Origin of the sequence: Bacteroides sp. AR20, from assembly GCF_964250605.1 — a bacterium.
Lineage (GTDB): Bacteria > Bacteroidota > Bacteroidia > Bacteroidales > Bacteroidaceae > Bacteroides > Bacteroides uniformis.
Window position 1 is genome coordinate 1 of sequence record NZ_CAXUGK010000025.1, and the last position, 57,671, is coordinate 57,671.

Annotated in this window: 43 protein-coding genes and 1 riboswitch (1 of these 44 running past the window's edge); of the genes, 17 read left to right on the forward strand and 26 right to left on the reverse strand. The window is 45.8% G+C overall.

Translation table 11 applies throughout. The features are described from left to right. Nucleotides 1–138: 138 nt before the first annotated feature. From ACESTD_RS13320 to ACESTD_RS13350, 7 genes are all read right to left on the reverse strand, one after another. The gene (locus ACESTD_RS13320) at nucleotides 139–981 is read right to left on the reverse strand and encodes a histidinol-phosphatase (protein ID WP_227186529.1); all 843 of its coding nucleotides are present in this window, start codon (nucleotides 979–981) and stop codon (nucleotides 139–141) included. 44 nt (nucleotides 982–1,025) lie between these two features. Next, nucleotides 1,026–2,915 carry an ABC-F family ATP-binding cassette domain-containing protein gene (locus tag ACESTD_RS13325; RefSeq protein ID WP_005826716.1) on the reverse strand — a complete coding sequence of 630 codons (1,890 nt, stop codon included), beginning with the start codon at nucleotides 2,913–2,915 and terminating at the stop codon, nucleotides 1,026–1,028. 63 nt (nucleotides 2,916–2,978) lie between these two features. Beyond that, nucleotides 2,979–3,785: a DUF3805 domain-containing protein gene (locus ACESTD_RS13330; RefSeq protein WP_005835988.1), complete on the reverse strand. Its 807-nt coding sequence runs from the start codon at nucleotides 3,783–3,785 to the stop codon at nucleotides 2,979–2,981. Between the two features lie 399 nt (nucleotides 3,786–4,184). Next, nucleotides 4,185–5,981, reverse strand: coding sequence for a hypothetical protein (locus ACESTD_RS13335; protein ID WP_005835986.1), 1,797 nt, complete (start codon nucleotides 5,979–5,981; stop codon nucleotides 4,185–4,187). Between the two features lie 269 nt (nucleotides 5,982–6,250). Beyond that, nucleotides 6,251–8,101 carry a SusD/RagB family nutrient-binding outer membrane lipoprotein gene (locus tag ACESTD_RS13340; protein WP_005835980.1) on the reverse strand — a complete coding sequence of 617 codons (1,851 nt, stop codon included), beginning with the start codon at nucleotides 8,099–8,101 and terminating at the stop codon, nucleotides 6,251–6,253. A gap of 31 nt (nucleotides 8,102–8,132) precedes the next feature. After that, nucleotides 8,133–11,321 (reverse strand): SusC/RagA family TonB-linked outer membrane protein, encoded by a 3,189-nt coding sequence (locus ACESTD_RS13345; RefSeq protein ID WP_005835978.1) that lies wholly within the window; start codon nucleotides 11,319–11,321, stop codon nucleotides 8,133–8,135. 799 nt (nucleotides 11,322–12,120) lie between these two features. After that, nucleotides 12,121–13,317 carry a hypothetical protein gene (locus tag ACESTD_RS13350; protein ID WP_005835974.1) on the reverse strand — a complete coding sequence of 399 codons (1,197 nt, stop codon included), beginning with the start codon at nucleotides 13,315–13,317 and terminating at the stop codon, nucleotides 12,121–12,123. 288 nt (nucleotides 13,318–13,605) lie between these two features. On the opposite strand from ACESTD_RS13350, the gene ACESTD_RS13355 reads away from it, so the two are divergent. The 3 genes from ACESTD_RS13355 (at nucleotide 13,606) to ACESTD_RS13365 (ending at nucleotide 18,238) form a co-directional block, all read left to right on the forward strand. Then, complete coding sequence (locus ACESTD_RS13355; RefSeq protein WP_005835972.1) at nucleotides 13,606–14,295, forward strand: response regulator transcription factor; 690 nt, start codon at nucleotides 13,606–13,608, stop codon at nucleotides 14,293–14,295. Further along, entirely contained in the window at nucleotides 14,270–16,063 is a 1,794-nt protein-coding gene (locus ACESTD_RS13360; RefSeq protein ID WP_373158986.1) for an ATP-binding protein, read from the forward strand. Before ACESTD_RS13355 ends, ACESTD_RS13360 begins: the two co-directional genes overlap by 26 nt. A 327-nt stretch (nucleotides 16,064–16,390) precedes the next feature. After that, a riboswitch (cobalamin riboswitch) is annotated at nucleotides 16,391–16,592 on the forward strand. Between the two features lie 272 nt (nucleotides 16,593–16,864). Further along, the gene (locus tag ACESTD_RS13365) at nucleotides 16,865–18,238 is read left to right on the forward strand and encodes a tryptophanase (protein ID WP_005826739.1); all 1,374 of its coding nucleotides are present in this window, start codon (nucleotides 16,865–16,867) and stop codon (nucleotides 18,236–18,238) included. A gap of 5 nt (nucleotides 18,239–18,243) precedes the next feature. Here ACESTD_RS13365 and ACESTD_RS13370 read toward each other — a convergent pair whose 3' ends face one another. The 4 genes from ACESTD_RS13370 to mutY all read right to left on the reverse strand — a co-directional run bounded on the left by ACESTD_RS13370 (nucleotide 18,244) and on the right by mutY (nucleotide 21,844). Next, nucleotides 18,244–18,873, reverse strand: a complete 630-nt coding sequence (locus ACESTD_RS13370) for a 4'-phosphopantetheinyl transferase superfamily protein (RefSeq protein WP_005826741.1) — start codon at nucleotides 18,871–18,873, stop codon at nucleotides 18,244–18,246. A gap of 29 nt (nucleotides 18,874–18,902) precedes the next feature. Beyond that, complete coding sequence (gldE, locus tag ACESTD_RS13375; RefSeq protein WP_005826743.1) at nucleotides 18,903–20,252, reverse strand: gliding motility-associated protein GldE; 1,350 nt, start codon at nucleotides 20,250–20,252, stop codon at nucleotides 18,903–18,905. A 23-nt stretch (nucleotides 20,253–20,275) separates the two neighbouring features. Beyond that, nucleotides 20,276–20,731 carry a single-stranded DNA-binding protein gene (locus ACESTD_RS13380; protein WP_005835970.1) on the reverse strand — a complete coding sequence of 152 codons (456 nt, stop codon included), beginning with the start codon at nucleotides 20,729–20,731 and terminating at the stop codon, nucleotides 20,276–20,278. Nucleotides 20,732–20,803: 72 nt separating this feature from the next. Then, nucleotides 20,804–21,844: an A/G-specific adenine glycosylase gene (mutY, locus tag ACESTD_RS13385; RefSeq protein ID WP_051009002.1), complete on the reverse strand. Its 1,041-nt coding sequence runs from the start codon at nucleotides 21,842–21,844 to the stop codon at nucleotides 20,804–20,806. A 157-nt stretch (nucleotides 21,845–22,001) separates the two neighbouring features. On the opposite strand from mutY, the gene ACESTD_RS13390 reads away from it, so the two are divergent. Continuing rightward, on the forward strand, nucleotides 22,002–22,277 hold the full coding sequence (locus tag ACESTD_RS13390) for an HU family DNA-binding protein (RefSeq protein WP_005826750.1): 276 nt from the start codon (nucleotides 22,002–22,004) through the stop codon (nucleotides 22,275–22,277). A gap of 234 nt (nucleotides 22,278–22,511) precedes the next feature. Then, nucleotides 22,512–24,086, forward strand: coding sequence for an Rne/Rng family ribonuclease (locus ACESTD_RS13395; protein ID WP_005826752.1), 1,575 nt, complete (start codon nucleotides 22,512–22,514; stop codon nucleotides 24,084–24,086). An 80-nt stretch (nucleotides 24,087–24,166) separates the two neighbouring features. Here ACESTD_RS13395 and ACESTD_RS13400 read toward each other — a convergent pair whose 3' ends face one another. The 7 genes from ACESTD_RS13400 to ACESTD_RS13430 all read right to left on the reverse strand — a co-directional run bounded on the left by ACESTD_RS13400 (nucleotide 24,167) and on the right by ACESTD_RS13430 (nucleotide 31,978). After that, nucleotides 24,167–25,339 (reverse strand): iron-containing alcohol dehydrogenase, encoded by a 1,173-nt coding sequence (locus ACESTD_RS13400; RefSeq protein WP_005835968.1) that lies wholly within the window; start codon nucleotides 25,337–25,339, stop codon nucleotides 24,167–24,169. A gap of 8 nt (nucleotides 25,340–25,347) precedes the next feature. Next, the gene (locus ACESTD_RS13405) at nucleotides 25,348–26,280 is read right to left on the reverse strand and encodes a phosphatase PAP2 family protein (protein ID WP_005835967.1); all 933 of its coding nucleotides are present in this window, start codon (nucleotides 26,278–26,280) and stop codon (nucleotides 25,348–25,350) included. Then, a complete protein-coding gene (locus ACESTD_RS13410; protein WP_005826758.1) occupies nucleotides 26,277–26,930 on the reverse strand; it encodes a CDP-alcohol phosphatidyltransferase family protein in 654 nt (217 codons plus the stop codon). Before ACESTD_RS13410 ends, ACESTD_RS13405 begins: the two co-directional genes overlap by 4 nt. Next, nucleotides 26,920–27,447, reverse strand: coding sequence for a GtrA family protein (locus ACESTD_RS13415; protein WP_005826761.1), 528 nt, complete (start codon nucleotides 27,445–27,447; stop codon nucleotides 26,920–26,922). The genes ACESTD_RS13410 and ACESTD_RS13415 overlap by 11 nt, the downstream gene beginning before the upstream one ends. Beyond that, a complete protein-coding gene (locus ACESTD_RS13420; RefSeq protein ID WP_034523126.1) occupies nucleotides 27,432–27,905 on the reverse strand; it encodes a phosphatidylglycerophosphatase A in 474 nt (157 codons plus the stop codon). The genes ACESTD_RS13415 and ACESTD_RS13420 overlap by 16 nt, the downstream gene beginning before the upstream one ends. Nucleotides 27,906–28,043: 138 nt before the next feature. Then, complete coding sequence (locus ACESTD_RS13425) at nucleotides 28,044–29,333, reverse strand: inositol-3-phosphate synthase (RefSeq protein ID WP_005835961.1); 1,290 nt, start codon at nucleotides 29,331–29,333, stop codon at nucleotides 28,044–28,046. Nucleotides 29,334–29,440: 107 nt separating this feature from the next. Continuing rightward, nucleotides 29,441–31,978, reverse strand: a complete 2,538-nt coding sequence (locus tag ACESTD_RS13430; protein WP_195288583.1) for a DUF5686 and carboxypeptidase-like regulatory domain-containing protein — start codon at nucleotides 31,976–31,978, stop codon at nucleotides 29,441–29,443. Nucleotides 31,979–32,166: 188 nt separating this feature from the next. Here ACESTD_RS13430 and aspT point away from each other — a divergent pair, with 188 nt between their 5' ends. Both aspT and aspD read left to right on the forward strand, forming a co-directional pair. Further along, the gene (gene aspT / locus ACESTD_RS13435) at nucleotides 32,167–33,861 is read left to right on the forward strand and encodes an aspartate-alanine antiporter (RefSeq protein WP_373158985.1); all 1,695 of its coding nucleotides are present in this window, start codon (nucleotides 32,167–32,169) and stop codon (nucleotides 33,859–33,861) included. 276 nt (nucleotides 33,862–34,137) lie between these two features. Then, nucleotides 34,138–35,757, forward strand: coding sequence for an aspartate 4-decarboxylase (gene aspD, locus ACESTD_RS13440; protein ID WP_009036793.1), 1,620 nt, complete (start codon nucleotides 34,138–34,140; stop codon nucleotides 35,755–35,757). Nucleotides 35,758–35,783: 26 nt separating this feature from the next. Here aspD and ACESTD_RS13445 read toward each other — a convergent pair whose 3' ends face one another. From ACESTD_RS13445 to ACESTD_RS13455, 3 genes are all read right to left on the reverse strand, one after another. After that, the gene (locus ACESTD_RS13445) at nucleotides 35,784–37,097 is read right to left on the reverse strand and encodes a PAS domain-containing sensor histidine kinase (protein WP_008663734.1); all 1,314 of its coding nucleotides are present in this window, start codon (nucleotides 37,095–37,097) and stop codon (nucleotides 35,784–35,786) included. After that, a complete protein-coding gene (locus ACESTD_RS13450) occupies nucleotides 37,088–38,449 on the reverse strand; it encodes a sigma-54 dependent transcriptional regulator (RefSeq protein ID WP_005835956.1) in 1,362 nt (453 codons plus the stop codon). Before ACESTD_RS13450 ends, ACESTD_RS13445 begins: the two co-directional genes overlap by 10 nt. A gap of 143 nt (nucleotides 38,450–38,592) precedes the next feature. Continuing rightward, a complete protein-coding gene (locus tag ACESTD_RS13455) occupies nucleotides 38,593–40,080 on the reverse strand; it encodes a TolC family protein (RefSeq protein ID WP_005826781.1) in 1,488 nt (495 codons plus the stop codon). Between the two features lie 289 nt (nucleotides 40,081–40,369). Between ACESTD_RS13455 and mce the strand changes: the two genes are divergently transcribed. The 7 genes from mce (at nucleotide 40,370) to ACESTD_RS13490 (ending at nucleotide 48,464) form a co-directional block, all read left to right on the forward strand. Then, entirely contained in the window at nucleotides 40,370–40,786 is a 417-nt protein-coding gene (gene mce / locus ACESTD_RS13460; RefSeq protein ID WP_009036790.1) for a methylmalonyl-CoA epimerase, read from the forward strand. A 56-nt stretch (nucleotides 40,787–40,842) separates the two neighbouring features. Further along, nucleotides 40,843–42,396, forward strand: a complete 1,554-nt coding sequence (locus tag ACESTD_RS13465) for an acyl-CoA carboxylase subunit beta (protein ID WP_373158984.1) — start codon at nucleotides 40,843–40,845, stop codon at nucleotides 42,394–42,396. A gap of 31 nt (nucleotides 42,397–42,427) precedes the next feature. Beyond that, the gene (locus tag ACESTD_RS13470; RefSeq protein ID WP_008663742.1) at nucleotides 42,428–43,360 is read left to right on the forward strand and encodes an OadG family transporter subunit; all 933 of its coding nucleotides are present in this window, start codon (nucleotides 42,428–42,430) and stop codon (nucleotides 43,358–43,360) included. 23 nt (nucleotides 43,361–43,383) lie between these two features. Then, a complete protein-coding gene (locus ACESTD_RS13475; protein ID WP_005826788.1) occupies nucleotides 43,384–43,818 on the forward strand; it encodes a biotin/lipoyl-containing protein in 435 nt (144 codons plus the stop codon). A 1-nt stretch (nucleotide 43,819) separates the two neighbouring features. Next, a complete protein-coding gene (locus tag ACESTD_RS13480) occupies nucleotides 43,820–44,980 on the forward strand; it encodes a sodium ion-translocating decarboxylase subunit beta (protein WP_005826789.1) in 1,161 nt (386 codons plus the stop codon). Nucleotides 44,981–45,149: 169 nt separating this feature from the next. Further along, on the forward strand, nucleotides 45,150–46,502 hold the full coding sequence (locus tag ACESTD_RS13485; protein WP_369871310.1) for a tetratricopeptide repeat protein: 1,353 nt from the start codon (nucleotides 45,150–45,152) through the stop codon (nucleotides 46,500–46,502). A 111-nt stretch (nucleotides 46,503–46,613) separates the two neighbouring features. Next, on the forward strand, nucleotides 46,614–48,464 hold the full coding sequence (locus ACESTD_RS13490; RefSeq protein WP_373158983.1) for a glycoside hydrolase family 13 protein: 1,851 nt from the start codon (nucleotides 46,614–46,616) through the stop codon (nucleotides 48,462–48,464). 447 nt (nucleotides 48,465–48,911) lie between these two features. Here the strand turns inward: ACESTD_RS13490 and ACESTD_RS13495 are convergent, their stop codons facing one another. Both ACESTD_RS13495 and ACESTD_RS13500 read right to left on the reverse strand, forming a co-directional pair. Beyond that, nucleotides 48,912–49,922, reverse strand: coding sequence for a class II fructose-bisphosphate aldolase (locus ACESTD_RS13495; protein ID WP_005826798.1), 1,011 nt, complete (start codon nucleotides 49,920–49,922; stop codon nucleotides 48,912–48,914). Nucleotides 49,923–50,204: 282 nt separating this feature from the next. Beyond that, entirely contained in the window at nucleotides 50,205–51,212 is a 1,008-nt protein-coding gene (locus tag ACESTD_RS13500; RefSeq protein ID WP_005835947.1) for an endonuclease, read from the reverse strand. Nucleotides 51,213–51,400: 188 nt separating this feature from the next. Between ACESTD_RS13500 and ACESTD_RS13505 the strand changes: the two genes are divergently transcribed. Both ACESTD_RS13505 and ACESTD_RS13510 read left to right on the forward strand, forming a co-directional pair. Continuing rightward, nucleotides 51,401–51,652 (forward strand): type B 50S ribosomal protein L31, encoded by a 252-nt coding sequence (locus ACESTD_RS13505; protein WP_005835945.1) that lies wholly within the window; start codon nucleotides 51,401–51,403, stop codon nucleotides 51,650–51,652. Between the two features lie 182 nt (nucleotides 51,653–51,834). After that, nucleotides 51,835–53,361, forward strand: a complete 1,527-nt coding sequence (locus ACESTD_RS13510; protein WP_005835944.1) for a M48 family metallopeptidase — start codon at nucleotides 51,835–51,837, stop codon at nucleotides 53,359–53,361. A gap of 91 nt (nucleotides 53,362–53,452) precedes the next feature. On the opposite strand, the gene gcvT is transcribed toward ACESTD_RS13510, so the two are convergent. The 3 genes from gcvT to ACESTD_RS13525 form a co-directional block, all read right to left on the reverse strand. Then, entirely contained in the window at nucleotides 53,453–54,541 is a 1,089-nt protein-coding gene (gene gcvT, locus ACESTD_RS13515; protein WP_005835943.1) for a glycine cleavage system aminomethyltransferase GcvT, read from the reverse strand. Nucleotides 54,542–54,572: 31 nt separating this feature from the next. Next, on the reverse strand, nucleotides 54,573–55,796 hold the full coding sequence (pepT, locus tag ACESTD_RS13520; protein ID WP_022402057.1) for a peptidase T: 1,224 nt from the start codon (nucleotides 55,794–55,796) through the stop codon (nucleotides 54,573–54,575). A gap of 196 nt (nucleotides 55,797–55,992) precedes the next feature. Next, a complete protein-coding gene (locus ACESTD_RS13525; RefSeq protein ID WP_005826808.1) occupies nucleotides 55,993–57,405 on the reverse strand; it encodes an amidophosphoribosyltransferase in 1,413 nt (470 codons plus the stop codon). Between the two features lie 171 nt (nucleotides 57,406–57,576). On the opposite strand from ACESTD_RS13525, the gene ACESTD_RS13530 reads away from it, so the two are divergent. Further along, nucleotides 57,577–57,671 carry the 5' portion of a helix-turn-helix domain-containing protein gene (locus ACESTD_RS13530; protein WP_005826809.1) on the forward strand. Its footprint extends 712 nt past the window's final position, so 95 of the gene's 807 nt are visible here — the first part of the coding sequence; it begins with the start codon at nucleotides 57,577–57,579; its stop codon lies beyond the right edge, outside the window.

Here is a 57,671-nt window from a genome sequence, read left to right on the forward strand (position 1 = left end):
TTGAAAACAGAATCCAGATATAAGAGAACTTATAACTGAATCCCGTTTCTATTTACACAAAATTATGGATACTGCCAAAGAAAAACTCCTGACTACCTTTACAAAAAGGCAAGTCAGGAGTTTTTGTATCCTATTCACTCAAAACACGATAGGCATCTCTTTCCATTCTCCTCCGTGTAGTTCCATCACCGATTCATATCCAGCTTTCCTCAAAGCACGCAAAGCTTCGGGACGTCCGTTGCTTATCCGTTCCGGATAGTGTGAATCACTGTTCACCTGCACACGTACACCCAAATCATGCAGGTAGGAGAAATACCGCTCATTGGGATAGAAAGTGACCAAGTCATGATAGGCTTTGGTATTGACCTCTACCTGATAGCCGCGACGGGCAATATCTGCGAAATACGCCCTAACCAGCTCATCATACCAAGGCTCGTCCAGCAATCCCGGGCGATAGCATGCTGCATTGTAGTGCATCTTATCGGCATGGCCCACAATATCGAAACCTCCCAGCTCGAGCATCCTCGTCAACCGGCCGTAATAGAGACGGACCACATGCTCCAAATCACCGCAAAAATGTCCGTCTACAATGGTCTTAAAGGTATCCGCAGATACATCTACATCCACCACTTCCCCTTTGTCATTGTAGAGAAGATGTACAGAACCGATACGGTAGTCCAACGGCAACTCCCTGAAACGGGCGATGGACGGATTGCTCGCTTCATTCAGATAATCAATCTCCAGACCGATATACAGTTCGATACGTCCGGCATACTTCTCCTTCAGACGATGGAATTCAGATAGATAGTCGTCCATGATATCCCACTCCATAGTCCATGCCGTAGAAAAAGGCAATGGAGCATGCGATGAAAAGCCATAAGATGTAAAACCTTCACTCAATGCAAAACGCACAAAGTCCTCCATGCCGGCACGCCCGTCACAATAAAGGCTATGGCTATGATAATTCGTCAGATTTCCCACTTTCTCAGTTCTAATTTTTAATTCTTAATTTTCAATTTCGAACTTCAGTTCGATTCTATCTCACTCAGCTCCAGCCAGCGCAATGTTTTTTCGTCAATCAAGTCCGACAATTCCGGCAAACGTTTCGACTTCTCCGTCAGTTCGTCCACAGACAAAGTACCGCTGCACAAAGCCTCTTCAATTGCATTCTTTTCGGTTTCCAGGTCAGCTATCTCCTGCTCCAATTGTTCAAACTCGCGTTTTTCCTTAAAAGACATGCGCCGCTTTTCGTTCAGACGCACCTTCGCCGTCTTGTCCTCCTGAGCCTTGGCGGCTTCTTTCTCTTTCTCCTTTTCCTGATGGACTTTCGCATCTTTCCAGTCGCGATATTGTGTATAGTTGCCGGGAAAGTCGCGGATGTCCCCTTGTCCGTTGAACACTAACAGATGGTCTACCACTTTGTCCATGAAATAACGGTCGTGGCTCACCACAATCACGCATCCTTTGAAATTCTGCAAATACTCTTCCAGCACATTCAGCGTCACAATATCGAGGTCATTGGTCGGCTCATCCAGCACCAGGAAGTTGGGATTGCGCATCAGGACCGTACACAGATAGAGGCGGCGGCGTTCTCCCCCACTCAGCTTGTAGACATAGCTGTGCTGTGTCTCGGGAGTAAACAGGAAATGTTGCAGGAATTGCGATGCCGTCAGCTTCTTGCCGTTGCCCAGTTCTATGACTTCGGCAATGTCCTGCACTACATCAATCACTTTCATCTGCTCGTCAAACTGCAAGCCGTCCTGCGAGTAGTAACCGAAGCGGACCGTCTCGCCAATGTCCAGCGTACCGCTGTCTGCCTGCTCCAACCCCATCAGTATCTTGATGAAGGTCGACTTGCCCGTACCGTTATTCCCTACGATACCCATCTTTTCGTAACGGGAGAAGATGTAGGAGAAATCATCCAGAATCTTCAAGTCACCAAAGGATTTGTACAGATGGTCTGCCTCGAATATCTTACTGCCTATATAAGAAGCCTTAACGTCCAGCTTTACATTGTCGTTGTTGAAACGCTGCTTAGCCACCTTCTCCAACTCGTAAAAGGCATCCTCCCGATAGCGTGCCTTGTGCCCGCGGGCTTGCGGCATGCGGCGCATCCATTCCAGCTCTGTGCGGTAGAGGTTATTGGCACGTTCTATCTCCACAGTCTTGGCCTCGATACGCTCTTGGCGCTTCTCCAGATAATAACTGTAATTGCCTTTATACTGATAAATCTGCCGGTTGTCTATCTCTACGATTTCGGAGCATACCCGGTCGAGGAAATAACGGTCGTGCGTCACCATCAGCAAGCTGAGGTTGTTCCGGCGGAGATATTCCTCCAGCCACTCCGTCATATCGAGGTCGAGGTGGTTGGTAGGCTCGTCCAGTATCAGCAAATCGGGTTCAGTGATAAGGGTATTGGCAAGTGCCACACGCTTCAACTGCCCGCCGGACAGATGTTTTACGTGCTGACTGAAATCACGTATTTTAAGTTGAGACAGAATCTGTTTCGCCTTCTGCTCGTACTCCCAAGCTTTTTCATGGTCCATACGCACCAGAATTTCGTCCAAGCCGGGATGCCCCTCCGTTTCCATGCAACGTTCATATTCCTTGATTAACTCGACAGTACTGTTGCCATGATGGAAGCACGCTTCGAGCACGGTCAGCTCTTCGGGATATTGCGGGTCTTGTTCCAGATAACCCACACGCAAATCACGACGGAAGGAAATGGTGCCATTGTCATACCCCTCCTTGCCGGAAAGGATATTGAGCAATGTCGTCTTGCCACTGCCGTTCTTGGCTATCAACCCGACACGCTGTCCCTCGGACAAGCCCAAAGAAATATTTTCGAATAGTACCAAGTCACCGAACGACTTGGTCAAGTTTTCCACCTGAAGAATTGAATTTACTGCTGCCAATGCTTTAATAGTTGAAAAATGAAAATTGAAAGTTGAAAATCACAGTACCGAGATGACCGGACCTTAGAACAAGGAGCTGTATATCTCCGGCAGATTCACTTTACCTCCTGCCTTTACTTTGCTCCAAACCAGCTTCATGGGGTCTATCCATTCACCGGTAGACGTGTTCAGCAATATGGGCGCTTCCCGGTTTCCGTCCACCAAGGTACGCCATTCCATACCGTCCACTTCATTGGCGAAAATAACACAAAGCGCGATGCCAAAAGCCAGCCATGCATCCTTCTTCTTAGGACCGATGTTGCTTTCTTCCATCATCTGCTGCATCTTGGCAATGTCTTCCTCAGCTCCCTGGAAATCCTTCTTCAACAATTCCTTTATAGTAGTATCCACCCACTCGTATGCTTCATTAATCTGGTAGATTTCCGAAAGGCGCACCGGAATTATCTCCGCTGGATACTTCACTCCATCCTTCCGCGTTTCCAGCGAAGCGATAATCTTCTCCGCTTCTGCAACCGGCTCTCCTTTCTTCACCGTAAACGAACATTCAAAGGCAACTTCATCCGCGCCCGTTATCCATAAATGGGAAGTATAGTACGCACCTTCTTCCTCGAACATCTCCTTACTATATGCACATTCCATCCGGCCTATCCTAACCGGAATGGCAGAGGAGTTTTCCCGTAACTCTTGCTTCACGGAGTCCTTGCCATATGTAGCATTCCCTTTGAAAGCCGAAATGCGAAAATTACCGGTCCACTCATTGGGGTTATAAAAAAGGAAAGAGCCTTCCCCGTCCTCGAATTCATTCCAGTCTGCCGGATAAGTCATGGAGAACCATGCCCCCGGAGAGATAAATTTCTTGCTTTGTTCCATATATAGACTAATCTTTGCAAAGACAGTTCACACCATCTCAGCTATTTCTCGCAAAGATAGTACAAACCGAATGCAAAATAAAATGAACTTGTCCATTTTTTATGCTGAGGTGCAGCCTATCTTCGGTTTTAGGGCAAAAGTAACATATTACCGCCGTTGATATGCAAACAAACGAAACAAAAAAACAGCCGATTCTCACGAACCGGCTGTTCCAATCATCATCTATGAATGAAGACCATTAGAGCCTTCAATATCTTTATTCAATCAAACTAAAGTCAAAATGAAATCCATTAAATTTCTAATTCGGATACAAAGATAATCAATGGAATACATACAATCCTAAGATTTTAAGAATATTAAATTAACATTCTATAAATAAAGAGAAGCCCTTAGACGAAATCAATATCGGATTACCGACATCGGACCAATTTCATCGCTAAACAACTTATATAATACAGGATGTTGCAGCATTCGCTTAATCGAATACAATTTTCCATCTATCAATACTTCATCACGAACAAGTCGTACTCCGTGACTATAATCTACATAATCTACACTATGCGCAGCACTCAATGGCTGAATAGGTTTGCCATCCTGATAATGCCAACCGTAAATGAATAACCTACCTGGTTCATCTGCCATCCGGTTGGTTATCACAATATCCTTTTTATGACCGGCCATTAAACCATAAAGCCTTCCATTTACCAAACGGGTAGCTTCTATTATAGAATCATGGCGCACAAATATAGGTACAGTAACCATTGTAGAATCAGGTGTCATAGGATGAGGAGTAAATTTCCAGGAACTATGAAAATGAATCAAATCAGAAATTTTTCTGGTAGGCAGTATCGCACCATATAAATCGGCTATCTTTTGAGCCGTCTGCGGCAACATAGGAATACGCAAAAAATCATAATTCATCCCTATTGTCAGAAAATCGGGCAATACACATAATACTACTCCATGCAATTTACCATCAGCATCCTGCAAGCTATCTGTTAGATATACGGGCTGGCGTAATAAATCCGGAATATTTCCCTGTGCGATTTCTTTGTAAACAATAGAATCGCGTTCCTCTACTTTCATATTCATTACTTGACGGGCAAATCCACTTCCTGTAACATTTTTTTTTGCCCGAGGCGGAAATCGAAAAGCATGAGGTTTTATTATTGAGTCTTGCCTATAAGTACCATATACCTTTCTACCCATGAACTGATACCCTATATTTTCATACTCTGTTCCGGCAAAAACAGACTGAATAAAACCATTTCGTTCCACCAATATGGTATGATAGATTCTCCGTTCAGGGTTCTTCCTTGAATAAAACTGCACTTTCCGATTACTTGTCATAAAATAGATTATGCTGTCATTCTCTACTTTATTCCACCTAAAACGTTTCATATTCTTTCTCAAATATCGCTGCATTAAACATGTTTTATACCAAGTACCCCCTTTTCGGGAAACAATAGATTTTCCATCCAATAAGGCATTCTCATCATCGTAACAAGCAACAAACAAGCTATTTTCAGGAGAGGCCTCCAACCATTTCTTTAATTTTTCTCCATATTGCTTGTCATTCCAATTATAATTACTATCAATAAAAGAAATCTTTTTCACATAAATAGGAATATCAAAAACCGTATCCATAAAACCAAATATAAAATTCCCACCACCGCTATGACTATTCAACTCAATAGTAGGATGATATTCGGAGAATAAAGCAAAAATATATTCCACTACTTCTTTAATTTTCTGCTCTCGTCCAACTCCATCTCTCCTCCATTTCCCCCAACTCTTCGTATCTGCCTCCAAATAAACAGTTACTAGATTATATTCTTGAACTTTTGCTCTGATATACCGTGTTTGCGCTCCAATGTGTTGTATATGATAGTGCCAATCATCTTCATAAGCCGGCAATTTTCCAACAGTCCAATCTATACTATTGCCATTGGGCAATGCATATAATACCAACTTTGTCGGTTTATTCCTATCAAACTCAACTATTGAAGGTGCATTTATGCGAATATTGATTCCCGGAGGATATACAAACGACATTTCTTGTTCTCCGAAATAGGGGCTTATCACAAAACCAGACAACTTATTATCCCCACATCTAGCATCAGCAGACGTAACTATTTGTGCCTGGACAACAGACACAAAATACCATAAGTAAACCAATAACAGAATTTTACTCATATAACTTAGTATAAATATGCACTACAAAGTTAATCTATCAATTTATACAAAAGATTATCAGTTTATAAAAATAGCCGATTCTCACGAACCGGCTATTTCAATCATCATCTATGAATGAAGACCGTTAGAGTCTCCAGTATATTAAAACTGTACTACAATTTCTGTATATCCAATACAAATATTGATACTGAAATTATTATCGGCAATATCGCCAACAACACAGAAAATAAAAACATCATCAATTTACATGTATGAATTGAACTTTCTTTTTATTCTTGATTTGAATCCCACCACACAGGCAATGTACAAATAAGGTTATTATTATACCATCCTTCACCAAGCTCAGCAGCTCCTGGGACTTGGGAACCAATGGCTGCAAGATTAGTGGTATTATATGTCAGCTCATAAGAAGCTTGCTTCCAACGACGAGGCGACTTATCTTCCGGGCAGTAAGTAAATCCTGCTGGAGTATTCCTATAATAATACGATTTATCCCAATTCATGAATATATTCGTATCATAATCACAACGACGCATATCATTCCAATTCTCATTAGAATATGGCATTGCCAACATCTTCTGAGTCAAAATTTTGCCGAGAGTAATATCTGAGGAATTTCCTAGTGCATTATTCAAGAAATTATCAATATCAGCTTGTTCAATATGAGTAAACGAGGGGCAAGACTCCAATTTTCCATCCTCTGAAGTCCACACGCCAATCTGATCATTAACAAAATCAATACTTGCTTTAACACCTTCTTTATAGGCAATAAATGCTCCTGATTTATCGCCTTGACGGAAAAGCGTCTCTGCTTTGATAAAACAAGCTTCGGAATACGATGCCATAAGGGATGGACTTGTTGGGCGGGCATAAAACACTCCGCTCAGCGCAGAAGTGTCATAAGATTTATTACGTCGATAAAGAATATCTACACCGCCTGCATATCCCGTACCACCACAAGTTGTCCACACATAAATAGTATCTCCTTTACGAGTTGGACTATCACAATACCAACTCTGGGTAGTTGCATCAAATGACAAAGCATATGGACCTGATTGACTTAAAATATCAGTTTGCATATCAACCCCCATAGAACGACGCCACAAACCGTCATCTGACCATTTTATATCAATAGGAGTTTCAGGGCCTTTCATAGAACGAGTCCAAGGGATAAACTTATCAGCACGTGGATCTTCTATTCCCTTTCCATCAAAGTTAGTCAAATTATCATAATAGCATTTAGTTATATAAATATTACTATTCATACCAATACAAGAATAGAGAGCAGAATAATCTATCGGCTCATTCCAACCCAATACATCATGGGAAGGTGTATTAGTATCCGTATGCTTTATAGCAGTATTATCAGCATTACTTTGTTGAGCTTTAGCTAAACAATTTAGAATTTCCGGAGCATCATACTTGCCATCTTTATAATTTCCAGCTTCTTTCTTGACTAAATGATTCAGCCAACGTGCTTTAAGAAGATAACACATTTTCAGCCATTTATCTGCATCACCACCATTCCAAGAATCACCTTCTACCAAATCTACAGGTGTAACATTATTTATTGCCTCTTGTTGTTTAGAAAATAACTCAATAGCTTCATCAATATCAGTTATACAACCAAGAAATATTGTTTTACCATTATCATAAGCAGGAGAAGGATTTTCTCCAAATGCGTCATTATAAGGGATTTCTCCAAATAAATCAGTAAGCATCATAAAACCATAAGCACGAAAAAATTTGGCAGCACCTGCATAGTGATAAGCACCAGCCTCCATTGCCTGATTATATAAATCATTACAATTCACACCTACCTGAGTAAAAAACCACTGTTGCGCATTAGCAGCACGAGTTGAAGAATCAAGTTGCCATTTAGCCGCTCCTCCTTCACGTGCATTGTTACGATAGAAATGACCACAATAAAAACTAGTATTCGAGGCTACAATATGGTAAATATGTTCCATATAAAATTGCATCCAAGGTAAACGCTGATGGAACTCAGCATCAGTAGATATAGGAGTATTTGGATTGGTATTGACATCCAGCCAGTCATCACATGCGGAGAGCGAGACACAAGCTGCAACTCCGAGAATTATTTTCTTGTATAGTTTCATATTATTCAATTTTCATACAGTTAAACAATATTTAGAAAGTCAGATTAACACCAAAAGCAAAACTTGCTGTCGCAGGAACTCCACAATAATCAATACCTACTGAGGATGAACCTACTGCACCCGATCCAGCTGCCGCAACTTCTGGATCACCATTATAATTAGTGAAAAGAAGAAGATTATTGGCCGTTGCCGTAATTGAGGCACGTTTTATAACTTTTGTTTTAGCAAGTAACGTTTTTGGTAAATTATATGAGAGTGAAATAGTACGAAGACGAAGTGCATTCACCTTTGTCATGAAGTTTGCTGTTTCATTAGGATAAATATCCTGATAATAATTAGCTATAATTGTTTTACCGCTGGTTTCTTTACCATTATAAGTATATGTTTTATTCGCTTCGAAAGTATTCGTTACAAATTCACCATTTGTATTTACACCTGAAACCTCTATTTTTTCCCGGTTAGCAGAGAACTCACTCACACCCGCAAGCGTCATAGCATATTCCGTTCCATTATAAACATGCCCACCTACACGAAAATCCCACAACATATTCAATGACAACCCTTTATAAGTAATAGTATTATTCCATCCACCAGAGAATGTAGGTTCACGATTACCTATTTCAAGATTAGCATTAGTTCCTTTAGTCGGAAGACCATTTTTGTCTAATACAACTCGACCTTGGTCATCACGTTTCCATTCACTACCGGAAATTGCCATAAAATTACCATTAGGGAAAGAAGCCGCTTTAGCATTACCAACTTGTACATCGGTCACATAAAGAATTTCTACACCTTCAAGCAGATTTTTCACTGTACCACGATTACCACTGACATTAATAGTTGATTCCCATGTCCAATCCTTAGTTTGAATAGGTGTACCACCAATACTTAGCTCCATGCCTTTATTATAAACGTCACCTGCATTAACAGAACGGAGAATATAACCAGTTGCATTTGACAGACGAGGTGACATAATCTGATTATACGAATTATTGGTATAGTAGGCGTAATCCAACTTCAGACGATTATTAAAAAAGCGCAATTCAATACCCAATTCGGTAGATTCCGTAATCTCTGGTTTTAATGCAGCATTACCAGCAGTCCAATAATTACTTACCCCAGTAAGACCACCAAGGAATGACTGACTGGGCCACAATGCTGTTTCCAATGAATACGGACTCGTATCTTTACCTACACGCGCCCAGCTCGCACGTACTTTGCCGAATGATAACCAATCTATTTTAGGAAGAAATTCTGTAAACACAATACTACCACTTACCGAAGGATAAAAATAAGAACGATTCTCAATTGGTAATGTAGAAGACCAATCGTTACGTCCTGATACTGTCAAAAACACTGTATTCTTCCAATCAGCACGGAATTCACCAAATGTACCAATAAGGCGTTTTTGAGAACGTGAACTTGAAAAATCACGGTTATCATTCGTTGCATTGTCAAATGCGTAAAAATCAGGAATTTCAAAGTTCCAAGCCATTCTATAGTTAGTCCAAGTCCGAGTATCGTCAGTAGATGTACCAAGCATCAAGTTAAAGTTAAAGTCTCCAAACTGTTTATTGAAATTCATCATTAAATTCGTAGAAAGATATTTATACCGATAAGAATTTTCGCTATACATACCTTTTTGCCATGCCAATTTATATACTCCACCAGCAGCAAGAGTCTTTGAATCATCTGTAGTGTAAGAGTCAATGCCCATACGATAACTAATCCACCACCAATCTGCAATATCAGCCTTGATACTAAAATTACCCGTGAAACGCTCAGTATTATCTTTCAACTTATTCTTATTAAGAATCCAGTATGGATTATCGCGTTCATCAACAACATCAAGACGATCTCCAAACATACGATAGCGAGTACCGTCTTCATTCAAGTAGTGTTTCATATCATCAGTAGGAGACCAACGGTATACCCCCGTCATGGTACCAGAACCACTTGAACCATATAACCCAGCAGAGGTCAATGTTTTATCAGTGTTTGCTTGAGAATATGCTACATTTGCACCGAATGTGAGCATTCTCCACTTTTGTTCACCATTAAAACGGAACGTTGCTTTCTCATAACCAGTATTAGGAATTATACCATCTTGATTATAATAAGAGCCTGAAAGATAAAAATTACTATTTTTAGAACCACCAGCCACGCTTATATTGGTATCCCATGCACCACCTTGTTGAAAAAAGTCATCTATATTATCATAGGTTACTGCCCCATTGTCAATAGGTGCTCCCCATGAATTATAACTAAAATCATTATAAGTCGTTCCAGTATATTTTCCATCGGTGTACTGATCTTCAGCAAACCCTCTTCCATATTTCCGTTGTGTTTTAGGAAGAGAAGTAGCCCATTGCGTGATATACTTAGTGGAGAAATTCACCTCAACGGCTCCCTCCTTTCCTTTTTTGGTTGTAATAATTACAACACCTGCAGCAGCACGTGAACCGTAAAGAGCAGCAGCAGCCGGACCTTTAAGAACTGACATGTTTTCAATATCCTCAGGGTTTATATCCATTACACGATTAGAATTGGTAGAAGCTGTCGATAAACTACCATCAAAAGCAGAGTTACCAACTACTGTAGTAGAGTTATCATAGATTACACCATCAACAACAAATACTGGTTGATTGTCACGTTCAAGCGAAGTCCCACCACGAAGAATGATTTGAGAACCGGCACCGGCAGCACCACCTCCTTGCGTAATATTAACACCAGCAATTTTACCAGCCAAAGAGTTAATCGGATTCACACTTTTATTTTTCATAAGCTCTTCCGCATCTACATCATCAATGGCATATCCCAAAGATTTCCGGTCTTTCTTAATACCCATAGCTGTCACTACCACTTCATCCAATGTTTGCGAATCATCTTGCAAAGTCACTGAATACGAAGAAGCATTTGTCACTTTAAGCATAGCAGTTTTATATCCAATAAAGGATATCTCCAATGTGCTACCCGCCGGCGCTTCTACAGAGAATTTTCCGTCAACGTCCGTCACCGCACCGGTACCAGAACCTTTTACCAGCACGCTGGCACCGATGATTGGTTCGCCCGCTGCATCTAAAACTTTACCTGTGATTTTCTTGGCTTGCTGAGTACTTTGGGAACTTAGCACACTTTCATTCGCTGCATTGGCAGCAAAAGGTGCAGACATCCCAAACAATGCAAGCAACACTAATGATAAGCAATAATTTCTTTTCATAAGCTCTTTTATTTGGATTTGTTTGCAAACATATGAATTAATTTAGAAAATCTGCTATTGAATGAATTAAAAAATACTAAATGAATATTAAAACATTTGCATTTATACTTTTGCAAAGTTTTAAATCAAAGCTTAATAATTATTTAGAATATCAAGTCTTAATCATATTGATAGTATATAGACAAATAATAAAGCCAAATAACTTATAAATAATAGAATATTATACATATATCTATCATATGTAATATTATTTGAGATATATGACTTAATATGCCATCATATGCATATAGTTTTTTTATATAAAACAAACTCAACTGTATGAAAATATAGGTATAAATCAAAAAAAATGGAAAGTGAATTAGCTAAAAGAATTCATAAGTTCATCAAAAAAGAATGTTAGATTATTAATGAAAGCAGGAAGTGTCCGTAACATATATTAACACATCTTTTTGGAGCATAATTTTATAACGAAGTGTATATGTAAGTTATAATTAAGAAGAATCACTCCATTCAATATTCACTTAGAAGAGATCAGTTCAAATAAGACCTCAAAAAAATAATTATTTGAAATCAAGTATCTGATAGACAAGTTACATATAGAAAAAATAAAAAAAATATTTATAACATTGATTTTCAGCAACATATAATTATCAACAGATATTATTTGCTAGAGGGGAATGGTAACAATAAATATAAACTAAGTTCCCAAAGTACTAAAAAAAACAGAAATAAATTCATAAGTACCATCCACACAAAATCCAACTACAATTCCACATTTCAACAGCCCTAACCCCCCGCCTCATTTCCCTATCGGCTGTATTCTCCTTCTCACCTCTTTGGATATTTCCAGAAACATATAGTTCAGTTTGCCGGAATGAATACCTTCCTTATTCTGGGCATACTTCTTATTGGCATACTCCTTGGACTTGTCAAAGGTGATGCGCGACATCTGGTTCTGCGACTTTCCCACCATCGTCGAATCCAACTGTTCGTCCGGAAAGAAATCATCCAAATCCACATCACCAATCATGGTCGTTTCAAGGAAATTCATGTCTTTATGACTGGAATCCGTGTAGTATCCTACAAACATATGCCCCGGGGTGCGCACCAATATAGGTTCTATGTTGATGGCACGGAGCAGAGAAGCAAAAAGCACACTTCCATCCACACAGTTGATTTGCGAGGACTCCAAGGCGTCATCGAACGTGCGCACACGCTGTGAAAAGACCACATTGCTGGAAAGGCTCGTATTGGAGACCGAGCTATAACGGAACTTACGCTTCTGCAGTACATTCCACAAGGCATAAACCTGCCTGTCCACCACTTCGGCACCTCCCTGATAGCCTAAAAAACGGTTGACGATACGCGTATCCAGCGCTTCACGCAACAGCTTGTCAATCATAGGATTCTCCTCATTTACATATGCTGCAAAAAAGATGCCGGTATCATGGAATTTTGTACCATTCGTGACATACCCCAACAGACATTCATTAATGCTGCGAACGGAAAAAGTACGCACCCTCTGCCCCAAATCCTTACCGTTCATCTCTACCATAACGGCCACACTAATGGGTTCCGCCTGGTTGTTATTCTTCAGAGCCTCATAATTCCATATGATATCAGGATAGATAATATACTCCGTACGCGGTTTTGCCAACACAAACTCCGACACTGAACGGGAAAAGAACGGAGTCTCCGCAACTTCTACCCGCACCCGGCTATAAGCATTCCTCGAACGGACACGGACAGCGATGCACGACTTCGGATTACCTACATACATGGAGTCTACCGGCACTATGACCTGAGCATCGGTGGTAGCCACTGAAAGGATACTGGAAGGGAATATATTACCGCCCAGCTCATCCGCGATATCAAAGCCCGAACGGAAAGGAGCCGTATTCAGCCAGACAGAGCCGATTATCACTAAAAGCAGAGTTCCCACAATAACCGGCAAACGCCTTTTAGAGAAACTCCTGATATACATAAGTTCTTTCATACAATTCAATATTTACCTGGCAAAGATAATATTTTATATGTGACAGGGCTTTTAGATAAACGAGAATTTAATGTAACCCAAATGTAACACTTGTTTCATCATTCCGTAACAAATTAGCCTCACTTTTGTACCCAGAAAGTAGAAATGGCCTGCATCTCAGCACAAGTTTTCATGCAAACATGAAAATTCTGCATTCGGTTTGCACTATTTTTGCCGATAAAAAGAAATAAAGTTTAACTTTGTGACAAGAGAATTGTTTTATCCTTGTCATACATAAACAACAAAGCAATGAACGATTACCGGATTTTAGTAGTGGACGATGAAGAAGACTTATGTGAAATTCTGAAGTTCAACCTCGAAAACGAAGGCTACGAAGTGGATACGGCAAACTCCGCTGAAGAAGCTCTGAGAATGGACATTGGCAGCTACAGCCTGCTACTGCTGGACGTGATGATGGGAGAAATTTCCGGCTTCAAAATGGCGAGCATGCTGAAGAAGGACAAGAAGACAGCCCAGATACCCATCATCTTCATTACCGCCAAAGATACGGAAAATGACACCGTGACCGGTTTCAACCTGGGAGCGGACGACTACATATCCAAACCCTTCTCGCTGCGCGAAGTGGCGGCACGTGTCAAAGCCGTACTTAGACGCACCCGACAAGGAGAAACGGAACATGCACCGGAACAGATTGTCTACAAGACGCTGGTACTGGACATCATCAAGAAGAAAGTCTGCATTGACGGCGAAGAGGCACCGCTCACCAAAAAAGAATTTGAAATCTTATTGCTGCTTTTGCAGAATAAAGGACGCGTATTCTCGCGCGAGGATATACTGAACCGCATCTGGAGCGACGAAGTATATGTGCTGGACCGCACCATCGACGTGAACATCACACGTCTGCGCAAGAAAATCGGAGTTTATGGCAAATGTATCGTAACACGCTTGGGATATGGTTATTGTTTCGAAGCCGAATAACGACAGACACTTTCTGTCCTTCAGCCGGAAGCTTTTCCTTTCGGTCATCTCGCTGTTCCTCGTATTCGCCGCCTGCTTCATCGCCTACCAGTATCAGCGGGAAAAGGAATACAAAGTGGAGCTGCTGGACATGCAGCTACAAGATTATAACGACAGACTGCACCAGGAGTTTCGCTACCTCCCCGACAGCCTATGGACTTCCATGCTGGACAGCTACATCTCCAAGCATGTGAACAAGGAATTGCGCGTCACTGTGGTAGACCTTCATGGCAACGTATTGTTCGACAGCTCCCAGAACGACAGCCATGAACTGGACAACCACATCAAACGCCCCGAAGTACAGAAAGCGCTGAAAGACGGCAAGGGCTATGACCTGCGGCGCATCTCCGAAACCACCGGCAAGACCTATTTCTATTCTGCCACCGCCTACGAAGGCTGTATCATCCGCTCAGCCCTCCCCTACAACGTCAACCTGATGAACAATCTGGCTGCCGACCCACACTACATCTGGTTCACGGTCATTGTATCACTGCTGCTGATATCCGTCTTCTACAAATTCACCTCCAAACTGGGCAGCGCCATCAACCACCTGCGCGAGTTTGCCAAAAGGGCCGACAAGAATGAACCCATAGACATGGACATACAAGCCGCCTTCCCGCACAATGAGCTTGGAGAGATTTCGCAGCATATCATACAGATATACAAGCGCCTGCGCGAAACCAAAGAGGCGCTTTACATTGAGCGCGAAAAGCTTATCACCCATTTGCAAACCTCCCGCGAAGGACTGGGCGTATTCAACAGAGACAAAAAGGAGATATTGGTAAACAATCTGTTCACCCAATACGGCAATCTGATTTCAGACTCCAACCTGCAGGCTACCGAAGAGATATTCTCCATCTGCGAATTCCAGAAGATAACGGATTTCATCAACAAGGCGCAGAAGCGCCCCTCCTACAACGAAGAACGAAGGATGTCCGTACACATCAACAAGAACGGACGCACCTTCATCGTGGAGTGCATCATCTTCCAAGACCTCAGCTTTGAAATTTCCATCAACGACATCACCCAGGAAGAAGAGCAAGTACGGCTGAAACGGCAGTTGACCCAGAACATCGCCCACGAGTTGAAAACCCCCGTAAGCAGCATACAAGGTTATCTGGAAACCATCGTGAACAACGAAAACATTGCACCCGAAAAGATGCAGGTCTTCCTGGAACGCTGCTACGCGCAAAGCAACCGCCTGAGCCGCCTGCTGCGCGACATATCCGTACTGACCCGCATGGACGAAGCCGCCAACATGATTGATATGGAAAAGGTGGACATCAGCATGCTGGTTTCAAACATCGTCAACGAAGTGTCCCTGGAACTGGAACAGAAGCAAATCACCGTTGTCAATTCCCTAAAACCGAAGATACAGTTGCGGGGCAACTACTCTCTACTCTACTCCATCTTCCGCAATCTCATGGACAACGCCATCGCTTATGCCGGCACCAACATACACATCAACATCAGTTGTTTCCGCGAAGACGAGAATTACTACTATTTCAGTTTTGCCGATACCGGCATCGGCGTTTCTCCCGAACATCTGAACCGTTTGTTCGAACGCTTCTACCGTGTAGACAAAGGACGCTCGCGCAAGTTGGGCGGCACCGGCTTGGGGCTCGCCATAGTGAAGAATGCAGTCCTTATTCACGGAGGCACCATCTCTGCCAAAAACAACCAAGGTGGAGGACTGGAGTTTGTATTCACACTGGCAAAAGAGAGATAACAGCCCGTTTTACCACACCAAACAAAATGCTTTGCATACCTCTGGAGAAGGTTCTTGTGGCAAGTGTGGCTTGTATTGGTATCTTTTCACCTTACCGACATGACGGATTGCTTAAATCGCCTTAAGTCACTATCAATCAGAGAGTAATTTTGCCAACCTATTGCCATGCTTTTGGCAAACTTTTGCCATGCCTATGGCAAAGTTTTGCCAACGCGGTGACAAAGTCTTGCCAAGAGGGTGGCAAAACCTTGCCAATTTGTCGGCAAAAAGAAAGAGAGAGGGGAAGAAAATTTATCACTCATAGAATTGTTTTCTCAAAAAGAATCCGTATCTTTGTCATGCATTGGTTCGCTCCCCCTCTTCTGGGAAAGCGATTAAAAGGGAATCAGGTGTAAATCCTGGACAGTCCCGCTGCTGTAAGTTTCGTGCAACGTTGCAGACAATTACTCTATGCCACTGGAATATTCTTCCGGGAAGGCGCCTGCAACAGAAACAAGTCAGAAGACCTGCCATGCATACTTTATCATTGCTTTCGAGGAAAAAGCGTTGAGTCTAATGAGCCGGACAAACCGTCCATCATTTCATTCATCAAACCTAATTCAGAGAAAGTAAAGAAGGTAATAAACTCTGCCAAGTTTATTTGATGATGTCCGGCCGAAGTGATTTCGTCCGGACATTTACATTACAAAAAGTCATATTTAAATTGGTTATTACATAGATTTTGTCTAAATTCGGCACATTAAACCGCAATAATCGGTTTATCCGTTAACCTATTGTCAAATTATTAAAGATACAGAGTCTATGGAATTACCATTTGCCGAAGCATGGAAAATCAAAATGGTGGAACCTATCCGCAAAAGTACCCGCCAGGAACGCGAACAATGGCTGAAAGAGGCCCACTACAACGTATTCCAACTCAAATCGGAACAAGTTTATATCGACCTCATCACCGACTCGGGCACCGGAGCCATGAGCGACCGCCAATGGGCAGGCATGATGCTGGGTGACGAAAGCTATGCCGGAGCCACCTCATTCTTCAAACTGAAGGAAGTCATCACCCGCCTCACCGGATTTGAATACATTATCCCCACCCACCAGGGACGCGCTGCCGAAAATGTACTCTTCTCCTACTTGGTGCACGAGGGCGACATTGTGCCGGGAAACTCCCATTTCGACACCACCAAAGGACATATCGAGGGACGCCGGGCATTGGCTCTGGACTGCACCATAGACGAAGCCAAACAGACACAGCTGGAAATTCCCTTCAAAGGCAATGTAGACCCTAAAAAACTGGAAAAAGCATTACAGGAACATAGCGAACGGATACCGTTCGTCATCGTCACCATAACCAACAACACTGCAGGCGGCCAGCCGGTTTCCATGCAGAACCTGCGCGAAGTCCGCGCCATTGCCGACAAGTACGGCAAGCCCGTTCTCTTTGACTCGGCACGCTTTGCGGAAAATGCCTACTTCATCAAAATGAGAGAAGAAGGTTACCGCAACAAGAGCATAAAGGAAATTACCCGCGAGATGTTTGACCTTGCCGACGGTATGACGATGAGTGCCAAAAAAGACGGTATTGTCAACATGGGCGGATTCATAGCCACCCGCCGGAAAGACTGGTATGAAGGTGCCAAAGGCTTCTGCGTGCAGTTCGAAGGCTACCTTACTTACGGAGGCATGAACGGTCGTGACATGAACGCCCTTGCCATCGGCCTGGATGAAAATACTGAATTTGACAATCTGGAAACCCGCATTCACCAGGTGGGCTATCTAGCCATGAAACTGGATGAGTACGGGATACCCTACCAACGTCCCGCAGGCGGCCATGCCATATTTGTGGATGCCCCCAAAGTGCTGACACATGTGCCCAAAGAAGAATTCCCGGCACAAACACTGACCGCTGAGCTCTATCTGGAAGCAGGCATACGCGGCTGCGAAATCGGGTATCTGCTGGCAGACCGCGACCCGGTGACCCGCGAAAACCGCTTCAACGGCCTGGACTTGCTTCGGCTTGCCATCCCCCGCCGCGTGTATACCAACAACCACATGGATGTGGTGGCAGCCGCTTTGAAAAATGTATATGACAAACGGGAAAGTATTACCCGCGGAGTGCGCATCACCTGGGAAGCTCCGTTGATGAGACACTTCACGGTACAACTGGAAAGGCTGTAAGAGATTTACAGACTCAATGTCAAGACAAAATCCGGAAACAAATAATAATGAATAGTGAACCGGCGTTTCTCCACCGTACGATATTCTTCGGCGGAGAATACGCCGCTTTCATTTACAGCAAAAGGCAGAATGCGCATGTGCCCGCGAAAATCAACCTCGGAAGCATTCAGGCATTTGAACATGGTCTCCTTAGCCGACCAGTGCAGCAACAGTGACCAAGTGTCTGTTCCGCGAAACACGGATGGCTGTTCATCTTCGCGCATGAATTTATGTGCCACCTTCCTTACCCGCTCACCATACTGCTCGATGTCAACACCCACTTCCCGACCCGGCAATCCCAAGACAACAGCCACATAACCTTTCGTATGCGAAATACTGAGAGAGGCGGAGTCATCCGCCAGATAAGGTTTCCCACTGGGATGATAGGCAATCTCTTTCTCTTCTCCCGACAGAGTATAAAGCAATACGCGGACAGCCAGCCACTCCAAACGGCGGTGTGCCGCGGTGAAGCGCCGCATACCTTCCCGGTATACTTCCTGATGAGGAAGCATGGCCAGCAATTCCTCCGGAGATTCCTCCGTTTTCCAAATTCCCCATCGACAGGGAAGAGCGGTATGTTGCAAGAAGAGGGGCACGGAACAATTTAAAAATTAATAATTAAAAATTAAAGGGAAGAAGAGTTGGGTTCTGCCGGGGCATTTACTGTGAACTTCACTTTCAGGATACGGCGGTTGTCCATCTCCAACACCTCAAACTCATAACGGCCGTAGGTCACCTTTTCATGGAGAGCAGGAAATTCCCCCTTCAGTTCCAGCAGAAGTCCGGCAAGCGTATCGGCATCCCCTGCCACCTCATCGAACGTTTCCTCGTCTATCTTCGTTATTTTATAGAAATCAGTCAGCTGGGTCTTGGCTTCAAATACCCAAGTGTGGTCATTCAGTACGGCATATGTACGTTCTTCATCATCGTATTCGTCATGAATTTCGCCCACAATCTCCTCAATAATGTCCTCCATGGTGACAATGCCCGACGTACCACCGAACTCATCGACCACAATGGCTATATGAATCTTGTTTGCCTGGAAATCGCGCAGCAAATCATCAATCATCTTGGTTTCGGGCACAAAATAGGCGGGCCGGATAAGCGACTGCCAACGGAAATTATCCCCTTTGTTCAGATGGGGAAGCAAATCCTTGATATAAAGCACCCCCTTGATATTGTCACGGCTATCCGCATAGATGGGAATACGGGAGTAGACATTCTCTACGATGCACTTCACCACATCTTTGAAAGGGGTACGGATATCCAGGTCCACCACATCAAGGCGAGAGGTCATGACCTCCTTGGCCGTTTCCCCGCCAAAGCGGATGATACCTTCCAGAATATTATTCTCCTCCGAAAGCTCTGCCTTGTCGGTCAGCTCCAACGCATGCGAGAGTTCATCGACCGATATGTTATGGTTCTTGCGGACCATATGCTTGTTCAAGAAAGAGGTGGAACGTACCAGCATAGATGCCATCGGATAGAATACGGAACGGCAAAACGTGATGCCGGGAGCGGCAAAACGGCAGAAAGCCAGCGTCTTCTGAGCCGAATATATCTTAGGCATGATTTCACCGAAAAGCAACAGCAAAAATGTAAGGACTACTGTCAGAATGAGGAACTCTGCAATGGGAGAATGAAATTGGAACACATTCATAAAGAAGAAGTTGCAGAGCATGATTATGGTTACATTCACGAAGTTGTTCGTAATCAGAATCGTTGCCAACAAACGTTCGCTGTTGTCCAGCAGATTACTGATTTTCTCATCCGAAGGATGCTTTCTCTCCGCTATTGCATTCAGGTCTGACGGAGAAAGAGAGAAAAAGGCTATTTCGGAAGCTGATGCAAAACCGGAAACAAGCAAAAGCAAACCTGCCAACACAATGGCTACAACGGCCGAAATAGAAGGAGTCTGTACGGATATACCGTTAAAAACATCTGCCAACTGGCATAAATAAGCGTCTGGGTCCAAAGATTTTGGTTTTAGTTAAACAATTAGAACGGCAAGTCGTCCGTCGGGTTATCTTGTGCAGGGATGGCCTGCGGCTGTACCGGTTGTTGCGGCTGGGGGGCAGCTCCCGCCTGCGGCGCATAAGGGGCGGCACCGGAAGTGGCCGTTCTCGGGGTCAGCATCTCCATATTGTCGACAAATATCTCAGTCACATAACGCTTGATGCCTCCCTGGTCATCGTAAGAACGGGTACGTATCTTACCTTCCACGTAAAGCTTATCGCCTTTATGCACATATTTCTCAACGATTTCGCCTAAACGGCCACGGAATATCAGGTTATGCCATTCGGTACGGTCCGGAATCTGCGTACCATTCTGCAAAGTGTATCCTTTCTCCGTAGTGGCCAAAGAAAGCTGGGCAACACAGTTTCCACCTTCATAATAGGTTATTTTAGGGTCTTGTCCCACATTTCCTATCAATATCACTTTATTTACTGACATAAACTTCTATTTTATTAATTTGCTGCCAAAATTAACGAGAATATTCACACCATGCAAGAATACAAACAACTTTTATACATATTTCTCCAAGAAAGCATGTATCAGCCGGGGTACCGCATAACGGCCCAAATCTTCGACTGCAACCCGTTGGTAACTTGAGAAGGAGCTCGAATTATCGGGCAGAGTAACCTCGTAGAAGTTGGTGTAAATCACTCTGTGGGACAATACGTGCTTCACCCCCCGAAGCAGTATACGGACCATCCGTACCTCTCCCTCTGCAAACAGCGCATGAAACTGCGGACATGCCAGAAATTCCTCTTCGGATAAATCTTTTTCCGTTTCAACCAGAGGCAATTCAAAGAGATTTTTCCAGATATCGTCCTCCGTCCTCTTATGTATCAAGGTATGCGCGCCCATGCGTACATATATATAATTAAAATAGCGGTTGGTGGTCTTGGTTCTGTGCTGCTTCACGGGCAGTTGCTGCACTTTTCCTTCAGACAATGCCCGGCAGCTGCCGGACAAAGGACAAAACAGACAGTTGGGCGACTGCGGCGTACACTGCACGGCTCCGAAGTCCATAATTGCCTGGTTATAATCTGCCGGCCTGGATTTATCGAGCACCTCACCCGCCAAAGCGGTAAAAGTCTTTTTCCCTTCAGTAGAATCAATGGGAACATCAATGCCGAAATAGCGGGAAAGCACCCGATACACATTCCCGTCGACCGCCGCATAAGGCATGTCATAGGCAAAGGAGCAGATGGCCGCTGCCGTATAATCCCCCACTCCCTTCAAGGCACGTACCTCTGCATAGGTTTTCGGAAATGTCCCCTTCATGCTTTTGGCTGCGGCATGCAGGTTACGGGCACGCGAATAGTACCCCAGGCCCTGCCAATATTTCATCACTTCGTCCTCGGACGCAGCAGCCAGCGACACCACATCCGGGAAGCGTTTTATGAAACGCAGAAAATACTCATACCCCTGCGCCACTCTTGTCTGTTGTAAGATGATTTCAGAAATCCATATCAGATAAGGGTCCGTGGTATTTCGCCACGGAAGGTCGCGTTTGTTCTCCGCATACCAGTCCAACAATGTTCCGCTAAAAATATTCATGCTGCAAAAATACTTCATTTTCAGCCTAACAAAGCTTAATGCCAAGACTTTTTTAGAAAATTGTCCGAAATATATTTTTTAGAGCCACGGAAAAGCTATATATTTGCAGTCCAAAAAATTAGGAAAACTATAGTAATAATATTTTTTTTAAAGAAAAATGACTAAAGCTGATATTGTAAACGAAATTACAAAGAACACCGGAATTGATAAGACAACCGTACTTACAACCGTTGAAGCATTCATGGACGCAGTAAAGGCATCTTTATCCAAAGATGAAAATGTTTACCTCCGCGGGTTTGGTAGTTTTGTAGTGAAGAAAAGAGCCCAGAAAACTGCTCGCAACATCTCCAAGAACACTACAATAATCATTCCGGAACATAACATTCCGGCATTTAAGCCTGCAAAAACGTTCACCCTCTCAGTGAAGAAATAATAAACAATAGTATTAACCCATAAAATTTTGAAGCTATGCCAAGCGGAAAGAAGAAAAAAAGACATAAAATGTCTACGCACAAGCGTAAAAAAAGACTAAGAAAGAACAGACATAAAAGCAAAAAGTAATTTTTAGTCTGAAGGACAAAATAAAGAACAAACTTGTGAAGCAAAATGTCTCGCGGGTTTGTTCTTTGTTTAAGTAGTAAATTGAATCATTTAAAAGCCAATTATTGTGACAAGCGAACTCGTTGTAGACGTACAGCCCAAAGAGGTATCCATTGCACTGCTTGAAGACAAGCAGCTGGTGGAACTCCAGAGCGAAGGAAGAAACATCTCCTTCTCGGTGGGCAACATGTATTTGGGACGCGTCAAAAAATTGATGCCCGGCCTGAATGCCTGCTTCGTGGACGTGGGTTACGAGAAAGACGCTTTTCTTCATTATCTGGACCTAGGTCCTCAATTTAACTCGTTAGAGAAGTACGTAAAGCAAACTTTAAGCGACAAGAAGAAGCTGAATCCCATTACCAAAGCAACCATACTTCCCGACCTTGAAAAGGACGGAACGGTTTCCAACACACTCAAGGTGGGACAAGAAGTAGTGGTGCAAATTGTCAAGGAACCTATCTCTACCAAAGGGCCGCGACTGACTTCCGAACTTTCCTTTGCCGGAAGATACCTCGTGCTGATTCCCTTCAATGACAAGGTTTCCGTATCACAAAAAATTAAATCGAGCGAAGAGCGCGCACGCCTCAAGCAACTGTTGATGAGTATCAAGCCGAAAAACTTCGGCGTCATCGTCCGCACCGTGGCCGAAGGAAAACGTGTTGCCGAGCTCGACGGAGAGCTTAAAGTATTACTGAAACATTGGGAAGATGCCATTACAAAAGTACAGAAGGCCACCAAATTTCCGACACTGATTTACGAAGAAACCAGCCGTGCCGTAGGACTGTTGCGCGACTTGTTCAATCCTTCCTTCGAAAACATCCACGTGAACAACGAGGCTGTGTACCACGAAATCAAGGATTACGTAACCCTCATCGCCCCTGAACGGGCAGGAATCGTGAAGCTGTACAAAGGTCAACTCCCCATTTACGACAATTTTGGTATCACCAAACAAATCAAGTCGTCATTCGGCAAGACCATTTCATACAAAAGTGGTGCCTACCTGATTATTGAGCATACTGAGGCGCTTCACGTAGTAGACGTGAACAGCGGTAACCGCACCAAGAATGCCAACGGGCAGGAGGCCAACGCACTGGAAGTGAATCTGGGTGCAGCCGACGAACTGGCACGCCAGCTCAGACTAAGGGATATGGGTGGTATCATCGTGGTGGACTTCATCGACATGAATGAAGCCGAAAACCGACAGAAGCTTTACGAACGTATGTGTGCCAACATGCAGAAAGACAGAGCACGTCACAACATCCTGCCGCTCAGTAAATTCGGACTGATGCAGATTACACGCCAGCGTGTACGCCCGGCTATGGATGTAAATACGACGGAAACCTGCCCCACCTGCTTCGGTAAAGGCACCATCAAATCGTCCATCCTCTTTACGGACACCTTAGAGAGTAAGATTGACTACCTGGTCAACAAATTGAAGATAAAGAAATTCTCGTTACACATCCACCCGTACATCGCAGCCTACGTCAATCAGGGACTCGTCTCCTTGAAACGGAAGTGGCAGATGAAGTACGGATTCGGTATCAAGATTATTCCAAACCAGAAATTAGCATTCCTGGAATATGTATTCTACGACCTGCAAGGGGAAGAGATAGACATGAAGGAAGAAATCGAAATCAAATAAAAAAGACGGCGAAGGGTATTTATCTTCGCCGTCTTTTTTAGCTCTTGCTTTGGGGGAGCTCTCCCCAAACATGCCTTTCGTTATAAAGCCAAACAATAGATTTCCCTGCAATCAGTCATGGTCAGCTTCACGTAGTTGCCAAGCAGTTCGCCTTTATTGCGCCGCAGACCGACGAGCATACGGTCTATATCGGGATGCTCGATACCCAACTCCTTAAAGCCAACCGGCAAGCCCATGTAACGGAAAAAGTGTTTCAGTCGGGCAGTACCTGCCAAAGCCATCTCTTCCAAATCTTCGGACTTGGGTATATCAAAAACACGATGGGCAAACTGGGCTATCTTTGCCGGATTATGTTCCGCCATAAAAGCCATCCAGGCAGGGAAGATTACAGCCAAGCCGGCACCGTGGGCTACATTATAGATAGCACTGATTTCATGTTCCAGTGCATGGGATGCCCAGTCTTCCTCACGCCCTACCCCACAAGTTCCGTTATGCGCCACAGTGCCACACCACATAATGTTGGCACGCGCGGCATAGTTGTCCGGTTGCTGTTTCACCCGGTAAGCTTCTTTAATGATAGCTGTCAAGGTGCCTTCGCAAAGCCGGTCGCTGATTTCCACATCCGGTGTATTTGTGAAATAACGCTCCATGATGTGAGCCATCATGTCGGCAATACCACAAGCCGTCTGATAAGCCGGAAGGGTGTAGGTCAGTTCAGGATTCATGATGGAAAATACGGGACGCAAATGCTCGGGGGCACAGAGCCCCAGTTTTTGGAGTGTCTCTGTCTTGGTAATTACCGTATTACCCGAACCCTCGCTTCCGGCAGCCGGGATAGTCAGCACCACGGCTACTTTCAACGCTTTCTCCACCTTGGCACGACCGATAAAGAAATCCCAAAAGTCACCATCATAGAGGGCTCCGGCAGCAATGGCCTTTGCCGTATCTATGACCGAACCACCTCCCACAGGAAGCATCATATCCACCTGCTCACGACGGCAAAGCTGAATACCTTCGTATACCTTCCCGTCAGTGGGATTGGGCTGGACACCTCCCATTTCGCAATAAGCCACACCGGCTTCCTGCAAGGATTGCTTCACTCTATCCAGCAGACCACTCCGTACAACAGAACCGCCTCCATATACTATCATCACTTTTTGTGCACCATACTTACGCGCCAATGCACCGACTTGCACTTCAGTATTCTTGCCAAAGACAAACTCTGTAGGACTATAAAAAACAAAATTATTCATTGTATACCTTATTTAATGTATCGACTGTATCTTTCAAAGAAGCGTCCGAACGCTCCCCACTTCATCAGTCCTTTCTCAAAAACAAAAATACCCAGCAATGCACAAGAGATGCCCAGCATCACATCAATCAGATAATGGTGTCCCGAATAGACAGCCGTCCACCAGATACCGACCATAATCACCGCAAACAACGCTATCAACCACTTTTTGCTGCGGTCCATAACCGCGTAAGCCAAAGCCACCACCATATAGGCGGCATGGAGCGAGGGCACTGCTGCAAATACATTGGCATTCCTTCCGTAAATGGAGTTGAAGATGGAGCATCCCAGCAATTCGTCAAAACGTCCTAAGCCGGCCACATTGCCCGGAGTGTCGAGTATCGGCTCGAAACCATAATTCATGGCATACCAGGGCGGAGCAGCGGGATGGATGTAATAGCCGGCAAAACCGATGAGATTAACCAGCAGGAACACCATCGCAAAACGAAGATATACCTTACGGTCACCCTTCAGATAGAGCCACAACCCGAATGCAATGGGAACCGGTACCCAACAGAGATAGAATATCCCGGCAAAGAAATCGGCAACAGGACAATGGTTCAAAGCAAAATACTCACAAGGGATAAGGACAGCACCGTCTACAGACAAGCCAAAAAGGGATTTTTCTGCCTCATAAAGTCCTTTTACATCAATGGGATTCACCTGGTAATTGGGATATACGCGCATCCAGTCATACGAAATGCCGAATATGAAAAACGGCAACAGCGCCACTGCCAACTTACGGGTTGTCTGTCCGGCAAAGAACAATAACAGAAATACACCCCCCATCAGGAAATGTTCCGGACGAAGCCCGATACAGACCGCTGTCAGAATCAGGAAAAACGCTGTGATGACAATCACCAGCACTGCCTCTCTCACAGAGGGAAACAAACTATTTTTCATTCCTTGTCTTTCAGTAGTTTATAGCAATGCGCCAAGCGGGCAAATGCCGTCAAATTCGCCAATATTGCAATCACTGCCATAGGCACAATTAGTATCAGCATCGGGTCGAATAAAGTACAATCACCAAAGATACCGCAGAACATGGCACCGAGGGCAGTCAGCACAACGCGTTCGGGGCGCTGCATGAAACCGACTTTACACTCCAGTCCCAAGCCTTCGGCACGGGCACGCACGTAACTCACCATCAGCGAGCCTATCAGCGCAATGAATGTAATGATGGAGCCCCACAAATAGCCTTGCAGCATCAGGTAATAGAAGATGCCGAACAATGTCACGAGCTCGCTGTAACGGTCGAGTACGGAGTCGTAGAGCGCACCGAAAGTAGAACTCATTTTACCCACGCGTGCCACACGTCCGTCCATCATGTCAAACAACCCGGCAAAGAGCACAATACCGCCTCCCCAGCCTACATAGGCCAGTTCACCACTCTTGTACACCCCGGCATACACAAACAAGGCAGCCGCCACGATATTCAGCACCAGCCCCGTAGTCGTAATAAAGTTAGGCGTAATGCCAATTCTAATCATACCATGCACCACAGGGTTGATAATCTTGTATATCACCTGCTGCAACCAATCTCTATAATTCATATTCGTCTTTTTTGTTCTCTAAATAATGTTTCAGAAAGCCTTTTATATTGTGATTACGATAAACGAAAAAACGTTGCAGATGGTAGTTCCAAAAAAAAGCTACCAGCACTGCTACTATTATCTTTGACAGAATAAATACATTGTCTATATAATATCCCAACAGCCCATTGACCCATGTCATGCCCGTAAGCCACTCGGTCAGTGCAAAAGTGCCCCAGGTATTCAGTATAATGCTGCCTCCCCAGACAAAGAGATATTTCACGGCAACATGCGTTTTCTTACAGTCTTCGGCATGGAACACCCATCCGTAATTAATGGCACAGTTTACAATGCCTCCTACCACGGAACCCGTGAATGTGGCATAAAGATAAAAAACAGCAAAAGCCTTTACCAGAAGGATAGTCACCAGAAAATCGACAAAGCTTGCGAATTGCGCAGAAATCTGGGCCTTGAAGAAGATCCAGACAGAATGGCGCCACGACACACCTTTGCCATTTGATTTCAACTGATTATCCATCTTGCCACAATCAAAATTATAAATCCGTAGACTCCAGACAGAATATCGTCCATCATTACCCCGATTCCACCCGGCAGACTTTCCATACGGCGAATGCCCAAGGGCTTGAATATATCAAACAAACGGAACAAGACAAATGCTCCCAATGCATACCATACATGTCCGGCGGGCGCCGCAAGCAAGGCAATCCACACACCAACCATTTCATCGACCACCACGCGCGAAGGGTCTTCGCCCCAAGATACCTCCAGGCGGTTGGCAGCCCAGATACCGGCAAGTGTAAATACCAAAATCAATGCTACTGTCAGCCACAAAAGGCAGACACTTGAAACCAGATAAGACAACCCGAACCAGATAAGCGTAGCCAGCAAAGCTCCCGCAGTGCCGGGTGCAAAAGGAGAAAAGCCCGAGCCAAAGCCCGTACCGATAATGACTGGGAGGAGGGAGGGTTTCTTCATCAAAAAAGTAATGAGGTGATAAATGCGATAAAAACGGTAAAGTGATAAATGCAATAAAGTAATAAAAGTGATAAAGTGGTAAAGTGCTATCACTCTATCACCTTACCACCTTATTTCTATCACCTTATCACTGTTTTTTTAATCCAGATAACTTGGTGCTGTTTCACCCACCATGTTGCGGAGAGTCTCTTTCACCATGCGCCATTGCTGGAACAAATCGTGTACCGGCTCATGCTCGAAATCGTGCATCGGGCTCTTGCAGAAGAAGGACAGCCACGTCTGGATGCCGCACATGCCTGCACGCAATGCCAAATCACTGAAAATAACCAAGTCGAGCGCGATGGGAGCAGCAAGAATGGAGTCACGGCACAGGAAGTTAACCTTGATTTCCATCGGATAGCCCATCCAGCCGAAAATATCGATGTTGTCCCATGCTTCCTTGTTATCCTTACGAGGAGGATAGTAGTTGATGCGTACCTTATGATAAACATCACCGTACAAGTCAGGATATTTCTCCGGTTCGAAGATATTGTCGATAACAGACAGCTTGCTGACCTCTTTTGTCTTGAAGTTCTCCGGTTGGTCGAGTACCTCGCCGTCACGGTTACCCAGAATATTCGTAGAGAACCAGCCGCTTACACCCAACATACGGGTCTTGAACATCGGAGCAAGCACCGTCTTCATCAAAGTCTGGCCACTCTTGAAGTCCTTACCGGAAATGGGCACATTCATTTTCTTGGAGAATTCCCACATGGCTGGAGTATCCACACACAGATTAGGAGCACCCATAATAAACGGAGCGCCTTCTGCAATGGCAGCGTATGCATAGCACATACTCGGAGAGATGACTTCAGTATTGTTTTCCTTCATTGCCTGTTCCAAAGCAGCGAGAGATTCGTGCTCCTTGGACAGCGGAATATATATTTCGGTACTTGCAGCCCACAGCACAGCAATACGCTCGCAGTTATTGGCTGCCTTGAAGTTACGGATATCCTCACGCAACTGCTCTGTCATTTCCCAGCGAGTAGCAGCCTTCTTAATATGCGTACCGTTCAAACGTTTTGCAAAATTGTGGTCGAATGCAGCAGGCATCGGCTTGATGGCTTGCAGTTCGTCTTTTACCAAATTCAAGTCTTTCTCTTTCAAAACCTCGGCATACATAGCAGCTTCGTAGGCGTTGTCCGGGAAAATGTCCCAACCGCCGAAAACGATATCATTCAAATCAGCCAAAGGCACTATGTCTTTGATAAGTTTTTCCTTGCCATCCTGCATGCGCATAGCAGCCATTTGTGTGATTGAGCCTATAGCTTTTGCCAAGCCCTTGCGAGCAGCTAATGTACCGGTAATCATGGTGGTTGCAACCGCACCACCTACTCCGACTACCAGCACGCCCAGGCGTCCGGTTGCCGGCTTAATGTTTTCTTTCATTGCCATTGTATTATTTAGAGTTTAAAAAATTGCTCAAATTTAGGGTATTTTACTCAATTGGGATTAGTCATTTTATCCGATTTAATGTCCTATTAGTAAGATTTAAGTTAAAATGTCATGTGTAGACTGATTCTGAGCCCGGATTTGTCGATATTTGGTAAATTTCGGTAAGTCAAACGCCATACATAATCGACACGCAATACTTTGAAAATATTTTCAACACCTACACCTGCCTCTACGTATGGCGTATGCCCCATTGTAGTGCTGGCGGCAGGAAAACGGAACAAATCCTGCTGAAAAGCCGGATTATTCTTATCACTCAAATTCCCATACAAGCCGCGACAGGAAAGCACTTCACGCCATTTCAACTTTTTCAACAAAGGAATACGGTTGAAGAGCCAGCCGTTCAAGTAATAGGTCACATCCCAGGAAGCGTATTCATCGTTCATGAATTCCATGGCATTCATCAGTGAATAGGACTCGGGCTGTATGGTATAGGACAAGTTCGCGTTGGGAATGACGAGCAAAGGGAAAGGAACCTTGTTCCATACTTTCCCGGCCTTCAGGATAACGTCCGTATAACCGAATGCTGAGAACCAGAAACGCTTTTGAAAACCCGCTTCCGTATAGTGATAGGTATAGTCTCCTCCCAGTACCCCTTTGGCAGCCATGGTATGTGTAAGCGAAAAGACCGGAGCATCCAGCGAAACGGGGAAACGGTTCCATTGGGTCTGGAAGAATTTCTCGTTGGGAGCATAGCGCAGCTTCAATTCCAGTTCACTGGTCGAAATACTTTTTACATACGTATTATGGTCGTCCTGCTTGACGAAAGGAATCAGATGGGATGATTCATCTTTACGCAGACGCGTCGTCATCTGTACGGAAAAACCGGAATGGAACTCATTGGTATAGGTCAGTTCCGCCTTCCGCTGATAACCGATACGGTCATCCTTCTGACGTTTCAAAGCAAGAAAAACATTGTCCTGACTGGTATAAAGATAGTGTTGTCCATATTGATTGACATCTGACAAGTAACGGAGCTTCAACGAATGTATAGGAAATTCATTGGCATATTCCTTCTTCTTATGAAAAGAATATTCCAGTTCGGCAAGTCCTTTTACACGATGGTCGCGAAAACCGTATGCCATATACCCCCTACCGAACAGATGCGGATTGAGCCATGCCGTCGTCATACCGCCGGCACGCAAGCGCACCCCTTCCAGTGTATTTCCGCTGATGGTGGTATTCATCATACCGATATAGAACAAAGGTTCTTTTTCCTTCGGAGCGGGAATATACCCCGTGAACAGCACCTTCAACACTTTCTCCGTCCAGAAATAAACGGGATAGCTGCGCAACTGGGCCATCATCTTGTCCACCGAAGTTTCTTTCTTGCTGACTTCCACCTGGCGGTTGGCATCCCAATATGCTTCCGAATAGCCGGAAGCCGATGTCTCTTCAATCACCTTTTCCGGTTTTCGGAAAGCCTGCAGAGCCTTGTCATCCGGTTCATACTGATAATTTCTGTAATACACATCCCGCTTGGCATAAATACCGTCACTATTGTCCACCAACTTGAACTCCGTAGTGATACTCTCATTGAGCAACTGCCTCGTACCGTCCTCCGCGCGGTCAAAATTCTGTTCAATCTTCATGTAGTCCACAAAGTTCAGATTTATTTTCTGAGGAAAGTTCATGACGGTACGCTTTACAAAATAGGTACTGTCCAGCATGACGTATAAATGTCCCGTAAAACCGAACGACTCGGAGTTGAAAGGGACAAATGTCAAGTCAACACAAGGCTTTCCGGCAACGGTAAGCGTATCCATCAGATAATATTTGTAGAAAGACGGCCCAAGGGAGGAAAGCGGACTGACAAACTTATTGGTGAACAAGGTGATGTTGTTCTCATAAAGGTCTACATCGGTCATGGTGACACTGATAGCCTGCTCCATACCCTGCTGGGAAAGCATTTCGTCCACTCCTGCCTGCCTGCGGGCGGTGACCCACTGTTTCCGGCTATGCGGAGACTTGCGGTAATAGTCTGTGGCAAGCAACTCACGGTTGGAGATGGCCAGTACCGGCCTGCCGGTAACGGCAGAGGTATCGACATAATCCGTCAGAAACTTGAACTTACGGTAAAGCCACTTCTGTTGCTTCAAGCTGTCGAAGTTATTGATGGCAAAAGTCATCTTTTCATAGCGGTCACGTTTCCAGAAGTCGCGTTCGTCGGGCGAGTAGTCATCCCGATGCTCTATCATCTTGCGTACAAACTCCACTGCGGGATTATCCTTTTTCTTATACCGTTCACGTTTCGGCTTCACCACCACCTCATCCAGTGCATAAGTGGCTGGCGAAAGGGCAATATTGAACTTAGAAGACTTTGCAGGATGAATCAGCCGGACATATTCATTATATCCCACGGCCGAAATGACCAGCGTGGCCTCCGGGCGATAGGTCTTGAAGGAAAAACGGCCGTTATTGTCCGTCATCCCTCCCTCCGTAGTTCCTTTCAGATAAACTGACGTATAAGGCAACGGCTCCTTCGTCAACGAATCGGTGACAACGCCTTGCACCATATATTGTGCTCTCAATGGAAGAGTAACCAGCTGGATAAGCAGAAATACCCTAAAAAACAACTTCATACCTTGTTTTACCTAATTTGGATGGCAAAGGTACGGAAGAAAACTTTTTCTTAAAGTTCGGTTTTACGGAATAAATGTTCTAAAAAACTCCTTTTGTACAAAACACTTCCCGTTAAAAGCCGTTGTATAGCGAAACGACGCTCCAGAAAGCATCGGAACAACCAATATATAACCTAAACAACTTGATTATGGAATGGATTTTCAACCAGCTCAGGGAACGCCCCGAACTTGCCATTTTCCTCACTATATTCCTGGGATTCTGGCTGGGGAAACTGCGTATCGGTAAGTTTACGCTGGGCACAGTGACCAGTGTACTGCTTGTAGGCGTACTGGTAGGGCAACTGAATATAGCCGTACCGGGTCCGATAAAGTCGGTATTTTTTCTGCTTTTCCTTTTTGCCGTGGGCTATAAAGTGGGTCCCCAGTTCTTCCGCGGACTGAAAAAGGACGGATTGCCCCAAGTGGGCTTTGCCGTACTGATGTGTGTATCCGTACTGTTAGTGACCTGGCTGCTGGCCCTGATGATGGGCTACAATGCCGGTGAAGCTGCCGGACTGCTGGCCGGTTCGCAAACCATCTCCGCCGTCATCGGAGTGGCAGAAGACACCATGGCCAATATGGGACTGGACGAGGCCCAACGACAAAGTTACGTCAACATCATTCCCGTATCCTACGCCGTCACCTACATTTTCGGTACGGCAGGCTCGGCATGGGTCCTATCATCCATTGGTCCCAAGATGCTAGGCGGGCTGGAAAAGGTGAAAGCCGCCTGCAAGGAACTGGAGGCAAAGATGGGCAGCTCTCTGGCTGACGAACCGGGATTCATGCCGGCGGCACGCCCCGTCACTTTCCGTGCCTACCGGGTCGAAAACGAATGGTTCAAGAATGGAAAGCGGGTGATTGACCTGGAAGTCTACTTCCGGCAGCACGACAAACGTCTATTTGTGGAACGCCTCCGCAAATCCGGAGTTGTGGTGGAAGTCAGCATGAACATACAGATAGAGCCGGGAGACGAAGTAGTGCTAAGCGGACGCCGCGAATACATCATAGGCGAAGAAAGCTGGATAGGGCCGGAAGTACAAGATGCCCAGCTCCTGGATTTTCCTGCCGAAAAGTTACCGGTTACAATCACACGCAAGACGGTTGCCGGCAAGACGGTTGCAGTTATCCGAAGGGAAAAGTTCATGCACGGTGTCAGTATCCGGAGCATCAAGCGCGCCGGAATATCCATTCCCGTGCTGGCACAAACGGTAGTAGATGCCGGCGACGTCATCGAAGTGGTAGGTACCAGGCAGGAAGTGGAAGCAGCAGCCAAACGTCTGGGGTATATAGACCGCCCTACCAACCAGACGGACATGATATTCGTAGGCCTGCGTATCCTTGTCGGAGGTTTGTTCGGAGCACTTTCCGTCCATATCGGCGGCATCCCCATCAGCTTGAGCACAAGCGGCGGCGCATTGATTGCCGGCTTGTTCTTCGGCTGGCTCCGCAGTAAGCACCCCACCTTCGGGCGCATTCCCGAACCTTCGCAATGGGTGTTGAACAATGTCGGTCTGAACATGTTCATCGCGGTAGTGGGCATTTCGGCAGGTCCCAGTTTCGTGCAGGGCTTCCACGACGTAGGTATCAGCCTGTTCCTGGTGGGAGCAGCCGCCACCACCCTGCCGCTGATTATCGGCTTGCTGCTGGCAAGGTATGTTTTCAAGTTCCATCCGGCACTGGCTTTGGGCGTCTGCGCGGGGGCACGTACCACTACGGCCGCTTTAGGCGCGGTGCAGGATGCCGTTGAGAGTGAGACACCTGCTCTGGGATACACCGTGACCTATGCCGTGGGCAATACCTTATTAATAATATGGGGTGTAGTCATCGTTTTGCTAATATAAGACGATTCTGTACCAATGCTTACTAATCCGGAGCATTCAAAGAATTATTGCCGGAAATGCAAGCGACTATATACCCATTCACTAATAGCTATTCGTCCGACAGCTGTCGGACGATAATTCAACAGTTGTCGGACGATGATTCAACAACTGTCGGACGAAAAGGAAACATATATCGGACGATTAATTTCAAGCAAGGAAAGAAATAGTATACCGCATGAACAGAGATTATTCGCCGAATGACTGAAAACAATAAATAACGAACCTAAACTTGAGCTTATGGATACAAAACTTTTAGAAAAGAAAATGGAATCTATCAGTCCTTTCGAACTGAAGAACCGCCTGATAGACATGGCAGACGAGAGTCTGAAGAAAACCGCCCGTACCATGCTGAACGCAGGGCGCGGCAACCCCAACTGGATTGCAACCGCTCCACGCGAAGCCTTCTTCCTGTTGGGAAGCTTCGGCCTGGAAGAGTGCCGCCGCATCATGGATTTGCCCGAGGGAATTGCAGGCATCCCCGAAAAAAAAGGCATTGCCTCTCGCTTCGAAGCCTTCCTGAAAAAGAACAATAACGTACCGGGCGCCAAATTGCTGGAACAAACCTACAACTACCTGCTGATGCAGCATGCCGCCGACCCCGACAGCCTTGTACACGAATGGGCCGAAAGCATTGTAGGCGACCAGTATCCCGTGCCCGACCGCATCCTTCATTTTACGGAAATCCTTGTGCAAGACTACCTTTCGCAAGAGATGTGCGACAACCGTCCTCCCCGGGGTGCCTATGACCTGTTTGCCACCGAAGGTGGAACAGCCGCCATGTGCTACATCTTCGACTCCCTGCAGGAAAACTTCCTGCTGAACAAAGGGGACGGCATCGTCCTCATGGTTCCTGCCTTTACCCCCTATATTGAAATCCCACAACTCAGCCGCTACCAGTTTCGAGTGACCAAAATACATGCCAACCGCATGAATAACGAAGGGATGCACCTCTGGCAGTACAGCGACGAAGACATAGACCGCTTGAAAAGCCCTAAAATCAAGGCCCTCTTTGTCACCAATCCCAGTAATCCGCCCAGCTACACACTCAGTCCGGATACAATGGCGCGCATCGTGAGTATCGTCAGAAATGACAACCCTAATCTGATGATTATTACAGACGACGTATACGGTACATTCAGTCCGCACTTCCGTTCGTTCATGGCAGAAATTCCCTACAATACGCTTTGCGTCTATTCATTCTCCAAATACTTCGGTGCCACCGGATGGCGCAATGCGGTCATCGCCCTGCACGAATTCAATCTGTTCGACAAGCTGATAGCCAAACTGCCGAAAGAGAAACGGGAGATTCTGCACCGCCGCTACTCCACCCTCACTCTGGAACCTGAAAAACTGAAGTTTATCGACCGTATGGTTGCCGACAGTCGCCAGGTGGCACTGAACCATACCGCCGGACTGTCATTGCCACAACAGATGCAGATGGGCCTTTTCGCCGCCTTTGCCCTGCTGGACAAGGAAAACAAATACAAGCAAAAGATGCAGGAGATTATCCGCCGCCGATTGCATGCCCTTTGGGAGAATACCGGTTTCACGCTGACGGAAGACCCGTTGCGTGTAGGTTATTATACAGAAATCGACATGCTGGTTTGGGCAAAGAAGTTCTATGGGGACGACTTTGTAGAATATCTGAAACGTACCTACAGCCCGCTGAACGTAGTCTTCCGCCTTGCCAAAGAAACCTCTCTGGTGCTGCTGAACGGCGGTGGTTTTGACGGCCCCGAATGGAGCGTGCGCGCCTCACTCGCCAATCTGGACGAGAAAGACTATGCGACCATCGGCCAAGGCATTAAAAGGATATTGGACGAATATGCAAAAGAATTCTTTAAAAGCAGAAATTGAAAGGTGAAAGGTAAAACTTTCAATTTTCAATTAAATAGTATACGGAAGCGGGTCAATCCATCGCTGTAGGTACGCAGGGAGAACGTGCAACCATGACGGCTCAAAACTTCCCGGATAAACACCAGGCCAATTCCCTGCCCGTTCGGCTTGGTGGAAAAGAAGGGGCTGAAGAGTTTAGCTTCGGTCTCTTTACTTATCCCCGGACCATTGTCAACGACTTCGACAGAAGCGGGGGCAGTGGTCCTTACTATTATCTCACCTTGCTGTCCGTTTTCTCCGGCGTCCCCCTCTATACTTTCGGCGGCATTCTTGATGATATTCACAAGCACCTGCTCAAAAAGAGAAGCATCCATACGCACCATTCCCACCTCTGGGTCGCATTCCAGACGTAGCTCTATATTGCGGTCATTGCACATTCCTTCCATGAAACGCTTGCACATGGACACCAACTCATTCAGCTGGACGGGTGCCAGGGTAGGTTCGGGTATCTTTACCACATCTGCAAAACGGGTAATGAAACGGCTCATCGAGAAACAACGCTCCGTACAAACGCGCATCACGTCGCAGATGTCCTCCATATCATCTTCTGTAGAAAGTGCCTGCTCCACTGTATCGAGTGTGGAAGTGATGCCCGCAGTGGTATTGTTCACTTCATGAGCTATCATGCGGATTACCTTTTCATAGGCACGCTTCTCGGCACGCATCACTTCTTCCGTCATACGCTCTATCAAGAAAAAAGGATGTTTGAACCCTCTGTCAATAAAAGAAGAATGGGTGCATTTATAAATATTCGCATCATTGAGACGGACCACCGCCGTCTCGTCTTTGGGAATAGACGAAAGTTCGGCAGCCAACGGGGAGTCCATCTGGTCCAGCCGTTTTGTCATCGCCTCCTCCATACGGACACCGAGCATCTTTACCGCCATCGGATTCAGTTGCGACACTTCATCGTCCATTGTCAGGATAATAACCCCCATTGGAGATGCCTGAATCAACAAATCCAAGAAGTGATTCTGCTCGCGCATGCGCAACCGTTCATTCTTGAGCTGCTCCATCATTCGGTTAAAGATATTCACAATGCGGTCTGCCTCGTACTGCCCTACCCGGCTGAGACGGCTACTGAAATCCTGCTCGCGCAGCAACTCCATACCGCTGCCGATGGTATTCATCGGCTTCACTATCTTATTATAGAATACTATCAGATAGATAAGGATAAACCCGATGAGCCCCTCCAATACGTACAGATACAAAGAAGGCTTCCCACTCAGCAGATATACCAGCATTCCACCCAGACCGAGCAGAAAAAGGACAAGTATGAAGAAAAAGAATTTTATGCGCACGGGACTTGAATATTATATTTTTCCAAACGTCTGTAAAGCGCAGCGCGGCTGATGCCTAATGACACTGCCACTTGACTGAGATTCCCTTTATGCTGTTCCAACGCCTGCAAGATAGTCTGCCGCTCTATTTCATCCAAGGTCATACCTGCAAAAGAAGTACCTTCGGCAGCTTTGGCCGGTTCGTCGTGACGCAGATATTGGGCATCGAAATCCGTGGCATCCAGCACCGGCTTGCCGCTGACCAGAATGGTACGCTCCACCAGATTCTTCAACTCACGAATGTTGCCCGGATAAGGCAGGCGGGAAAGGAAATTCAGAGCGTCGGCCGAGAAATCCGTACGCGGCAAGCCGTTCACCTCTGCCTGACGGTCGGCAAAATGACGTGCCAGCAAAGGTATATCCTCACGGCGCTCCCGCAAGGAGGGCAGTTTTACGGTAATCAGGTTGATACGGTAAAAAAGGTCTTCACGGAAAGTACGTTCGGACACCATCTTGCGGAGGTCTGCATTAGTGGCGGAAACGACGCGCACATCGACTTTGCGGGGACGGCTATCGCCCAGCACTTCGAATGTCTGGTCCTGAAGCACGCGCAGCAGTTTCACCTGGCAGGAAGGGTCGAGGTCACCAATCTCGTCGAGGAAGATGGTACCTTTGTTTGCCATTTCAAAACGCCCTATACGGTCGGCACTGGCATCGGTAAACGCCCCTTTCTTATGGCCGAACATCTCGCTCTCGAACAAGCTCTGCGAGATGCCACCAAGGTTCACCTTGACAAAGGGCTGCTTCACGCGTTGGCTGTTGATATGGATGGCTTCGGCAATCAGCTCCTTGCCCGTTCCGCTTTCGCCCGTAATCAGCACCGAAGCATTGGTACGGGCTATGCGAGCCACTGTGTTCAGCACTTCCATCAGCCCTTTGGACTTACCTATAATATGGCTGCGATTCAATGCGGTAGTCTGCTCTTCCGGCACCTCTTTCGGGGCGGCCGTAAGTTCAAGGGCCGTCTCGATGCGCTGCAAAAGAGCAGCATTGTTCCAAGGCTTGGTTATGAAATCGAATGCGCCGGCCTGCATACCCTGCACGGCAAGCTGGATACTTCCCCATGCCGTCATCAAAATAACGGGCACATCGGGACGGAACACCTTTACCTGCTTCAATAAGGTAAGTCCCTCTTCTCCGGTAGTGGAAAGAGTGAAGTTCATATCCATCAAAATCAAGGCGGGAGCTTCGGCCCTAACTATATCCATAGCTTCGCGAGGGCCCGGAGCCGTTTTCACCTCATATCCGGCACGCTTCAGCATAAAGCTGAGGGAAGAGCGCACAGCACTATCGTCGTCTATTATCAGTATCATAAAAATTGTAGTTTGTTTCCCGCAAAAATAAGTAAAAAAGCAGAGTTATGAATGATAAGTTATAAGTTATTTACCTATAATATCGCATATACGGTACTTTTACCGGCAAATAATTCATAACTTATCACTTGCAACCCGTCGACTTATCCTCTTACCACCTCTTCAAAATCAGCTTCCAATTCCGTATCGCGTTCAAAATCCCAAAGGGTCAAGCTGCGGAGCTGATAGAAGTAATACCAATAGTAGTACAGCTCTGAAATATGCTTTTGACGGGCTTCGTCTTTAGAGTTCTGTGCATCGTTCAGGTCCAGGGTGCTGATTTTACCTATCATAAAGGTCTCTACACTGGTCTTGTAACGCTTCTCAGCAATGACATCCGCCTCTTCGGCTATGTCCAGCTGTTGCGCCTGGTTGTTGAAGTTAGCCACCAGCAAAAAGATGTCCTGATTAAAGTCCATCTGTTCCTGACGGATTCTGGACAAGACCACTTCACGGTTGCTCTTTGCCACCCTTACCTTGCCGCGGCGCTTGCCCCAGTCAAGGATAGGAATCTTGACGCCTACCTGCACAATCTGATTATCAAGCAAGTCCCGGTAGGCTGAAGAGAATTCATGGTTCTGCCCCGTATAGCCCACACTGGCAAAGAGGTCGATGCTGCGCAAGTTTCCGCGTGCCGTTGCCACTTCATAATCAGCTTCGAGCTGGCGGCGGCGAATGTTCTGTGCAAAGGAGTTGCGTTCCAGTGCCTTGTTCAGCACACGGTCATACTCCATCTTTATATCGGGAACAGTGGCGGGCAACACCGGATTCAGGCTTTCCTGCTCGGACACCCCGAGGAAAGAACGGAGCTGGAACATTTTTGCATTCAGGTTGCTCTCTGCCTCAGTCACGTCGGCCTTGCCCTGCAATGAATTCAGTTTAAGCTGCAACAAATCATTCTCGGATATCTGTCCCATTTTACGTTTGGCTATGGCCACTTCATAAAGGCGGTCGGCATTCGTCTTGTTCTGCATGGCGGTAGCGAGCGATTCTTTGGCCAGCAGCAACTCAAAGAAATAAGTGATGGTTTTCATCGTCACCTCTTCCGTAGCTGAAATGAACTCGGCCTTTGCCTCAGCATAGCGTACGGGCTCTATACGGCGGTTCCACTTCAAGGTATTCACTCCGAAGACCGGCTGCGTCAACTCCAGGCTCACGGGGACTGACATGAACTGCTTCGCTCCTCCGGAACCCAGTTGTTTGAGATAATCCAGCGAAGAAGTCAGTGACAGCTTACCCCCCGTAAACCAAATGTTCTGGTCTACCGAAAGCTGGCCGGACAGCCCCAGTGTATTGTTGCGGACAAAGCTATAGGAGCCGTCGGAATTCTGGTAGGTACTGTAGGACTTGTTATAGTTGGGTAGTGTACCGGTGAAATTCACTTCCGGCAACAAGTCCGCACGGAATGTACGGTATTCCCAATACGCGGTTTTCAATTCATTCAATGCCACAGCAGCATCCACAGACTGCGTACGGGCCAGTACAATGGCCTCCGACAGCGTAATATTGCGTTCATGTCCCAAAGTATCATTCTGCGCCATGGTTGCCAACGGCATCAAAAAACAAACTGCAAGTAAAATATTCTTTTTCATGTTCAATCTTTAAAATTGTCGCAAACAGAAAAGCAAAGAGTGTGCCAAGTGGCCGGGAAGATTTCATAGAGGGGTAAGTGTTCATTTTCGGACAGTGGGGATGTCCGTTAGCGGACGATATCAGGAAAACAACCGGTCTCTATCTAAAGTCTGAAAAAATCCTTCTAAAGTTCAATTATCCATGAATTAATTGATGAAAAATTTCTTTATTAAGGAAGAATTCTCTTTCTTTGTGCTGCTTTATACCTTTATTAAAAAGGATACAATACTAACATTAATTTATATAGTTATGAAGATTTCACACATTGAGCATCTGGGCATTGCCGTTAAGAGCATTGAAGAAGCCCTTCCGTACTACGAAAACGTTTTAGGTTTGAAATGCTACAACATCGAAACCGTGGAAGATCAGAAAGTTAGAACCGCTTTCCTGAAAGTGGGCGATGTAAAGATCGAATTGTTGGAACCTACTTCTCCCGAAAGCACAATTGCCAAGTTCATCGAAAAGAACAACGGTAACGGTGGCATGCATCATCTCGCATTCGCCGTTGAAGACGGAGTGGCCGGTGCGCTTGCCGAAGTCGAAGAAAAAGGTATCCGCCTTATAGACAAAGCTCCCCGCAAAGGTGCAGAAGGTCTGAACATTGCATTCCTGCATCCGAAGTCAACCCTCGGCGTTCTGACTGAACTTTGCGAAAAACCGGAATAAGCACGACCATAAATCGTCCAACCATAAATTGTATAAACATTAAAGAATATAAATTCATGAGTAATCAACTTGAAAAGATTAAAGAGCTTATAGACCGCCGCGCTGCAACACGTCTCGGTGGTGGTGAAAAAGCGATTGCAAAGCAACACGAGAAGGGTAAATATACAGCTCGCGAGCGCATAGCCATGCTTCTCGACGAAGGCAGTTTCGAAGAAATGGACATGTTCGTAGAACATAGATGCACCAACTTCGGCATGGAAAAGAAACACTACCCCGGTGACGGTGTAGTAACCGGTTGCGGTACAATCGAAGGCCGTCTGGTTTATATCTTCGCACAGGACTTCACAGTTTCTGCCGGTTCACTGTCCGAAACCATGTCTCTGAAAATCTGTAAGATTATGGACCAAGCCATGAAAATGGGTGCTCCGTGTATCGGTATCAACGACTCGGGCGGTGCACGTATTCAGGAAGGTATCAATGCCTTGGCTGGCTACGCTGAAATCTTCCAACGTAACATCCTTGCTTCCGGTGTCATCCCGCAGATTTCCGGTATTTTCGGTCCTTGTGCCGGTGGTGCCGTTTACTCTCCTGCATTGACTGACTTTACGCTGATGATGGAAGGTACATCCTACATGTTCCTTACCGGTCCGAAGGTAGTAAAGACTGTAACCGGAGAAGACGTAAGCCAGGAAAACCTGGGTGGCGCGAGCGTTCACTCCACCAAATCAGGTGTTACTCATTTCACTGCACAGACTGAAGAAGAAGGCTTGGCTCTTATCCGCAAACTGTTGAGCTACATTCCACAGAACAATCTGGAAGAAGCTCCTTATGTAGACTGCACAGACCCTATCGACCGTCTGGAAGATTCCCTGAACGACATCATTCCTGATAACCCGAACAAACCGTACGATATGTACGAGGTAATTGGCGCTATCATAGATAATGGTGAGTTCCTCGAAATCCAAAAAGATTATTCAAAGAATATCATTATCGGTTTCGCACGTTTCAACGGACAGTCCGTAGGTATCGTTGCCAACCAGCCGAAGTATCTGGCAGGTGTGCTCGACAGCAACGCATCCCGCAAGGGCGCACGCTTCGTCCGTTTCTGCGACGCCTTCAATATTCCTATCGTATCATTGGTAGACGTACCGGGATTCCTTCCGGGAACCGGCCAGGAGTACAACGGCGTCATCCTGCACGGTGCCAAACTGCTGTATGCATACGGTGAAGCTACTGTACCCAAGGTTACCATCACACTGCGTAAATCCTACGGTGGTTCGCACATCGTGATGAGCTGTAAGCAGCTGCGTGGCGACATGAATTATGCTTGGCCTACTGCTGAAATCGCTGTAATGGGTGGTGCAGGTGCTGTAGAAGTATTATATGCCCGCGAAGCCAAAGAGCAGGAAAATCCGGCTCAATTCCTGGCTGAAAAAGAGGCTGAATACACCAAGTTGTTTGCCAATCCTTATAATGCAGCTAAATATGGCTACATTGATGATGTTATCGAACCGCGTAACACACGTTTCCGCATCATTCGTGCCCTGCAACAGTTGCTAACCAAGAAATTGACTAACCCGGCTAAGAAGCATGGTAATATTCCCTTGTAATCAAGCTTTTCACACTAAAACAAGAACGATTATGAATAAAACAAAAATCGGAATATTCCTTTCATTGATGCTGGTGTTGGGCTTTTGCTCTTCTTGCAAAGAACAGAAATCGAACAACAAACTGCTGCTGAATGAAGTGCTGGTCAACAACGAAAGCAACTATCAGGATGACTACGGTGTACACAGCGCATGGATTGAAATATTCAACAGATCATACGGCAGCGCCGACCTTGCAGGTTGCTATCTGAAATTCAGCAGCCAGCCGGGTGATACTGCCAGTTATTTCATTCCCAAAGGTGACGTTCTGACACTCATAAAACCACGTCAGCATGCACTTTTCTGGGCTGATGGAGAACCAAGACGCGGTACATTTCATACGAACTTCAAACTGGATGCCACAAATGCCAACTGGATTGGGTTGTATGATTCCGGCAAGAAATTGCTTGATCAAGTCATAGTGCCTGCCGGTACTTTAAAAGCCAACCAATCCTATGCCCGTGTCAGTGATGCAGCCGACCAATGGGAAGTAAAGGGTGGAAGCGAAGATAAATATGTCACTCCGAGTACCAACAACAAGACTATCGACAGCAATGCCAAAATGGAAAAATTCGAAGAGCATGACAGCGTAGGTATCGGTATGGCTATTTCTGCCATGAGCGTTGTATTCTGCGGGCTGATATTACTCTACATCTCCTTCAAGATTATAGGTAAAATATCAGTTAACCTCAGCAAACGCAATGCCATGAAAGCTAAAGGTATTACTGATAAACAAGAAGCAAAAGAGAAACAACTGGGGCAGGCTCCGGGAGAAGTTTTTGCTGCCATTTCAATGGCCATGCACGAATTCCAAAGCGATGTACACGATGTGGAAGACACGATACTTACCATTACCCGTGTAAAACGCAGTTACTCACCGTGGAGTTCAAAGATTTATACGTTGCGTGAGACTCCTCACAAAAAGTAAGTCACCCATAATAAAATAAAACGATGAAAGAATATAAATATAAAATTAACGGTAACGTATATAAAGTTGCCATTGGAGATATTGAAGACAACATCGCTCATGTAGAAGTGAACGGTACTCCCTACAAAGTTGAAATGGAAAAAGCACCGAAGGTAGTCGTTAAACCGGTAGCACGTCCGGCAGCCACATCCGCTCCTGCTGCTCCTGCTACTCCGGTAGTAAAACCGGCCGCTGCTTCTACCGGCAAGTCAGGTGTAAAATCTCCGCTTCCCGGTGTAATCCTCGATATCAAAGTAAATGTCGGCGATACAGTAAAGAAGGGACAAGTTATCATCATTTTGGAAGCCATGAAGATGGAAAACAATATCAATGCTGATAAAGACGGTAAGATTACAGCCATCAATGTAAACAAAGGGGACTCTGTTCTCGAAGGTACTGACCTCGTAATTATTGAATAATATGGGAGAATTTATCACATTTTTAGGAAACAACCTTGCCGACTTCTGGACTTATACAGGTTTTGCCAATGCAACGGTAGGACATGTGGTAATGCTTCTGGTAGGTTTGTTTTTCATATACTTGGCTGTAGCCAAGGAATTTGAGCCGATGCTATTAATTCCTATCGGTTTCGGTATGCTGATTGGTAATATACCTTTCAATATGGAAGCCGGATTAAAAGTCGGTATCTATGAAGAAGGTTCCGTACTTAATATTCTGTACCAGGGAGTAACCTCCGGTTGGTACCCGCCACTCATATTCCTGGGTATCGGTGCCATGACGGATTTCTCTGCTTTGATATCGAACCCCAAATTAATGTTGGTTGGTGCAGCAGCCCAATTCGGTATATTCGGTGCTTATATGATTGCCCTTGCCATAGGATTTGACCCGATGCAGGCTGGTGCAATCGGTATCATTGGTGGTGCCGATGGTCCGACTGCCATCTTCCTCTCTTCTAAACTGGCTCCTAACTTAATGGGTGCCATTGCAGTATCAGCCTATTCATATATGGCATTAGTACCGGTGATACAGCCGCCTATTATGCGTTGGCTGACCAGTAAAAATGAACGTCTTATCCGTATGAAACCTCCCCGTGTGGTTTCACATACGGAAAAAGTAATGTTCCCGATTATCGGTTTGTTACTGACCACATTCCTTGTACCATCCGGTCTGCCTTTGCTGGGTATGCTGTTCTTCGGTAATTTACTGAAAGAAAGTGGAGTTACACGTCGTCTGGCAAACACAGCCAGTGGTCCGCTGATTGATACCATTACTATTCTGCTTGGTTTGACAGTAGGTGCTTCTACGCAAGCATCCGAGTTCTTAACCCTTGATTCAATCAAGATATTCGGTCTGGGCGCCTTATCATTTGTCATTGCCACAGCATCCGGTGTCATCTTCGTGAAGATTTTCAACCTCTTCCTGAAGAAAGGCAACAAGATTAATCCGTTGATCGGTAATGCCGGTGTATCTGCCGTACCCGACTCTGCACGTATCTCCCAAGTAGTAGGTCTGGAATACGATCCTACCAACTATCTGCTGATGCATGCCATGGGCCCGAACGTTGCCGGTGTAATCGGTTCCGCTGTAGCAGCAGGTATCCTGCTGGGATTCTTAATGTAATACATTTATTCATTCCGTTATCCGGCTTGAATTCTGAACTATTTTAGAGCCCCTTCATTTTTGGAGGGGCTTTTTCGTTAATCTATCTAAAACAGATTACGATTATTTCGTAAATACATTCTTTTTAGTAACTTGCAGTCAGTTTAACCTCATATAAATGATATACTGTATGCGAAAGCTTTTTATCTCCTTATGTTTCAGTGCATGCTGTTCGCTTCTGGCGGCACAGACCACAAATCCCATTCAAGAGGCGATGGCCAACTACGATTATGAAACAGCCTTGATGCTGATCGATCAAGAAACCCCGACCGTCCCCCTACTCTACCAAAAAGGGAAAGCGCTGAAAGGGCTGGGCAATAACCTTGAAGCTCTGAGCGTATTTCAGGAAGTCGTAGCTCAGGATTCTCTCAATCCCCGGGCATACATTGAAGCCGCCGAATGCTGCAAATCACTTGCCAAATATAGCGAGGCACTGGATTACTACCAGAATGCGCTCCACATAAATCCGGACAATAAATACGCACGCATTCAGTATATCAGTCTGCTGATGAACATGAAGAGATACCGTGAGTCTCTAAAGGAAAGTAACCTGCTGGCAGAAAGGGACAGTTCCGCCTATGTACTACACCTTAGAGCCGAAAGTATGGGGCAAGTCTATGACAACACAGAAATCATGCATGTGATAGATGCCTACCTGGACATACAGAAAAGGTATCCCAATGATTACCTGTCTGCTGCCAAACTCGGCAACATCTATGTAGCAGGCCACCAGTATGAAGACGCCATAAACATAACGGAGAAATACCGTTCCATAGACTCCACCAACGTCCTTGTGAACCGCATCAATGCCCAAGCCTATTGCCTGAACAAAGATTACCCCAAAGCAATAGAAAGATATGAACAACTGTTACAGGAAAAAGACAGTTCTTTCCAAACCTGCTTCTACGCCGGAATCAGCTATTATGCCCTCGAAGACTTCTACCCAGCACACGACCTGCTGGAAAGGGCTCTTAAAGATGACAATACCAACATCAACGTTCTCTATTATCTGGGACGCGCCTGCTCCAAGACATCATGGAAAGAGGATGGAGTGACTTATCTGGAAACTGCCGTAAGCCTCGCCATGCCCAGCGACAGTGTCATGTCCCGCCTATATGTGGGGCTTGCGAACTGCTACAAGATGGCATATCAATACACAAACCAAGTAAATGCCCTCCTGACGCAATACGAAAAATACGACCGGCAGAAACACAGACTGCTCTACGACGCAGCTTTTGTCTATTATCATTATTTGCAAGATGTGTCCAAAGCGGAGAAATACCTAACGGCATACCTGAAAACCCGTCCGAAGAACAGTAAGGACAAGGCGCAGGAAGTGGATGCCGACGGGGTCCCCGTCATCGGAGAGGATAACCGGTACAATGCTGCCGAGAACTGGCTGAAGGACATCAGGGAAAAGCGCAAGAAAGAAGAGTTTTTCAAAGGAAAGGTCGATACTGCCAGCGTAGCCCCTATCAAATAGAAGCCAGTGAAAACGTTTGCATAATATAATAAGGTACAGTAACGGAGAAAGATTAACTTTCTCCGTTATTTGTTTTAAATTAGCGCAAAAATTAACCGTAAAGTTACTATCATGAAAAAAGTATTCTTAATCTTGGGAACACTCTTACTCTCCCTCAGTACGTATGCAGCGATGAACGTGAACAAAATCGACCCTCCGTTCTGGTACGCCGGAATGCAAAATCCGGAGCTCCAACTGATGGTTTATGGCGAAGGCATCGGCAATGCGGCAGTATCCGTCAATTATCCCGGCGTCTCATTGAGCAGCACCGTCAAGCTGGAAAGCAACAACTACCTCCTGGTCTATCTGAAACTCGACAAAGACGTGAAACCCGGAAAAATCAACCTCACCTTTACTGAAGGGAAAAAGAAACTCGTAAAGGAATATGAACTGAAGGCCCGCAGCAAGAAAGGTTGCGAACACAAAGGTTTCGACGCTTCCGACGCGCTGTACCTGCTGATGCCCGACCGCTTTGCCAACGGCAATCCGGACAACGACCAGATTGCAGGCATGGCCGAGTACAAGGTAGACCGCAACGATCCCAATGCCCGCCACGGCGGTGACCTTGCCGGCATCGAACAGCACCTCGACTACTTCTCCGACCTCGGCGTCACAGCCCTCTGGTTTACTCCGGTACTGGAAAACAACATGACCGGCGGTTCCTATCACGGCTATGCCACCACGGATTACTACAAGGTAGACCCACGCTTCGGTACCAACGAAGAATACAAGCAACTGATTGAAAAAGCCCATGCACGCGGCATCAAAATCGTAATGGACATGATTTTCAACCACTGCGGCGTAGAGCATGTATGGATTAAGGACATGCCCTCCAAAGATTGGTTCAACAACCCCGACCACGAAAACAACTTCGTGCAGACCTCCTTCAAACTGACCCCGCACGTAGACCCTTATACTTCCCAGTACGATGCCGACCAGATGAACGACGGCTGGTTCGTACCTTCCATGCCCGACCTCAACCAGAAGAACCCTCACGTTTACCGCTACCTGGTACAGAACAGTTTCTGGTGGATTGAATTCGCCAACATCGACGGCATCCGCATGGACACTTACCCGTATGCCGACTATGATGCCATGAGCAACTGGATGAAAGAGCTCAACGAAGAATATCCCAACTACAACACTGTGGGCGAGACCTGGGTTACCGAACCCGCCTACACCGCCTGGTGGCAGAAGGATTCCAAGCTATCAGCCCCCAAGAACAGTAACCTCAAGACCGTTATGGACTTCAGCTTCTTCGACAAGATAAACACCGCCAAGAATGAACAGACCGAAACTTGGTTCAAGGGACTGGACCGCATATACAATAACTTCGTATACGACTTCCTCTACCCCAACCCCGCTTCCGTACTGGCATTCATCGAAAACCACGACACCGACCGCTTCCTGGGCGAAGGCGACAACCTTCCGATGCTGAAGCAAGCCTCTACCCTGCTGCTTACCACCCGCCGCATTCCGCAACTCTACTACGGAACGGAAGTTATGATGAATGGCGTGAAGAGCAAGAGCGACGGCTATGTCCGCAAGGACTTCCCCGGTGGATGGACCGGTGACGCAACAAACGCACTGACCCCAGCCGGACGTACCAAAATACAGAACGAGTGCTACGACTTCTACAAGACCATCCTGAACTGGCGCAAAGGAAACGATGTGATTGCCAAAGGCAGCATGGTGCAGTTCATGGTACAGAATGGTGTTTATGCCTACGCACGCCAGTACGAAGGCAAGACGATATTCGTGATGCTGAACGGTACAGATGCAGAGACCACCGTTCCTTTGAAATTCTACAAGGAAATCCTGAAAAACAGCAAGCAGGGAAAAGATATTCTTAGCGGCAAGGCCATCACCTTCGGTGAAGAGCTGAAGATGGGCCCCAGAGAATCATTAGTGATAGAATTATAACGCGTACTCCACACAGAGAGCTCATTCTTGCAAATCTCCCTTGCAGATAGCTGGCAGACACTTCTCCTGCCAGCCATCTGCAAGGGATTTTTAGTATGGAATAGGTGTCACGGGGATATGCTTTTCACCGGTCTCAAATATAGCTAATCTGTTAGTTCATAACGGTGAACACTTTGTTCCAGTATAGAGAAACAAAGTGTTCGGATATGTAGAAACAAAGTGTTCTTACGTATTGGAACAAAGTGTTCTCTTTATTGAAACAAACTGTTCAGTTAAGGGAAACAGACTGTTTTGTTAAAGGAAACAGACTGTTGTACACGTTGAAACATCCGCTTCTGAAATAAGCGGCGAACTTAACCATCCCACAACACCGGCCTATATACAACAAGTCAGCCCTTGCAACATCAATATTGCAAGGGCTGACGCTATATTCGGATTATCTTTCGATTAGTCCAGTTGAGCCAATTTGTTCTCTGAACCAAGCACGTTGATGATTTTATGCTTGTACAGTTTTTCCATATTATCACGAGCCGGGCCCAGATACTTACGCGGGTCGAATTCTGCCGGTTTTTCAGCAAATGTCTTGCGGATAGCAGCTGTCATAGCCAGACGTGAGTCAGAGTCGATGTTGATTTTGCAAACAGCAGACTTGGCAGCCTTACGCAACTGTTCTTCGGGAATACCGATAGCAGCTTCCAATTTGCCACCATACTTGTTGATAGTATCAACTTCTTCCTGAGGAACTGAAGAAGAACCGTGAAGAACGATGGGGAATCCCGGGAGTTTCTCCATTACAGCATCCAGAACGGCAAATTCCAGAGGAGGAGGAACCAGACGACCGGTAGCAGGGTCAACGTGGCATTGTTCGGGTTTGAACTTGTATGCACCGTGAGAAGTACCGATTGAGATAGCCAGTGAATCGCAACCTGTACGGGTAGCGAAGTCAATAACTTCTTCAGGATTAGTATATGTATGGTGTTCTGCAGAAACTTCATCTTCTACACCGGCCAATACACCGAGTTCGCCTTCTACAGTTACGTCGAACTGATGAGCATAATCAACTACCTTCTTAGTCAGTGCAACGTTTTCTTCGTACGGAAGGTGTGAACCGTCAATCATTACTGAAGAGAAACCGGAGTCGATACAGCTCTTGCAAGTTTCGAATGTATCTCCGTGGTCAAGGTGAAGAACAATTTCAGGATGTTTGCAACCCAATTCCTTAGCGTACTCAACAGCACCCTGAGCCATGTAACGCAACAGCGTAGCGTTGGCATACTGACGGGCACCCTTAGATACCTGAAGAATAACCGGAGACTTTGTTTCAACTGCAGCCTTGATGATAGCCTGCATCTGTTCCATATTGTTGAAGTTGAATGCCGGAATAGCATATCCACCTTTGATAGCCTTAGCAAACATCTCTCTTGTGTTTACCAGTCCTAAATCTTTGTAATTAACCATTTTGTTTAAATTTTATTGTTAGTGAATTAAAATTCTACGCAAAAGTAATCATTATCCTTTAAAGTAAAGAACTTGAGAGGAATAAAATATCCGGCTCATCCTACCAAATCCATTCTATTTTAAAGCTATTGGCTTCATTTAACAGATTATTGTAATCTCTATATTACAAACTCTTTGCATTTATCTCTGCCAGTCATACTTTTGCCATCTATACTTCTATCAACAAAAAAGCCGGAGAACATGTTTGCTCTCCGGCATCTGTTTACACATTATTATGTAATACTAATTTTTCAGATAGATGATGGTCGGCAAATGGTCACTGTAACCGTTCAGCCAAGTCCTGCCCCCATGCGTACGCAAGGGGGAACCTTTGTATTTGCCATCCTGCTGAATCAGATAATCGCGGATGAAAACTTCATTGTGATCATAGCGCAACCCTTTCTTAGCCTTCAGCAACGGTTTCGAAATGACAATCTGGTCAAACAAGTTCCACTTGCCCCGATAGAGCAATGTCCCCACTCCCTTGTCTTCCAGTGTCTCCCACCAGGGATTGTAGAATTCGCCTTTCTTCACCTGCTTCGGATATTTGCGTGCACCCAGCACCTCCATGCTTTCATCCATCGGGTCGTCATTCATATCCCCCATCACGATGAGTTTCAGCTTCTTGTCGCTACGCATCAGAGAGTCCTTCAAGGCTTTTACCTGCCTGGCTGCATGCACACGCACCGGTGACTTTGCCCCACGGGAGGGCCAGTGGTTCACTATCACGCAGACACGCTCTCCCGCCAGTTGTCCGTCCACAATCAGGAAGCCGCGCGTCAAGTGCACCGTATCCCCCTCAAAAGGAGTAGAAAGCACCAACTTTGAGTGGGTAACGCTGAACTGCTTCGGGTCGTACAGCAAGGCACAGTCGATGCCCCGTCTGTCCGGTCCTTCATAATGCACGAACTCATAATTGGAAATGGCCGGCTGCTTCACGAGGTCTTCCAGCACCCGGCTGTTCTCCGCCTCTGCCACACCGATGAATGCCGGACCTTCCGGCACTAAATCACGCGAAAGGGAACCCAACACTTTGGAAAGGTTCTGCAGCTTGGACTCATACTTCTTTGCCGTCCATTGGTAACTGCCGTCGGGCAGGAACTCATAGTCATTCTTACCTGCATCATGAATCGTATCAAACAAGTTCTCAAGATTGTAGAACGCAACACTATACAGTTTCCGTTCCGCATTTTGTGCCCCCAGCGTTGCCACGCACAGCCAGAAAGAGCATAAGACAAGTAGTTTCCTCATAAATTCACAAGATTAAGTCCTGCAAAAATCAGAAATAAAATGCGATAAACCTACTAAATAAAAATAAATCTGAATTTATTTTGTAGAGTCTCCAACTTGCACTATCTTTGCGCTCTGAAAAGAAGACCATTACACTATTTATTACCAAAATAGTAACAGAATATAAATTTTTAAAAGAAAATATCAAAATGAAAAAAGGTATTCATCCTGAAAATTACCGTCCGGTAGTATTTAAAGATATGTCAAATGGTGATGTATTCTTGTCTCGTTCCACTTGCAACACGAAAGAGACTATCGAATTCGAAGGTGAAACTTATCCGCTGGTAAAGCTGGAAATCTCCAGCACCTCTCACCCGTTCTACACAGGTAAGTCTAAGCTGGTTGACACTGCCGGTCGTGTTGATAAGTTCATGAGCCGTTACGGTAACCGTAAGAAATAATCAGTTTTCAAGCAAACTGAAAAAAGGGAGTCTTTCACTGAAAGGTTCCCTTTTTTGTTTCCGCCTCCCACTGCAGGACCGATAAATAGGGAATCTCCTATCACAGAATAGGGAAAAAAACGAGAAAGGGAAAAAACACTTCCCTATTTTTGTATCATCAAAACCGAAAACATATACTAATCATGAAACGACTTGCCACCCTATTCATCCTGACAATCCTTGTCGCAACGGCAGGATTTGCCAAGCCCCAAAAGTACAAAGATTTAAGCGGGAACATCGCTGTCAAAGGAGAATTGACAAAAGAGTACCGGCAATCTCCCGCCGGTACACCGGTCATTATCCGCCGGGTTGTCAAAATGAAGAATCCCGGTGAAAGCAGCAACAACATTTGCTATGCTGTCGAAATGAACGGCATACAAGAGACCATTCCTTTGAATGAGATGGGGCACATTGCCATATCCGCTCCGCAAACCGACCGGGAATTCTGGCAGCAGATATACTTGAAAAACCATCTTTACGAATATTTCAGCGACCGCGGCTACAAGCACAAACTGCGCCAGGAAATCGACGAAGAGTGCCTGGAGTATCTCGACAAACTGAATGAGATAGCCTATCAGGAAGATTACATCGTTTCGTACGTGCAGGGAGTGTTCTCCAAGTTGAACGCCACCACCATTGACAGCAATCGCGGGGAGAGTCTGAACATACGTATCATCCAGTCGCCCGAACCAGATGCCTTCATGCTTCCCAACGGCTCCATGGTTATCAGTACGGGCCTCCTCTGCACTCTTGATTCCGAAGACGAACTGGCCGCCGTCATCGCATGTGAGCTGGGACATTTCGTCCTCGACCATCAGGTAAACAACATTTACCGTGCCGAGCGGCGTGCCAAGCGTGCAGCTTTTTGGGCAGATGTCTTTGCCACTACCGCCAGTGCAGCCCTCGATGTGGCCTACTGGGACGATAATGAAGATGCTTATGCCGTCAGTCTGGTGGCAGATATCGGAGCCATCGCTTCCCTTTTGAGCATTCCGGCAACGGACCGGTTGGGGATGAAATACAAAACTTCCCAGGAAATCTCTTCAGACCGCCTTGCGCGCCAACTTCTGGCATTCAAGGGATATAATCCCGACGGAATCGCATCGGCCCTCGGTAAAATTATAGGGTATTACAACCTGCACCAACGCAACAAGGACATTCCTCGCTACGGCAGCATCGGCAACCTGCAAAAGCGTATAGAAAAGGCCGGTGAATCCCATAGCCTGAGTGCCCGCCCCTACCTACGGACCACCAGCGATGTCGTTTCTTTCAACGCAAGTATGAACTACGCCAACAAGCGCTATAAGGAAACTGCCCGGCTGATACGCAAGAACATTGACAACAGACTAGCCACAGACAATGACTACATCATCCTGGTAAAAGCGGAAATGGCACTGTCTAATACGGAAGAAGTGAACAACCGCTGCCTCGCCATGCTTGATAAAGCCCAGGAGATGGCAGGAACAAGCCCCAATCTGGACATATATAAACAAAAAATACTATTATTGATGCGCATGAACAAACAAGCCCAAGCCGCCGATATACTGAAAGAATATATCACCTTGCTTTCGGCCTACGAAGGCCAGGGCATAGAAGGAACCGAAAAGGAATGGACCAATAAAGAGATAGGTTGGGCAAACCAAATGCTGGACAGGATAAGCAGAATATAGAGAAAGGAATAACTAAGAATGAAGAATTTGACTGCGCGATGATGCCGCATGACAAATTCTTCATTCTTCTTATTTTAGTTATTCATTCAAATTACTGTTTGCGGAACGGCGGCTTCACAACCACAGCTTTCAGCTTACGTCCCCGCATGTCAATGCAGATTTCCGTACCGACTTTGCTGTACTCGGGTCTGATATACCCCATTCCGATACCAATCTTGCGGGTAGGCGACATAGTTCCGGAGGTAACCACACCGATGGCAGTACCGTCTGTACTATACAGCTCGTAACCATGACGGGGGATACCGCGGTCTATCATTTCAAATCCCACCAACTTACGGGTAGTGCCTTCCGCTTTCTGTTTTTCCAGCATCGGGCGATTGGTGAAGTTCTTTCCCTCCACAAACTTGGTAATCCATCCTAAACCCGCTTCAATGGGCGAAGTGGTGTCATCCAAATCATTGCCATACAAACAGAAGCCCATTTCCAGACGAAGCGTATCGCGCGCACCCAGACCAACTGGCTTAATGCCGAACTCCGCGCCTGCCTCGAACACGGCATCCCAAATCTTCATGGCAGCCTCCGGATAGAAGTAAAGCTCAAAACCACCCGCACCGGTATATCCGGTATTGGAGATAATGACATCCTTTTCTCCGGCAAACTCACCGTGGGTAAAAGTATAGTAAGGAAGGTCGGAAAGATTAATGGAAGTCAGCTTCTGCAAAGCCTGAATAGCCTTCGGTCCTTGCACAGCAAGCTGTGCCATGTGCTCGGAAGCATTTTCCAATTCAGCGCCTTCCGTGTTATGAGACACACACCAGTTCCAGTCTTTCTCAATGTTCGACGCATTCACGACAAGCAGGTATTTCTCCGGCTCATAATGATAGACCAGAAGGTCGTCCACAATGCCTCCATTTTCATTTGGGAAGCAGGTATACTGCACTTTCCCCGGTGTGAGGGCAGCTATGTTATTGGAAGTCACTTTCTGCAGAAAGTCCAAAGCATGGGGACCTTTCACCCAAAATTCTCCCATGTGTGAGACGTCGAATACACCGACACCCTGACATACTGTAAGATGCTCGTCAATGATGCCGGAATACTCGATAGGCATATTATATCCCGCAAACTCGTGCATCTTGGCACCCAGCGAGATGTGTTTTTCGGTAAACGGAGTGGTTTTCATGGAACTATTAGAGTTATGAGTTATGAATTATCTATTTGCTTGCTACGAGCTCGGCAATCTTGACGATGACGTTCATGGCTTTCTCCATGTTCTGGATAGGCACGAACTCATAGCGGCCGTGGAAGTTCAAGCCACCGGCAAAGATATTGGGACAAGGCAGGCCCTTGAAAGAGAGCTGGGCACCGTCCGTACCTCCGCGAATGGCTTTTACACGAGGCTCTACACCTACCGCCTTCATGGCGGCAAAAGCGGTGTCGATGATATGCATCACCGGTTCAATCTGCTCGCGCATATTATAGTATTGGTCGCGAAGTTCCAGAGTAGCGGTACCCGGACCGTATTCTTCATTGATTTTTGCCACAAGACGTTCCATCTCCTTCTTGCGCTCTTCAAAGCGGGTGCGGTCGTGGTCACGGATAATGTAAGAGACTGTTGTCTGCTCCACCTCGCCGGTAATGCCTATCAGATGATAGAAACCTTCGTAACCTTCGGTATGCTCCGGAGCCTCGTCAGCCGGAAGCATGGACATGAAACGGTTGGCAACGCGGATAGAGTTAATCATCTTATTCTTGGCATAGCCCGGATGCACATTCCGTCCCTTGAAGCTTATCTTGGCAGAGGCCGCATTGAAGTTCTCGAATTCAAGTTCACCCACTTCTCCGCCATCCATGGTATAGGCCCATTCGCAACCGAACTGCGCTACATTGAACTTATGGGCGCCCAAACCGATTTCCTCATCCGGATTAAAGCCGATACGAATTTTACCGTGCTTGATTCCGGGGTGCTCCTTCAGATATACCACCGCCGATACAATTTCGGCAATACCGGCTTTATCATCGGCACCAAGCAAGGTCTTGCCGTCGGTCACAATCAAATCTTCCCCTTGATGGTCGAGCAGTTCGGGGAACTGGGCAGGAGAAAGAACCACATTCTCTTCGGCGCAAAGAACAATGTCCTTACCGTCATAATTCTGCACGATACGCGGAGAAACATTCTTGCCACTCATATCGGGGCTTGTATCCATGTGGGCAATAAAGCCGATGACGGGCAACGGCTTGTCTGTATTGGCAGGAAGAGTGGCGAACAGATAACCATTTTCGTCCAACGTGATTTCTTCCAGACCCAAAGATTCCAATTCTTCTTTCAGATACCGGGCAAACACCATTTGCCCCGGAGTACTCGGAGTAATCTCAGTCTCTTCACTGGACTGAGTATCGAAGCTTACGTACTTTAAAAAACGTTCTACTAAAGTCATGATGAATAATGATTAGTGATTAATGGTTAGTGATTAATGGTCAGTGATTAGTAATTGGCGAAAAGCATTATCCGAATGGCATTAATCATTAATCACTAATCATTAACCACTATTTTGTGCTGTAAAGATAAAAAAAGGGGCGTGAACTGCCAAGCAATTCACGCCCCTTTTTTATTCCTTAAGGACAAAATGTCAATCAAAAATGGCTGCTACCATCAAAACAATGCGTACATATCTTACACTTAGGCAATCCGATAGCTTCAACCAGAGTTTCCAACGTATTGAACTTCAAGGATGAAAGTCCGAAACGCTCGCGGATAACGTCCACCATCTTTTCGTATTCGGGTGAGCCGGTAGTGGCATACTTATCGAGATTCTTATTCTCGTCACCCTCCAGTTCCTTGATGACACGACGGGTAATCAGTTCCATGTCGCTTTTGGAAGCCGTGAATCCTACAAACGGGCAGCTATATATCAATGGAGGACAAGCAATCCGGATATGCACCTCCTTGGCACCATACTCATACAGCACCTTCACATTGTCGTGCAACTGGGTCCCCCGGACAATAGAGTCATCACAGAACAGCAGACGCTTACCCTCGAGCATGGCACGATTGGGAATCAGCTTCATCTTTGCCACCAGCGAACGCAATTCCTGCTTGCTGGGAGTAAAACTACGAGGCCAAGTCGGAGTATATTTGGAAATGGCACGATGATAAGGAACTCCTTTACCTTCGGCATACCCAAGCGCCATACCTACACCCGAATCAGGAATACCGCAGGCACAATCCACCTCTGACTTATCTGTCTGTGCCATCTTGAAACCGGAGGCAAAACGCACTTCCTCCACATTCTTACCTTCGTAGCAGGAAGTGGGGAAACCGTAATATACCCATAGGAAGGAACAAATCTGCATTCCCTCATCAGGCTTGCGCATCTGTTCCACACCATCGGCACGCAGGCGAACAATCTCTCCGGGTCCCAAATAACGGTCTATCTCATAACCAAGATTCGGAAAGCTGCTCGACTCACTTGTGGCGGCATACGCTCCGTCTTTCTTGCCAATCACAATCGGAGTACGTCCCCAGCGGTCGCGAGCGGCAATGATGCCGTCTTCCGTCAATAACAGCATGGAGCAGGAACCTTTGATATGCTTATACACATTTTCAATTCCTTCGACAAATGTCTTTCCTTGTATAATAAGGAGGGCGATAAGTTCCGTCTGATTGGTTTTGCCCGAACTGAGTTCGGCGAAGTGCATGTTTTGGGCCAACAGTTTTGTTTCCAGTTCTTGCAGATTTACTATTTTGGCTACCGTTACAATGGCAAAGCGACCGAGGTGGGAGTTAAGGATAAGGGGTTGAGGGTCTGTGTCACTGATGATTCCTATTCCGGAATTTCCTTTGAACTTATCCAGTTCATCCTCAAACTTCGTGCGGAAATAAGTGCTTTCCAGATTGTGAATGGAACGGGTAAACTGCTCCGTTTCTGCATCGTATGTAGCCAACCCACCACGTTTTGTCCCTAAATGTGAATTATAATCTGTGCCGTAAAACAAATCTGCCACACAGCTTGTTGCCTTGGCGACTGTTCCGAAAAAACCTCCCATAAGTTCTGTTTTGTTATTGGTTTCTAAAATTAACGGATGCAAAGGTATGAAGAATTTGCGAAATTCGGGCAGATTTGAAATGAATAAAAAAGGCAATATATTTCTTGCCCACAATAGAAGTTATATTATTGGAAACATATACTTTTGTGATCGAAACCAAACAACTGTATAATGGGAGAAACCGCAAATATTATAATAGCCGATACTCTTCAAGGTCTGGGGACGGACGCATACAGTGGCTATCTTGCACACGCCCTCTGTCTGTC

Coding starts and splice junctions, on each gene's coding strand:
- ACESTD_RS13480 (WP_005826789.1), top strand. CDS start 43,820: ATGGGAGAATTTATCACATTTTTAGGAAACAACCTTGCCGACTTCTGG.
- ACESTD_RS13360 (WP_373158986.1), top strand. CDS start 14,270: ATGGTTATTGTTTCGAAGCCGAATAACGACAGACACTTTCTGTCCTTC.
- ACESTD_RS13500 (WP_005835947.1), bottom strand. CDS start 51,212: ATGAGGAAACTACTTGTCTTATGCTCTTTCTGGCTGTGCGTGGCAACG.
- ACESTD_RS13430 (WP_195288583.1), bottom strand. CDS start 31,978: ATGAAGTTGTTTTTTAGGGTATTTCTGCTTATCCAGCTGGTTACTCTT.
- ACESTD_RS13465 (WP_373158984.1), top strand. CDS start 40,843: ATGAGTAATCAACTTGAAAAGATTAAAGAGCTTATAGACCGCCGCGCT.
- ACESTD_RS13415 (WP_005826761.1), bottom strand. CDS start 27,447: ATGGATAATCAGTTGAAATCAAATGGCAAAGGTGTGTCGTGGCGCCAT.
- ACESTD_RS13330 (WP_005835988.1), bottom strand. CDS start 3,785: ATGGAACAAAGCAAGAAATTTATCTCTCCGGGGGCATGGTTCTCCATG.
- ACESTD_RS13505 (WP_005835945.1), top strand. CDS start 51,401: ATGAAAAAAGGTATTCATCCTGAAAATTACCGTCCGGTAGTATTTAAA.
- ACESTD_RS13510 (WP_005835944.1), top strand. CDS start 51,835: ATGAAACGACTTGCCACCCTATTCATCCTGACAATCCTTGTCGCAACG.
- aspD (WP_009036793.1), top strand. CDS start 34,138: ATGGATACAAAACTTTTAGAAAAGAAAATGGAATCTATCAGTCCTTTC.
- ACESTD_RS13390 (WP_005826750.1), top strand. CDS start 22,002: ATGACTAAAGCTGATATTGTAAACGAAATTACAAAGAACACCGGAATT.
- aspT (WP_373158985.1), top strand. CDS start 32,167: ATGGAATGGATTTTCAACCAGCTCAGGGAACGCCCCGAACTTGCCATT.
- ACESTD_RS13405 (WP_005835967.1), bottom strand. CDS start 26,280: ATGAAAAATAGTTTGTTTCCCTCTGTGAGAGAGGCAGTGCTGGTGATT.
- ACESTD_RS13425 (WP_005835961.1), bottom strand. CDS start 29,333: ATGAAAGAAAACATTAAGCCGGCAACCGGACGCCTGGGCGTGCTGGTA.
- ACESTD_RS13475 (WP_005826788.1), top strand. CDS start 43,384: ATGAAAGAATATAAATATAAAATTAACGGTAACGTATATAAAGTTGCC.
- ACESTD_RS13485 (WP_369871310.1), top strand. CDS start 45,150: ATGCGAAAGCTTTTTATCTCCTTATGTTTCAGTGCATGCTGTTCGCTT.
- ACESTD_RS13340 (WP_005835980.1), bottom strand. CDS start 8,101: ATGAAACTATACAAGAAAATAATTCTCGGAGTTGCAGCTTGTGTCTCG.
- ACESTD_RS13400 (WP_005835968.1), bottom strand. CDS start 25,339: ATGAATAATTTTGTTTTTTATAGTCCTACAGAGTTTGTCTTTGGCAAG.
- gcvT (WP_005835943.1), bottom strand. CDS start 54,541: ATGAAAACCACTCCGTTTACCGAAAAACACATCTCGCTGGGTGCCAAG.
- ACESTD_RS13450 (WP_005835956.1), bottom strand. CDS start 38,449: ATGATACTGATAATAGACGACGATAGTGCTGTGCGCTCTTCCCTCAGC.
- ACESTD_RS13525 (WP_005826808.1), bottom strand. CDS start 57,405: ATGGGAGGTTTTTTCGGAACAGTCGCCAAGGCAACAAGCTGTGTGGCA.
- ACESTD_RS13470 (WP_008663742.1), top strand. CDS start 42,428: ATGAATAAAACAAAAATCGGAATATTCCTTTCATTGATGCTGGTGTTG.
- mutY (WP_051009002.1), bottom strand. CDS start 21,844: ATGAATATTTTTAGCGGAACATTGTTGGACTGGTATGCGGAGAACAAA.
- mce (WP_009036790.1), top strand. CDS start 40,370: ATGAAGATTTCACACATTGAGCATCTGGGCATTGCCGTTAAGAGCATT.
- ACESTD_RS13350 (WP_005835974.1), bottom strand. CDS start 13,317: ATGAAAGAACTTATGTATATCAGGAGTTTCTCTAAAAGGCGTTTGCCG.
- ACESTD_RS13495 (WP_005826798.1), bottom strand. CDS start 49,922: ATGGTTAATTACAAAGATTTAGGACTGGTAAACACAAGAGAGATGTTT.
- ACESTD_RS13490 (WP_373158983.1), top strand. CDS start 46,614: ATGAAAAAAGTATTCTTAATCTTGGGAACACTCTTACTCTCCCTCAGT.
- ACESTD_RS13345 (WP_005835978.1), bottom strand. CDS start 11,321: ATGAAAAGAAATTATTGCTTATCATTAGTGTTGCTTGCATTGTTTGGG.
- ACESTD_RS13380 (WP_005835970.1), bottom strand. CDS start 20,731: ATGTCAGTAAATAAAGTGATATTGATAGGAAATGTGGGACAAGACCCT.
- ACESTD_RS13410 (WP_005826758.1), bottom strand. CDS start 26,930: ATGAATTATAGAGATTGGTTGCAGCAGGTGATATACAAGATTATCAAC.
- ACESTD_RS13335 (WP_005835986.1), bottom strand. CDS start 5,981: ATGAGTAAAATTCTGTTATTGGTTTACTTATGGTATTTTGTGTCTGTT.
- ACESTD_RS13365 (WP_005826739.1), top strand. CDS start 16,865: ATGGAATTACCATTTGCCGAAGCATGGAAAATCAAAATGGTGGAACCT.
- ACESTD_RS13420 (WP_034523126.1), bottom strand. CDS start 27,905: ATGAAGAAACCCTCCCTCCTCCCAGTCATTATCGGTACGGGCTTTGGC.
- pepT (WP_022402057.1), bottom strand. CDS start 55,796: ATGACTTTAGTAGAACGTTTTTTAAAGTACGTAAGCTTCGATACTCAG.
- ACESTD_RS13455 (WP_005826781.1), bottom strand. CDS start 40,080: ATGAAAAAGAATATTTTACTTGCAGTTTGTTTTTTGATGCCGTTGGCA.
- ACESTD_RS13355 (WP_005835972.1), top strand. CDS start 13,606: ATGAACGATTACCGGATTTTAGTAGTGGACGATGAAGAAGACTTATGT.